The organism is Bradyrhizobium sp. UFLA05-89 (genome assembly GCF_059803475.1).
This window is the reverse complement of sequence record NZ_JBANBA010000018.1, coordinates 1-57334: the sequence shown is the minus strand read 5'-3', so window position 1 is coordinate 57334 and position 57334 is coordinate 1. Positions and strand designations below refer to the sequence as shown.

Here is a 57334-nt window from a genome sequence, read left to right as displayed (position 1 = left end):
TGGCCTTGTCGATCCTCGGCTTCTCCGTTCCGACATTCTGGTTCGGCCTGATGTTGATCATGCTCTTCGCGGTCCAGTGTGGCTGCATGCCGGCCGGCGGCCGCGGCGAGACCGTCAGCCTGTTTGGCGCAGAGTTCAGTTTCCTGACCACCGACGGCCTTTCGCATCTTGTCCTGCCTGCTCTCAATCTGGCACTTGTCAAGTTCTCGCTGATGATCCGTCTTGCCCGCGCGGGCACGCGCGAACTGATGCTGAGCGATACGGTGAAATTCGCGCGTGCCGCCGGCATTTCGGAATTCATCATCCTGCGCCGCCACGTTCTGAGGCTGATCTCCATTCCACTTGTCACGGTCTTCGGTCTAGAGCTCGGCTCCACTCTCGCTTTCGCCGTAGTGACCGAAACGATCTTCTCTTGGCCCGGGCTCGGTAAGCTCATCATCGACAGCATCACCTCGCTCGACCGGCCTGTCATGGTTGCCTATCTCATGTTGATTGCCCTGCTGTTCATCTTCATCAATCTTGTGGTCGATCTCACTTATGCCTTGCTCGATCCGCGTCTTCGGAAAGGGCGGGCATGATGAGCAACACTCCTTTTTCCCGCTTTCTCGACGACTTCAGGAAAAACAAGCTCGCCGCCGGCGCAGCAATCGTCGTCGTCTTGATCGTCGTCCTGGCTGTCGTCGCCCCGTTGGTGACACCGCAGGATCCCTATGATCTCGCCCATCTGGTGCTGCGCGATGCGCGGCGGGCGCCAGGCTATGTCGGAAGCGCCGGTTATACGCATTGGCTCGGTACGGATTCGCAAGGTCGCGATCTTCTGTCGGCAATCATCTACGGCCTTCGCATTTCGCTGCAAATGGGTGTGATCGCCGGCGCTGTTGCCTTTGCGCTCGGTGCGCTGGTTGGCTGCACGGCGGCCTATGTCGGCGGGAGAGTGGAGAGCGTCGTGATGCGGCTTGTCGATTTGCAGCTTTCCTTTCCGGCAATCCTGCTCGCTTTCGTGATCGCCGCGCTGCTCGGCCAGGGACGCTACCAACTGATCCTGGCTCTGATCTTTGCGCAATATGCTTATTTCGCCCGTACCGCCCATGGCACGGCCGTCGCGGAACGGCAGAAGGACTATATCGAGGCTGCGCTTTCGATCCCGCTATCGCCTTGGCGCGTCGTTTTCAAACATATATTGCCGAATTCGCTGCCGCCGCTGATCGTCGTGGCGACAGTGCAGATTGCCAGCGCCATCTCTCTCGAAGCAACGCTCTCCTTCCTCGGTGTCGGTCTTCCGCCGTCGGAGCCGTCGCTTGGCATGTTGATCGCCAACGGCTTCCAATATCTGCTTTCCGGACGCTACTGGATCTCGATCTACCCCGGTCTGGCGCTGATCCTGTTCATCGTGTCGCTCAATCTGGTCGGCGATCAGATCCGCGACCAGCTCAATCCGAGGCTCCGCCGATGATCGCCCCGCCATTCGACGAGACGAGGCGCCCGCTGCTTGACGTCAGCAATCTGAAGACCTGGTTTCGGGGTAACCGGGGCGAGGTGAGGGCGGTGGACGGCGTGTCCTTCTCGGTCTCGCCGGGCGAAGTGCTTGGCATTGTCGGGGAATCCGGTTCCGGCAAGTCGGCGACCGGCTTTTCGATCATTGGGCTGATCGATGAACCTGGCCGCATCGTGGAAGGGTCGATCAAGCTCGAAGGTCGCGAATTGATCGGCCTGCCGCAGGAAGAGCTGCGGAGAATCCGGGGCAAGACCATTTCCATGGTCTTCCAGGATCCCATGGTGGCGCTCAATCCGGTGTTGAGCATCGGCACGCAGATCAGGCTCGGGCTGGAAGCCCATGAACGGATCGGCCCAAAGGAAGCCCGCGAAAGGGCGATCGTCGCCTTGGCCCGGATGCGCATCAGGCAACCCGAGCAAAAGGTCGATTTCTTTCCCCACCAGTTTTCCGGCGGCATGCGGCAGCGGGTCGCGATCGCGATCGCGCTTCTGCATCGGCCGAAGCTCGTCATCTGCGACGAACCCACGACGGCACTCGATGTTTCGATTCAGGCTGAAATCCTGAGCGAGATGAAGGCGCAGGTCTCCGATCTGGGCACGGCGCTGATATGGATCAGCCATGATCTCGCAACTGTCGCCTCCATCGCTGATCGCGTCGCGGTGATGCGGTCAGGCCATATCGTCGAAAGCGGACCCGCACTTGCTGTCCTGACCAAGCCACAGCACGACTATACCAAGACCCTGCTGAATGCTTTGCCCTCGAGGGCCAGCCCCGGTCAGCTGCTGACGCGCCGCGCCGGCGTTCCCGATGCAGCGCCGCCGGCGCGAAAGGTGGCCTCCGGCGAAGTCCTCGCGCTCGGCAGTCCCTATCTCGTCATAAGCGATGCGATCAAGACATTCGCAAAGCCGGCAAACCTGTTCGCAAGACTGCAGTTTCGGCTCGCCGGCTCGAATCCACCATCGACGCCTAATGCCGTCGATGGTGTCGACATCGTCTTGAACAGGGGGGAAGTTCTCGGCCTTGTGGGCGAATCGGGATCGGGAAAATCCACGCTCGGGCGGATGGCAGCCGGCATCATGGCACCGACATCAGGTAGCGTGCGGCTCGCCGGTCAGCCGGTGATGAGCTCCGGCACGATGCCACGCAAGATCACCACGCGCGTACAGACCATCTTTCAGGATCCTTTCGCCTCGCTGAATGGCCGCATGCGTATCGGAGAAACCCTGTCCGAAGGACCGCTGGCGCACCGCCTGATCAGCCGCGGCGAGGCCGCAGACTACGTCAGGCAATGGCTCGCGGCTGTGGGCCTCGATCCGGCTTATGCCAACCGCTTTCCTCACCAGTTTTCCGGCGGTCAACGGCAGCGCATCGCCATTGCGCGAGCGCTTGCGATGCAGCCAGACATCGTCGTTTGCGACGAACCGGTCGCCTCGCTCGATGTCTCCATCCAGGCGCAGATCATCAATCTGCTCATCCGCCTGCGATCCGAGCTCGATCTGTCCCTCATCTTCATCAGCCACGATCTGTCGGTTGTCCGGCATCTTTGCGATCGCGTGGCGATCATGCACCGTGGGCGGATCGTAGAGGAAGGCGCGGCGGAAGCCATTTATGCCAGGCCACAGAATGATTACACGAAGCGGCTGCTTGCCGCGGTACCGATGCTTCCTCGGATGATCGAATGACCAAAATCAACTTGCTCTGACAAAGACGTCACAAGAATAACGGTATGTATGTAGATGATGGCCCGCAGAGTTCGCACGCGGCCATTGGCCGGGGGCACACGTTTAGGGGATTAATTCGCTAATGGTGGGCGCACAAGGGATCGAACCTTGGACCTCTCCCGTGTGAACCACAATCTGTAAACCCTAGCCAACCAAATTCAGCCATAGTTAGAATGTAGAAACTCCTTTAATTGATTGTGGTTACGGCCATATGTGGCCATAAGAGCCCATAGGTGACCTTCCTACATTTCGTATGCCCCCGTTGTGCCCGCCCTGGATTTTCCCTTGGGGCACAAAAAACCGGGGAGGTCTGAGACCCGGTTCTGTTTGGGTCTGTGGATCCTCCCTGCGCGGGCACACAACAAGGAGAAGGTCTGAGGCCCGATTCTGTTCGAGGGCTGACCGCCTTCTTGCGGGGCGCAACGGGCACAGAGAGAGGAAATGAATCATGACGGAGCCGGCCAACCAGCTGACACTCACTGATACGGTGATCCGCAACGCAACGCTGCCGCCCGGTAAATCGCAGCATTATCTCCACGACGACAAGCTGCCCGGCTTGGCCTTGCGCATGCGCGCTACCGGCGGCCGGACCTGGGTCTACCTCTTCACCAAGCCGGGGGTGAGGGGGACCCAGCGCAAGACCCTCGGCGCGTGGCCCAAATATAGTGAGAAGGCCGCGCGCAAGGCCGCCACCATCGCCGCAGGCGAGGTTGTCAAGGGCTTGGACCCGAACGACTCGAAGCGCGAGGCGAGGCAGCAACAAGCAGCCGAGAAGCAGCGCACCACGCTCGCGGCCCTCATTGTTGAAGATGGTCCCTACCAGATGTCCTTGACCGAACGTCAAGTCGTCAACTGGAAGCCAGCAATGTCGGCGCTGCGGCGCGGGCTCAAGGATCACGCCGAGACCGGCGTGGGGGACCTAACGCGACGGCAGATCATGGCTGCGGTGGACAAGATTGCCAAGACTGGCAAGCGCGGTGCAGCCAAGGACTTGCGCAAGCACGTGCATACCTTTCTCGAATGGTGTGTCGGCGAGGGCTATGTCGAGCACAACGTGCTCGCCGGCTATCGCGCGCCCAAGGAAACCCGGGCGCAAAGGGTCGGACGCCGAACGAAGGGGCGCGCTCTGACCGATGAGGAAATCATCAAGGTCTGGGATGCATCAGGCAAGCTCGGGGCTTTCGGTCTCCTGGCACGCATGTGCCTGCTGGGCGGCCCGCGCCGCAGCGAGCCTACCATGATCGAGTGGCGAAAGCACATCATGGACGACCGGATCACCTTCGACGCGGCGTGGACCAAGATGGGACTGCACCACGATGTGCCGCGCACTCACCTGGTTGACGAGGTGCTCACGGCCGCGAAACATTTCCAGCGGGCAACCTCCGACTATGTCTTCCCGTCGCCGAAGACCGGCGGCCAGATGTCCGGTTTCACTAAGATGGTCAACCGCCTGGTCAAGGAAGCGAGCGTCGCCAAGTTCACCATGCACGACTTAAGGCGCAGCTTGCGTACCATCATGTCACGCTGTGGCTACGACAACGAAATCCAGCGTTTATGTGTTGGGCAACAGCCTAGCGGAATCGATCAGGTCTACAATCACGATGAACAGTGGATCATCCGCAAGATGGCCTTTGAAGCTGCTCACGACTACATTGCGGAGCTGGTCGGCGCGAAACGGGTCGGCAAAATCGTGCGCCTTCAGCGGACGAATCCACTTGACCCGATCAAGGCAGAGCTCCTCGGCCGTCTCCGTGAGCATTATGCGGCTGAGGCGCCTTAGTGATCTTGTCGCACTTGGCCAGGTAGTCGCGCACCGCGTCGACACGATAGAGTGGCCGGCCATCGACGTAGCGCCATTTCAGCGGGTGGTTCGGATCGCGCCGCCACTGCTCCAGCGCGCCAGGCGTGCGCCGGATGACCGCGGCCGTCTCTAATGCCGTCAAATTGGAGCTATCGGGCAGCGTATCGATATCGAACGTCGCGGGCGGCGGCATGCCACGGTTTTTGCGTGGCCGCTTCATAGCGTGCAGCTTCTTGCCACCATCTGGCGGCCCTAATGCCTCGATCGGAGCCTTCCCGCCCATGTCTGCGCCCGAACCGTGATCCGCTGAGGCAATAGAAGCGCAGGCTTCTCCAGGAACAAAGATATCTAAAGCTTAAGCATAGCTGCCGGGTAGCTGTGGCGTGCAAAAAGGACGAATTGCATCCATTTCCGAGAGGTGATGGGGGCTTGTAAGGGGCGTCGCGGGGCCAATCGGTACCTAAATGTCAGAGAGGCCTCGAATTAGGGGAGAGCTGCGCACAATCGATTATTGCAGCACCTAACACTTATTCAGCGGGTCCCAGGTTCGAGCCCTGGTGCGCCCACCAAAATCAATGCCTTAGCCCGGCGCTGCGGGTCGTCCAATGATGGATTGGAGCGAGAGCTCAGGTTTTTCAAGCGGTTAGAGGGCGGCGTGTGCACGACGTGTGCACCGGGAGATCAAGAAAAATCTATCGTCGGCAAGCGTGGGTGGTCGCGTTTTCGGAGTGATGCGAATGTGTAGGCAGGGCAGGGTACTTGCGCGCGAGGCTCATGGCCGCCCCAGTCCTTGCTCATCATCGAAAAGGCGTCTTGTCCGAGCACTCCGACGGCCGCTCACCGGCTCGGGTACAGGCGCGGTACCGCCACGGCTCGACGAAGCTTCCAGCCCATACGCCGGCCCTCGCTCCCTCAGGCCCGACGCTGGGCATCGGCATACTGGCCTGAAGAATATTGCGGCTAGTCGAGCGCATGCCCGTTTGAGACCATCCAATGCGCGATATCCGGTCCCGGGTCGCCGATCTTACACACTGCGACTATGCGATCGTAGTGGTCTCGATCCTTTGGTGCGCAGATAACAGGGCGCTGAATCGCAAAGAACAGGCCAGCCAAGGCGGCGGCGGCCTTTTGACCGCACCGATAAAGCTCGCGGTCGTCCCCGCGGCAAAGCTGATCGCTCTCTGGTGCGTCGATGCCCCACAATCGAATCCTTGTGCCGTGAATCTCGATCGTGTCGCCATCGATCAGGCTGGCTCGGCCAACGATGTTTTCCTCGGCCGCCAGCGCGCCGGGGAGAATAAGCGTCGCTAATGTAATCAAGTTCGCCAGCAATCTGGTCATTGTGCAGACTTCTTAGGTCCCGATGCTTGAGGACTGGGCGTGTAGGACGGTCCGGTCTCCGGTCAGCTGTTCAACATAATCGTCGATCGCGCTCCGCAGCTTCTCGGCGTCGGCGCCCTGGGCCCTCCGCCCGGAAATGAGATAGCGCCGTAGCCGATCGAGTTCGCCAAGGTCCGCGGCGATATCCGCGGCCCGCGCTTCCTCGTCGCGTTGGCGTTTTCGCTCCTCGTGATAGGCCTTCGCGGCCGCTCGGTTCTCTGCCTTGGTCATGGCGCTATCGAAGCACGGCGCCAGCAACTGTCAAATTCTCAACCCCTTGGGTCGCTAAACCCCATCAATGCGCAGCGGGTAGGGGATGTGGATAGCGCCCGTCTCCAACTGAGCGTCGATTCGCCGTCGGCGAGGCTGGCTATCCCGGTCCTTGACCTGCCACGGGGCATCGGTCCATCGTTAGCGGACCGAAGTTGGTTTCGACGATGATTTGATTTGGACCATTTCTTCTAGCGACAATAGAATCCCCATAGGGGAGCGGCGGAAAGAAAAGCGGCTTAGCTTCGATCACGTCGTTCGAGATTTCAAAGGCTCTTATCAAGAAGTGTTGGCCACTGATCGGGTCATATATTTGTGCAACGTTAGTTCTGTTCGTAGCGGCCATCGCCACTTCGAATGAAAGCTGACCGCATTCAAATGGACCGTAGGGACGCCAGCTGCCGATCAACCAATTGCCGCCTTCTGCCGTCCGAATTTGGCTTCCGTTTGGTTCTTTAAAGAGTCCAGATTGTGCATCGAGCCGATTTGCGAACGATGGAAGAGATGCGACTGCCAATGAACAGCCTATGATCAGATGTCGAAGGATTCGGTGGAACATGTCCAAATTACTTATCTGCTTAAAGATCGTTTGCCTTTTCATTTTTTGCCTTCCTGCATCGAACGTCAACGGTCAAAATAGGCAACCCGTCGGGGTCTGGTCCGACATAAAAATTGCGCCGCAGCTGAACACGCTCGAGTTATTCCGCGGTCTGATCCGTCAGGCCAAGTTCTTCGAGGCTTGGAACAGCTCGCCGCAAGATGGTCTGGGTCACTATATCCGTGCGGCGATAGCTTTGGATCCGGGCTGCAAGCCCGGCAATCCGATCGCCGCATACAGAGCGATCGCTTCCCTGGATCGAGAAATAGCAGATCCAAGCAGAGTTTCCTCCCTCGTGCCAGAGTCCGCCCGACAGCAGCTGGCGCTGTTGTCGGGAGAGGATGTTGCCGCGCTGAAACGGAGCCTCAAAGAGTCCATTGCCGGGAATCTTGATTCCACCGAGCTGCAGATCGTTGAATGGTCCGTTGACGGCTCACGTCAATTCGACCCTTATCCTTGCTACACAAGCGATCCGCCGCCGTCAGGAACGATCGTTAATATCCCCAACCGCATAAGGATCGATGCTGCGCTCGATCCCTACGTATGCTTCGACGCGAGTCGGCGCTTCCAGGAAGAGCAATCCTCGCCGCCTCGTTCTATTCGGCAGCGGCCGGACACATTCTTTCGGCGCGCGCGCTTGATACGTGTTTCGTTTCCAGGAATGCCTGACTCGTTGAAAGAGAAGCTGGTTCGTTTCGTTGTGACGAGCATGAGGCTCTGGTATCTCGCCTGCTCCAACTGCACGCCAGATAGCGCGGCCATTCTTGCGGTCGATGACCAAATTTGGATAATGGACAACTTCGTGCTGGCTCTCAGAGCCGCAACTAACCTCTTACAAAATCCGAACGCGATACCCAAAATGGGCGATCCAGTCGGTACAACGCTAAATGAGCTCTTGCCGACGAAACGTTTTGGAGAGTTTTTTGGGCGTCAGAGCCGCGATGGCCGAATTGCCAGCGACTACATAGCGATTGGCAAAGACGATCCAGCTCTTGTTCGACTCTGCAGTGCGGGCGCTGAAACTGTTGATGCGCGCCTGAAGGGCCTGCGCGAGGCGTTGTGCACTCCCGATGCTACCGCGGGTTCATACGAGATTACACTGTCCGAGGACGGCAAGATGTCGTGCATAGGGAATCGAGTGATCGCATGCGGGCTGTTTGGAAAAAGCGTTGAAATCAACTCAAGTGAATTCAAGTTCTTGAACGTCGGCCAGAAGGAAGTCGTCTTTGGAAGCGGACGAACCGAACTCGATCTACTGAAGGTAATGTTGCACGAAACCGGCCATTGGATCGGTTTCGAGCACACAGTCGCCGTGCGGCATGGCGATCTTATGTCGGCGACCTATACACCGAACATGTGCCTAAGCGATCGAAACGTGCGCGACATGGAAACGATATCATACGACCCGAGTAAGAAGGGGGTTCCTTCGGCGCTTCTATATGGGGAATGACTGTCTAGGGGCACGTCATGGTGTCGGATTGGCCTGCGCCAATGCTGAGGACCTTTTCGCACAGTGCACCATTCACTGTCAGCTTAAAGCTGTACTGGCCCGTGGCAGCCACAAACTTCGTTGCATTTGCTATTTGCTTCTCGACGCCGCCGTCCATCGATCTGACAAATACTGATGTTGTTCCTGAAGGAAAATTAACAATGCCCACTCTATTGACTTGAGCTATGCTGATCGGATTCCGGCCCAATTCAGACGAGATCAGCGCTTCGAACGACGTTACTGTGTCGTAGCTCATTTCGTCATTGAGAAAATGAGCGAGAGCTCTCTTCGAGGCCGCTCTCGTCGTCTCGCTGGAGATGCCTAAGGTACTAATTGTTCGGTACTCCGCTTGTAAGTCCAGAGCAATGAGAATGGCTCGCGCTTCCTCGTCAATGGCTGCGTGGTTATGGTCACTCCATTCCGTAACCACGGCCTGCAAATCGTTTGCCGGCCAAGCGGAGTTTATGTAGGCGCTACTTGCAGTATCTTCCGAAGAGATAGCCTGCGCACCGTGAGGGAGCGCCTCGCCGAGAGCAAAACCAGGCTGGAAGCTCAGGAGCGCTATCACTACGACGTGCCCGCACCTAGTCATGAATGCTATCATCCTGCAGAGGTGATTCTGGTGTTTCGACGGGCGCGACGTCGAATGACATTAGCAAAATTGAAATCAGCAGGGCGACAAATGCGATCAGCGTTGGATAGTAGATCCATTCCACTAGATTGTTGTATGCGCGCGAGCCGATGAAGGCAATTTTATCAACGAAACGAACCGACAAGACGTGAGATAAGACGAAGCAGTAGTGCAGGGTCGTAACCAACGACAGGGCCGCGACGAGGTGCAGCGCTCTTTGAACGGCATAGAGCATCGGTGAATTGGCATATTGCGGCGTCTTGATCGCGGCGAAAACGAGCCCGCCGAATAACGCAATAGCGGTTGTGGTGGACAGCGTGAGGATCTGTTTCACCATGTCGATGGCGTCTTGAAATTTGATATCCCCGCACGAAGAGCAGATCTGATCGTCGGCGACGACCCGAAAATCGCTGTAGACCTGCTGCGAGATAATTACCAGTACAACGAGCAAGCACAGGCCGATAAACGATAGCGCGCCGTTAATGGTGGCTCGCGAACGCATGTTCATCAATCTATTCCAATCCAATATTGGCCGGTCGCATGCGGGACCCGCTGCGGAGCATTGTTGATCGACCTGCGCGCCGCCTCCCTACGGAGGGGGCTTAGTAGGATACTGGTGCGGAGCCCGTGCTTGAAGCTGCGCCAATCATCTGCTGCAGGACTTCTGACCCAGGCTGCCGCGGTCGTCATATGACACTAGTTTGCTCGTGTAGCGAGAATAGCTTGTTTGACATGTTGTCATGGCCACTCCCAGTCCACCCGATCGGCGAGGAGGTCGATCAATTGAAATAAGGGGCGGTCTCAAATTGCAATCATGTACCAACAGGCCGCTTTCACGCAATACGCCCAGATCGCAGATTCGCGGGCCCATTCGCGTCGCCTTCCACACATCCCACCCCTTACGGTCAATCTGGCGCCACTTCCCAACAAGTGAGCCGGGCAAATCCCGACGATGGCCGTGGAAGAGCCAGCGCCGGTCAAATAGCAATTCTCGCGTAAATCGTCGCAACCGAGTTGGGCGACCTTTCATTGCTTTATCGTCCGCTTGGGGGCGTTGCTGTCGTTTGGCTGTGATTTCCCCGGTGCAACATCGCTATTCCAAATCCTCATTTCATGCGGTCAGGCGAAGATTCTTTATTGCTCGCGCCCTAGGCCGCCCATTGCCCCACGGAGCGAAATCACATGAGCAGAAAGCCGGCGACGCGCGCGCCCAAGGGCGTGATGCCGATCCAGACAGCCCGTCCCGACGGGAGCAAGACCATATTCCCGCCGCGACGGGATTACGCGTCGCTTTCCCTCAAGGATCTGCTGGATGCTCGTGAAGCCTCCCACGTCTATTTGTCGCAGCTCGACAACGTCATCGCGACAGCCATCGGTCGATACTGCATCCATCAGGACGACTGGTACGCACAGAACCGCCAGCAAAGCGAGCAAGGCCGCCGATTTCCTGCTCGCGTTCGGGGGCGACATTTCCGTCGCCGAGCACGAACACGAGGCCGCTCTCTCGGCCCGATGACCAGCGCATGCCAAAGCGCACCGGCGAGATGAGGGCCGCAGGTTAGCTGCGGTCAACGTCCTCTGCCGCGTCCGCTGCCAGTGGCTCGCAGGCCGCACCCGACGCCTCTCGACATCGGGCTCTCGACGAGGCCCCCACGCAACCAGCCGAGCCCGTCTCTGCAAACGAAAGGAAACCAAAATGGAACTGCGCAACATCGCCCTGAGCGATCTCAAGATCGCAAGCGTCAACGTCCGTCACAGCCGGAAAGCCCCCGACGTCTCCGATATCCTGCCGTCGATCCGCGCCCGCGGCGTCCTCCAGCCCTTGCTGGTCCGGCCTCACGGCGAGACGTTCGAAATCGTCGCGGGCCGGCGCCGCTACTTTGCCGCAAGTAAGGTCGCTGAAGAGCAGGGTGTCGCGACCTGCGAGGTCTTGCTGCCCTGCGCGGTTGCCGTTGGCGACAGCGATGCGGACGCCATGGAAGCATCCCTGATCGAGAACGTGGCGCGCGCCGGCATGGATGAACTTGAGGAATACGAGGCCTTCGCCAAGCTCCTCAAACAGGGGCGCAGCGTCGCCGAGATCGCGCGGACGTTCGGTCAGACCGAACGCTATGTCAAACAGCGCCTTGCGCTCGCTTCGCTCCACAGCGCTATCAAGGACGCCTACCGCGATGGCGAGATCGAAGCCGAGGAGCTGCAACTGCTTGCCTCCGCCACGCGCCGCCAGCAGAAGGACTGGGTCACAGCATTGGCGGCCGAGAAGGACCCGGCAAGCGACGAAGGTGCCCCACGAGGCCGTGATCTCAGGCAATGGCTGTTCGGCACCGACCAGATCGCAACCAGCGTGGCGAGGTTTCCACTCGATGCTTACAAGGGCGATATGATCGCCGACCTCTTCGGCGACGTCAGCTACTTCGCCGATGCCGACGCCTTCTGGGCCTTGCAGAATGCAGCTATAGCTAGTCTGCGGGATCAGCTAGCGGGACAAGGGTGGACGGTCACCGCGCTCGACAAGGGAACGCGCTTCCCGGCATGGCAATATGACGAGGCCGAGCTGGAAGAGGGCGGTGAGGCCTTCATCGAAGTCCGAGCCAATGGCGAGGTCGAGGTCCATCAAGGCTACCGGGCCTACGAGAACGCGCACACCGCCGATGAAGATCGCCGGGGAGGAGATGGCGAGCGTGGCACGTCCACCGCAAAGGCCGAGCTGACCAAGGCCGCCGAGAACTATCTGGCACTGCACCGGCATGCCATCGTCCGCGCCGAGTTGCTTGCTCATCCGGCCATCGCGCTGCGCCTTGCTGCCTCCCACATGATCGCCGGCTCTCCGCTCTGGAGCGTCAAGCCCGATCCGCAGCGCGCCGACAAGGAGACGACCGCGGAAAGCCTTGCCGGCAGCCCCGCGCAGGCCGCGCTCACGACCGAGCGCGACGCGGTGCTCGACCTGCTCCAGATCGAAAAGAGCTATTACGGCACCCTCACACGGGGCAATGGCGATGCCCATACAGGGGCAAGCCTGTTCGCCCGGCTGCTGGCGCTGCCCGACGATGCAGTGCTCAGGGTCATCGGGCTCGCGATGGCTGAAACGCTTGCCGCTGGATCGGCGCTGACCGAGGCGGCGGGTCTCGTCATCAAGCCCGACGTCGCACGGTGGTGGACGCTGGACGACGCCTTCCTCGATCTCCTGAGGGACCGCACCGCAATCAACGCGCTGCTGTCCGAAACTAGCTGGCCAATCGATCGCCGATGCCAACGTCTCGGAGACAGGCAAGGTGCAGAAGAAGATCATCCACGACTGCCTAAGCGGCGAGGGAAGAGAGCGCGTGGAGGGCTTTGTGCCGCGCTACATGGCGTTTCCGCCAAGCCACTACGACCCCAACAAGGCCTTCGAAATCGCCCGCACGGCTGAGAGTATTAACGCTTTGTTTACCTGAGGCTAGAGGTCTCGATTCGGGCGCGAAGGCTTGCCTCGCGCCCCCGCTTTGCGCGTGCCGAGTCGCTCCGGAGTCAATCTGGGGGCCTGCAAATATAGCCGGACGGCGCAGCGGCGACTCATCCTATAGCTCGACTCCAAGCCAATGTTGCCCCGCATCATGGAGCCGACGATGGTAAGCCCGTTCAGGGAATTTCCCGAGCCGCATTCGGTGAAGCTCAGACGCATCTGCCTCGCCCAGGCGGCTGTGTGCCTGTCGACCCTGACGTCCACCGCGGTGCTCCTGACACGGCTCGTGCCGAGTGTGGTAGGCGCGCTTAATTGATCAATTGAAACTTCCCGGGCCCTCCGGGTTCGCAGACCCGCATCGGACCTGTCAGCATTCCCCCTAGGCCTGACGGCAAAATGAAAAGCCGGACCGTGTTGCACGAAGCGGCGCTTCCGATCCGGCTTAGCCATTAGCGCGACCCGTTCCCGCCAACGTGGCTCAATCGACCTCGCGCAGAGTCAAAGGCGCGGTAGAGATATCCAGGCAGGAACGAGGCTGGTCAGCGAGAGACCTACTTCTTTTTCTTCTTGGCTTTTTTCGCCGTGGTCTTCTTCGCTGCCTTCTTCGCCTTCTTGGCCATGAGCCCTCCGTCAATGTTTGGAAAGATGAACCAATCAATTGCGCGGGCCTTCAGAATCGGCACGCGCAAGAAAAAGTGTAACACCAAATTGCAAGATTGACATTCGGGACGTTCAACGCCCGCGTTCGATCGTTCGAGTCTCTTCTCGTCTTGGCGAACGCCTAGCCGGGCAAGAGAACGGCCACCCGCAAGTGGCGCTTGCGAGGGGCGGTCGACATCAGTTGGCAAGCTTCCAGATCAGAGCGAACACGCTGTCGTCGTCCTGGCCGGCGGCGCGGCCGAGATTAGCGTAGAGCTTGCGCGGACTGAACTCTGGCGCCGCCAGCGACAGGCTCACATACTCCTCTGCCGCTGCTCTCGCCGCTTGAATCCAGCTTCCAGCCGATCTTGAAACTCCGGATAAAGACGCGGAAGTCGGGATGAGTCCTGGCATTCTCGCCCCGATCGATCCGACAATCTCTGGCCAAGATCGAGACAGTCTTGAGCTGGCCCTTGGAGCTGTTGTCGCATCTTCTGTCGGCCGATCGGCCGGGTCTTGTCCTCTTTTGTTGTTAGCGGGTCCGATCCCCTCATGCGTGGCGAGAGAGACCTATGGGAAGCGCTCCGCCTGCTAAACCATCGCCGCCGGCTTTTTTCCCCGCCGGACAAGTCCGGCTCCTCGCGGCCGCTTCGCTCCAAAAAAGCCGTCAGCTCAGGTGCTCCGCATGCGCTCCGCCCCGCACTCGGTGATATCGCAAATCATGCCGAACTCCTCAATCGCCTTCGGCGCCTCACCGAACCCGCGCCCCAGCTTGGACAGATTCTAATGTGCGCAAGCAACGAGCGTCTGCAGCAGGCACTGACAGCGCTCGATGAAAGCCTGATGGGAAAAACCTATCGCCAGATCGCGATCAGTCTCTTCGGCGAGAGCAAGGTTGCAGAAGAGTGGCAGGGGCCGAGTCAGTTTCTAAAGGACCGCGTGCGACGGCTTGTCGCAAAGGGCAATGAATTGATGAAAGGCGGCTATCTGAGCCTCCTCGGCTAGAACAATCTTCCGTCCAACCGGCCGCCTGAGAAAATGCTGTCCTAATCGCGGCGGCCGATCGTGCCGTCCTTGCTTGACGAGCTTGGCTCGCGTGGGATGGCGGAGCGAGCCACACAGCCTTCGCCACTTCCCAAACCTCACCTGATCTGACGACGCTTCTTCTTGCACCTTTCGGTTGTACGGGGTGCGGGAAGGGAAGTTGGATGACAAAGAGTGATGACAGGGAACCGGACAAGCCGTTCCTCAACACCGTGGAAGCGGCCGCCTGGCTGCGGCTCACCAAGAATACGCTTGAGAAGATGCGGGTCCAGGGCAGGGGCCCTGAATACCGCAAGCATGGGCGTGACGTCCGCTACCACATCGAAGACCTTGTCGAATGGTCGAAGGCCAACAAGAGGAGATCGACCTCCGATGCGGATTGATCGTACAAAGCTGTGGCGCCAGGCCACAACGCTCTCGGCCATGTGCGGGAGCGTCATCTTGCTTCTGATGTCCTCGGCGCCAGCGGTGCCGCTCCTCATCTACAATGCCTCGGGCAGTGCGCGGCTAGGCTTCTACTATCTGGATCAGCGGCTGCCCGAACGCGGCGAACTCGCTGTCTACAAGCCGACCGCCGCGGTGGAGCTGTTGATTTTGGCTCACCAGATCCTGCCGACGCCAGTGCCGCTTCTGAAGCGGGTCGAAGCCGCCGGCGGCGACAAAGTCTGTCGCATCAAGGAGCCGATCGATGCCATTTCCATTAACGGCAAGGTCGTTGCCGAGGTGCTGAACAAAGACAGAAGAGGCGCGCCGTTGCCGTCCTGGGAGGGCTGTATGCGGCTGGTCGAGGGGGAATATTTCCTGCTGCAGCCGCATCCGAGTTCCTTCGACTCCCGCTACTTCGGGCCCGTTCTTCGCTGCGATATTCTGGGCGTGGCGCAGCCGCTCTGGACCTGGAATCCGGATATGTGAACGGTCGGCAGCGACGGCCGCGCGTCTGAAGCAAGGCGCGCGGCCGTCGTGCTTTTTTTTTCGCATCGAGCCGTGACCTCCTCACCGCGCGCGACGCCAGCGGGCGAGGTCTTCCATGACTGTGTCTGACGGAACCTCCACGACGACTTCGTGGGATCATGCCGTCTATGATCAGAAGATTTGAACTCGCGGGAGCGCGTCCAGTCGATGGAATGCGAGAAGCGCGTTTCTCTTCAGCGGGGGACTTGAGGGGCGCTGCCCCTGCACCCCCTGCAAGACCTTCTTTCGTCCTCCGGTGCAGCAAGTCGGTCGCACGTCGCAGCTCACGCTGGCTCGGTGCAACCGCGTTGCGCACCATCGGATTCGCGCCGCTAACGCTGGCGCCGAAACAAGCTCTTGCCCCCCGAAACCCCGGTCTCGCCGACGGGCAGGCGGCATGGCGAAGGCCATGCGCGCCGCGCCGATCATCAAACGCCCATTCGAGGACGAGAAGCGAGACATCACGATGGCAAAACTCACGAAGGCTGAAGCCAAGGCACATGCTGAGGCCGTTGAACTGCTCAAGAAAGACGTCCTCACCTATGATGAGCGTGCGTTCGTGCTCGATAACTGGCACGAAGGGGCAAGCCACATCAATGGGGCGGCGGGCGCGTTCTTTACCCCTAGCGGACTTGCCGGAGACTTCGCAATCGATGCTTTTGGCGGCCGGACTGTCGACCTTTGCGCGGGTATTGGTGCACTCGCGTTCTATGTCTATTGGAGGGCACACTACGCGCGTGGTCGCGACGAACCACAAAAAGAGATCGTCTGTATCGAGCGTAATCCTGCCTATGTCGAGGTCGGTCGCAAGGTGCTGCCGGAAGCCAAATGGATTTGCGCCGACGTCTTCGATCTGGACTTGCGGAGCTTGGGGCATTTCGGTTGCGCGATCGCAAATCCCCCGTTCGGAGCTACTGCCAGGAGCGCAGGCGGACCGCGTTACACCGGGCGCTCGTTTGAATTTCACCTGATCGATATCGCGTCCGACATCGCGGATTATGGGACGTTCATCATCCCCCAGACGTCAGCGCCGTTCCAATATAGCGGTGTCCAGTGCTACCGCGAACGCAAGAGCGCAGACTATCTGAAGTTCGCCGAGCAGACCGGAATTCACCTTGAAGCGGGCTGCGGCGTAGACTGCGCCTACTATCGTGACGCGTGGAAGGGCATCGCGCCCAATGTCGAAATCGTCTGCGCCAACTTCGAAGACATGCCTCGTAACAAGCTTCGAATGCCATCCGATCCAGAGGCCGAATTGCGCACTTTGTGGAGCGAGAAGGGTGTTCCAATCGAGCGGCAAGACGCGATAATTGCCGAGGTCGAGGCCAAAGCGTTGGCTGGAATTCGGTTCGACGAACGCCCTATCCAGCCAGATTTTTTCACTGAGTTTGGGCCTTACGCTCCCAAGCGCTAACGGTCGCCCCGGCGAATTCGGCTGCGTCGCCGCCATCTGAGCGAGACAGGACGACGTCCTGTCTCGCTCAGTCTGCGTTCGGGCGCGTTAGATTTTCACGCGTTGTTGCGAAGGTCGGTCGAGAGAGGCGGATGACCTCAGTCACGCCCTCAGTCCCGATCCACTTCTGAGCCAATAGGTAGAGCCACGCGTGCGAGGGCTGTACGTGACGCCGGATCTTGGTGAGCCTGACGCTCTCGGGTCAAGTATATAGTTGCAACCGGCCGACCTGGCGTGCTCCCATTTTGCACGGTGAGCGGCTTTTTGCGCCTTGGCTTTCGCGATCATTGCTTCGGCCCGCCCTATCGCGGCACGGAGTTCCTCGCTCTTCCAAGAATCAACCGAATGGCCGTCGTCGAACGACTCATCGGTCGCGTCCTGCGCACGCGAGAGCAACTCACCGAGCGCGGCGAGAGCTTCCGCAAGCAGCTCGGTATCCGCTTCGTTTTGGGAAGACTGGGTCACCAATTTAGCTCCGTCGCGTCGCGGTTATAGACTAGGCCATATCGATACAATAGACGACTGTTGTCGCTGCTGCTTGTCCAATCTTGAGCCTTTCAAGAGGGGCCGGATTACGCTGTCACTCCGGAGTGGCGAGGGGCCGTAGTCGACGTAAGCGTCCGGCGGCTGTACATCGGGAAGCTCGTGACATCGGTCGTCAGTTTCCAGGTTCGCGGGCGCCTCGTGACGGACATTCGGCTGGTATTTCGAACCGCTGCAACGCGATCATGACGCTAAGACTTTCGGCTTTGCTACAGAAGGACTCTCGTTCGCGCGGCAAGGTGGAGGAGTGCGATAACAACGTTCTGATAGATACGGGCGATGCCTTCGGCCCGCGCTCTACTCGTCGCTTCGCTCCTCACCGAGCCACCCTACGGGTGTCTCGGCCCTTCGGGTAACGATCGCTATCGCGAGCGCGCGGAAACAGTGGGGCTTCGCAAGTCAACCGCCAAGTCGCGGCGGCTCTTTCGCTAGGAAGCAAAAAAGCGGGAGGGCAAGATAAAAGCACTGGCGCTACAGAGCGCCTAAGCCGTTGTCTGCACATCCAAGATTTGGCGCCGCCTAGGTCCTGGCTGTCACCACGCTCGACCCAACGCAATGGCGAACTTGCGCAATTGCGTCTGCGTCTTGGCGGACGCTCATCGACTTCACATATCGCGGGCTCATTCAAATGCCGGATCAGGCCATGCGAGAAATCGACGACGAATTCGATGTGAAGCTCGGACGGATCGGCAACCGCAAAGCCAGAAGAGCGACCGGCTATCTTCGGCGCGTTCGGCAGGAGGCGACCAAGGCCGGTGCCAGCGTGCGGGTTAGTTCTTCGTTTACCGGCAGCCGCATCGGCCGAGGCCGCGCGCAAGGTGCGGTGTTAGCCGAGCGCGGACGAAGCCGGGGCCAACGCCGTGTCGTGGTCAAGGCACGGGTCGTGCGGATCAAGTCAGGCGACACCGGTGCAGTGCGAGCTCACCTCCGATACGTCCCGCGCGACGGCGTCACACGCGAGGGCGAGCCAGGGGAGCTATACGACGCCAGCAATGATCACGCCGATGGTAAGACCTTCGCGGAGCGTAGCGCCAGCGATCGCCACCAGTTCCGATTTATCGTGGCGCCGGAGGATAGCGCGGAGCTGGCGGACCTGAAGCCGTTCGTCCGCGACCTCATGCAGCAGATGGAGCAGGATCTCGGTACCAGGCTCGACTGGGTTGCTGCCGATCATTTCAACACCGGCCATCCCCATACGCACATCGTCCTCCGCGGCAAGGATGACGAAGGAAACGACCTCGTCATCGCACGCGACTATATCGCTCATGGCTTTCGGTCGCGGGCAGTGGAGCTCATCACGCGAGAGCTCGGCCCTGAAACCGAGATCGAGGTCGCGCGTAAGCTTCAGCAGGAAATCACCGGCGAGCGGCTCACGCGGCTCGACCGGAGCATCCTGCGAGATGCTCAGGGCGGAGTTCTTGAATTGGGGGCGCTGTCTGGACGGGAGCCTGCCTGGCAAACGGCGCGGATCGGGCGGTTGCGAACCTTGGAGCGCATGGGCTTGGCCGAGGAGAGCGAGCCCGGCCGGTGGCAGATCAACTCCGAGCTGGAGCCCAGGCTCAGGCGAATGGGGGAACGAGGCGACATCATCAAGACCATGCACCGCGAGATGGCGGCGGCAGGAATTTCGCGGGCAGCAGGCGACTACACGATCTTCGATCGGGAACGAAGCGATCATCGCCTGGTCGGGCGGGTCATTGGCGAGGGGTTTGCGGACGAACTGACCGAGCGCCGCTATGTCGTGATCGATGGAGTGGACGGACGGACGCACTATGCCGAGATTGGCGCCGTCGGCGCTAACGAAGAGCCGCCTGTCCGGAACACGATTCTGGAACTCAGGCCGCGCGCTGCTGAACCGCGGGCGATCGATCGGACGATTGCACAGATCGCCGCCGGCCATAGCGACATCTACAGTGACCGTCTGCATCGGGAATTCGACCCGCAAGCATCGGACGAATTTGTCGGAGCCCACGTCCGTCGTCTGGAGGCGATGCGGCGCGAAGGGATGGTCAGCCGTCTTGCCGATGGCAGCTGGAGCGTGGGGCGGGATTATCTGGACCGGGCGCTTCGATACGAGAAACTCCAGCAATCGCGCAATCCGGTGCGGGTCGCGGTGCTGTCATGGCAAAGGCTTGAAGATTTGCCGCAGGCACTCGGCGCGACCTGGCTTGATCGCAAGCTCGTTGGGAAGGAGCGCGATGAGCTCGCGTCGACCGGCTTTGGCGCCGAAGTCGACACCGCGTTGCGAGCAAGGGGGCGGTGGCTGATCGAGCAAGGGCTGGCGCGAGAGGAAGGTGGTCAGATGCGTTTCGCGCGGAATATGCTTGAGACGCTCGAGGCGCGCGAGTTGGCGCGGACCGCGGCGGATATATCCGCGCGCTCCGGCCTTGCACATGTCGATGCCAAGGCTGGCGACAAGATCGATGGCGTCTACCGGCGTATGCTGACGCTGAACAGCGGGAGGTTCGCCCTCATCGAGCGATCGCACGAGTTCGTCCTGGTGCCCTGGCGTCCGGTGCTGGAGCGAGCGCGCGGGCAATTGGTCACCGGTCAGGTCGGCGGAGAGGGCATATCCTGGTCGATCGGCATCAAGCGCGGGATTGGACGGTGAGGGGAGACTCACTTTCTCTTGGGCGCTCGTCGCGTCGAGAAACTGTCGACGTCGGATGTCTTGACCAGGACGGCGCCGGGCTCGTCGACCGGCGAGGAGAGATATTTGGCGCGAGCGATCTCCTCGATCCTCGACCGGTTCTTGAGGAATGCTTCCACCCGGCCCTCTTGCCCGAGACCATCGGCATCAAAATGGTCGTCCAGCGCTTCGCGGCTGACTGCGCAGTTGACCGTTCCGCCGAGCTCCTTTCCCTGGAACGTCACGACGTCGCGGCTGAAGTCATAGCGAGCAGGGGGATTGTCGAAGGAAAGATCGAGGCCCGGAATGATCGAGCGAGGCGCGCCAATGGTCTTGAGCACCGCGTCCCGAACGGAGGCCGAAAGCAAAGCGAGCCCTTCGAGCATCAACTGGCGCCATTTGGGACCGCGATCGTGAGCTTCCTCCCAGGCCGATTTCAGCTCATGGGGCCGCTTTTCGGCCAGGGCCGCAAGCAACGCCTCGGACTGCTGCAGGTCCTTGTCGCGCTTTGCAAGCCCCTCCGGGCGCCTGCGGGAGATGATGAGCTTGTGGACGGCATAGCGTGCCGGAGCCGGCACGTGCACGTAGATGCCGGCACCATGCAGGATGACCGCGGGCTCGGGATCGCGGATCAGGAAATCAAGGAAGCGCAGCGGCTGGGCGTCCGTGTTCAGGGCAGGTAGCTTTTGGGGGCGAGCAGTCTCCTTGCCCTGATGCGGGGTGAGAAAGTCGACGCGCAAGCCGCCCTTGGCCGCATAGCTGGTCACGCGCCGGCCGTCAGATACGTGAGGAACGGGACGAAAGGTTTTGTCGACTTCCTTTAGCACTTCCAGAACGGGCGGCGTGGAGTCCTCGACCGCCACCGAGACATTCCTGAACTGGGCAATGTCGACGTCGCCGGTCTGGAGCGAGCCGGCGGAGAGGCGGACGCCAAGCATGGCAGCATAGGTTTGGTAGGCGATCGTTCCAACGAGCACGCCGCGAAGGCGGAACACGCCGACCTTGGCGAGCGCCGCGATGACGTCGCCGATCTCGGGAATGGGGCGAGGAAAGCTGAACGAGCGGACAAGGGTGGACACAAGCGCCCTGCGCTCGCGCTCGTCTTCGCGAACTTCCTGTTGGTGGGCAATGCGCTCCAGCAGCTCTGGCGTCTCCGGCCCGACATAGCGCTGCGACCGCTCGGCGCCGGTGCCGGTCTGGAAGTACCAATACTTGCGGCCATTGATGCTTTTGGCCGTGAACGAGCCGTTGTCCGCAAACGCGTCCTCGAAGGCGGCGTTCGCGGTACGCTCCAAGAGCTCGGCATAGGTCGTCTGGCTGACCAGAGAAGGGGCCGGCATGGTCGTATTCCGGAATTATACTCAGTCTGCGGATTGAGTATAAGGGGGATAGAACCCAGCGTCCAGCGTTTATACTCAGTTCGCAAGATGAGTATAATAGAGGGTTAACCCTGGTTCCAGGGCAGAATCGGCGCTCCGGCCCTTCCAGTAGGAGCGTTTGCCCCGCTGCAATCCCTTCTGTTCCATGTCTGCCTCGGTCACGCTCCTGTCCGCATCAAGAGTCATCCAGCTTGAGCAGGTCACTCACCTTTTGTTGAGGTGTTAGATCATCCTCGCCGAGACTGGACGCAGATCCTTCTCACCCTCGCACGCCTGATCGAAATTGCTCTCGCTTCCCGGACGCGATTTTTATTTCGATTGAACGCAAGGCGCATTGGCCCCTTTCATCGCGCCGCTCACGTGGGGTGAGTGAGTGGGGCGAGCCGGATGTTTCCAGCGAAAATCTATGTCGGTCAGATTGCCGTCGTGTTCGGCATCGTCGCGGTGTCGACCTGGGGCGCAACGCAATGGACCGCCGCAGCTCTCGGCTATCAACAGCGGCTGGGTGAGCCCTGGTTTTTGATCGTCGGCTATCGCGTCTATCTGCCTTGGCGATTGTTCGAATGGTGGTTTGCGTACGAGGCCTATGCGCCCGAGATATTCGAGGAGGGTGGAGCCATCGCCGCCGCCGGCGGCATCGCAGGCGCGCTGTTTGCGATCGTCAATTCGGTGTGGCGCGCGCGCCAAAGCCAATTGGTGACGACTTACGGTTCGGCACGGTGGGCCACGGCGAAGGAAATCAAGACGGCCGGCTTGTTCGCGTCCAAGGGCGTTTTCCTGGGGCGCCTCGAGAACAACTATCTGCGCCACGATGGACCGGAACACGTCATGTGCTTTGCGCCGACCCGGTCGGGCAAGGGCGTCGGACTGGTGTTGCCGACATTGCTGTCGTGGACCTCGTCGGCGGTGGTGCACGACATCAAGGGCGAAAACTGGGAATTGACTTCCGGCTGGCGCTCGACGTTTTCGCATTGCCTCTTGTTCAATCCCACGGACTCACGAAGCGCCCGCTACAATCCGCTGCTTGAGGTGCGCAAAGGGGCGGCCGAAGTCCGCGATGTCCAGAACATCGCCGACATCCTGGTCGACCCCGAAGGGGCGCTCGAACGCCGAACCCATTGGGAAAAGACCAGCCATTCGTTGTTGGTCGGTGTCATCCTTCACGTTCTTTATGCGGAAGAGAAGAAGACGCTCACCCGCGTCACCGAGATCCTGGCCGACCCCGCGCAATCCTTCGAGAAGACGCTCAGGATCATGCTGGCAACTAATCACCTAGGCACCGAGGCGGAGCCGAAAGTGCACCCCGTCGTCGCCGCGACCGCACGAGAGCTTCTAAATAAGTCCGAAAACGAACGCTCGGGCGTTCTGTCGACCGCAGTGAGCTTTCTCGGGCTTTATCGCGATCCCGTCGTCAGCCGAAACACCGAAAGCTGCGACTGGCGCATCGCCGACCTCGTGAGCGCCGACAAGCCGGTCACGCTCTATCTCGTCGTTCCGCCATCGGACATCAGCCGCACCAAGCCGCTGATCAGGCTGATCCTCAACCAGATCGGTCGCCGGCTGACCGAGACGCTGAATACCAAGGCAGGTGACCCCAAGCATCGCCAGCTCCTGATGATGCTGGATGAGTTTCCCGCGCTCGGCCGGCTCGATTTCTTCGAAAGCGCGCTCGCGTTCATGGCGGGCTACGGCATCCGCGCCTACCTGATCGCACAGTCGCTCAACCAGATCGCAAAGGCTTATGGCGAGAACAACGCGATCCTGGACAATTGTCACGTCCGCATTGCCTTCGCCGCCAATGACGAGAGCACCGCCAAGCGGATTTCAGACGCCCTCGGCACCGCAACGGAACTACGCGCACAGCGCAACTATGCCGGTCATCGGCTGGCTCCCTGGCTTGGCCATGTCATGGTCAGTCGTCAGGAGACCGCGCGTCCTTTGCTGACGCCGGGGGAAGTGATGCAGCTGCCGCCCGACCAGGCCATCGTGCTGGTGTCGGGCCTTGCACCGGTCCGGGCGATCAAGCTGCGGCACTATGAGGACGCAAACTTTGTCAACCGTCTGCGCAAGCCACCATCCTTGGCGGACGACGCGTATGACCGGCCGCCGGCCCGCACTGACGATTGGCGCGGCGAAGTGCGCACCACCGACCTTCGCCTCGCGACCCTGCCATATCGCGAGCTCATTGAGACGGGCGGCGAGGAAGGCGGCCTCAAGCAGCAATTGGCGTTGTTCGACGAAGCCGCCCCCGCTGTGAAACGAGCCTCGCGTCTTCGAGGAGCGATTGCTCGACGACGAGTCCGACGTCGCAGCCGACCGCAGCCAGATGCAGCAGGCAGCAAGCGCATCCAGCACCGTACGCCGAGCCCACGCCGTCACCCGCGACGACGACGATCTTCTTCCCTCGTTCTGAAGAGCATTCCCGATGAAACCGAAACTGTCTGCCTATGTCTCTGAAAGTGTGGCGCAGCGGCTAGAGCTCGCAGCGAAGCGCCCCGGAGCCAACAAATCGGCCATTGTCGATGCTGCGCTGGATCGCTTTCTCAACCCCGAGCGTGACACCAGCGGCGATGCGGCGCTGATCCGAAGGCTGGACCGGATGAGCCGGCAACTGGAACGAGCCGACCGCGACCTCGGCGTCCTGGCGGAGACCATCGCGCTCTTCATCCGCTACTACCTGACCATCACCCCGCCGCTGCCGTCGCAAGATCAGGACGCAGCACGTGCGCTGGGCCGCGAGCGGTTCGAGATGTTTGTTGCCCAGGTCGGCAAACGCGTCGCCTCCGGTGGCCGGCTTGTCGCTGACGTCATGGACCGCGTCAGCGCCTCGAAGCCGGACCTCTTCATGCGGAACCTCGAGGAGGGCGCCCCTCTGGGCGCTGCCCAACCCAGCGATACCGGATCCCGCGCGCCGAGCGCGACGGGTGAGCCGCCGGAGCATTCTCCGGCAGGGCGAGAGGAGGTCGGCAATGTCTGATCTCCTCTCGCCAGAGACCCGCGAACGACGCCGGGGCATGCTGCGGACCGCGATGGGACCTGCAATCGCCTTGGCTCTGGAAGAGCCTGATGTCGTCGAGGTCATGGTCAATCCCGATGGGAGGCTTTGGCTTGATCGGCACGGGACGGGCCGCGCTGATACCGGCGTCGTTTTGACGCCGCAGGAGTCAGAGCGGATCATCCGGCTTGTTGCCAGCCATGTGCGGGCTGAAGCGAGCAGTTCGTCTCCGATCGTCTCGGCAGAACTCCCCGAAACGGGTGAGCGCTTTGAAGGCGTCTGCCGCCGGTTTCGCTCGCGCCATGCTTTGCGATCCGAAAGCCCGCAACGACCACGTTCCGCCTGTCCGACTACGTCAAGGCGCAGATTGCCTCGCCATTGATGGCAAAGGTGCTGACCGCCGCAGTCACCGAGGCGCGCAGCATCCTGATCGCCGGCGGCACCGGGTCGGGCAAGACGACGCTTGCCAATGCGCTTCTTGCGGAAATCGCTGGCCTCGAAGAGCGGGTTGTCATCATAGAAGACACCCGTGAGCTGCGTTGCGATGCAAAGGATGCCGTGACGCTCCGGACCAAGCCGGGCGTGGCGAGCCTTGCCGATCTCGTCCGCTCTACACTGCGCTTGCGGCCCGACCGCATCGTCGTCGGAGAGGTCAGAGGTGCTGAAGCCCTCGACATGCTGAAGGCGTGGAATACGGGTCATCCCGGCGGAATTGCCACAGTTCACGCCAACTCGGCACGAGCGGCGCTCTATCGGATCGAGCAGCTCATTCAGGAAGCGGTCGCAACCGTGCCGCGTCGGCTCATTGCCGAAGCGATCGACCTGATCGTCTTCATCAAGGGGCGAGGGCCGGCCCGGCGCATCGAGACTGTCGCCGAGCTCAAAGGCCTCGATCCGTCAGGGGACTACCTGCTCGAGACCCCGCCCGGACTTCCAAACACGTCCCATCGCCCCTGACCTGAAGGAGACTGTAATATGTCCATTCGACTGCGTCTAAACGTGCGTTCGCGCCTTCGCGGCTTCCGTTCGATCGGCGGATTGCCTTGGATCGAGCTCGGCGTGGCCTCGGCTTGCGTGCTCCTCAGCGTCACGGCGGCACACGCCGCGGGTTCGGGCATGCCGTGGGAAGCACCGCTCGAACGTGTCCTGGAATCCGTGCAGGGGCCCGTCGCCAAGATCGTTGCCGTCATCATCATCACGGTCACCGGCATATCGCTGGCCTTCGGCGACACCTCCGGTGGATTCCGCAAGATGGTCCAGGTCGTATTTGGCCTCTCGATCGCCTTCGCTGCGAGTTCCTTCTTCCTTTCGTTCTTCTCGTTCGGTGGCGGAGCGCTGATCTGATGCGCCCCGATGGTTTTGAACTCGTGCTCCACCGCTCGTTGACAGAACCCATCCTGATTGGCGGCGCCCCGCGTGCCGCCGCCATCCTGATCGGGACCCTCTCGGCCGTGCTGGCGCTCGGCCTGCGCCTTTGGCTCGCAGGCCTCATGCTTTGGGTCATCGGCCACAGCACGGCCGTTTGGCTCGCAAAACGCGACCCGGCCTTCGTCGAAGTCGCCATCCGTCACACCAAGCACAAGGGACGGCTCGCATGCTGAACTTGAGAGAATTCCGCGGCAACGCCTATCGGCTGGCCGATTGGCTGCCTTGGGCATGCCTGGTCGCGCCAGGCGTCGTCCTCAACAAGGACGGCAGCTTCCAACGGACGATACGCTACCGCGGGCCTGACCTCGACAGCGCGACCGAGGCCGAACTGATGAGCGTCGTATCTCGCGTCAACAACGTTCTAAAGCGCTTTGGCTCGGGCTGGGCGCTCTTCTTCGATGCCACGCGCATTCCGGCTTCCGAATATCCGAGGTCGGAATTCCCAGATCCGGTGTCCTGGCTGGTGGATGAAGAGCGGAGGGCCGCCTTTGAAGGCGCCGCTGGGGTGGCATGGGAGGATCCGTCACGCCCTGGCGGGCAGCATTTCGAGAGTGTGCTGCATCTGACACTGATGTACTTGCCGCCGGCCGAGCGGATCTCGCGCCTCGAGGGCCTGTTCCTTGAGCGTCCGACGGAGAAGGATCGCGCGACCAGAAGAGGTCGGCGCATTCGTCGGGATCAATCGACCGCCGATGCTGATCGAAGCGAGAATGCAGCACAGGGCGACGTTCGTGAGAGCGAGACTAAGAGCCAACGAAGGTTTGGCAGCGACGAGCCAGGGTATCGCGATCATCTCCAAAGGTTCATCCAGGAAACCGACCGGGCGATCGATTTGCTTTCGTCGGTTCTACCGGAGATCTGGCCTCTCAACGATGCGGAGACATTGACCTATCTCCATAGCTGCGTCTCGACCAAGCGTCATCCCGTCAGCGTTCCCAAGATTCCGGCCTATCTCGATTGTTTCCTGAGCGACGAGCCGTTGACCGGGGGATTGTCACCGGCGATCGGGCGGAGCCATCTGCGCGCGTTGACCGTCCTTGGGTTTCCGCACGTCACCTTTCCCGGCTTGCTTGACGAACTGAACCGGCTTGGCGTCGCCTACCGCTGGGCGACCCGGTTCATTCCGCTGGATCGCACGCAGGCAAACGCGACGCTGTCGCGTTACCGGCGGCAGTGGTTTGCCAAGCGGAAGTCGCTTGCAGCGATCCTCAAAGAGGTCATGTTCAACGAGCAGGCGGCGCTGCTCGACACCGACGCCAGCAACAAGGCTCTCGACGCCGACGCGGCGCTCTCCGAGCTTGGCGACGATCTGGTTGCCTTCGGCTATATCACCACGACTGTCACCGTCAGCGACGAGGACTCGCATCAAGCGGACGAGAAGATCCGCGCCGTCGAGCGGGTGACCAATAGCCGTGGCTTCACAGCCATCCGCGAGAGCGTCAACGCTGTAGAAGCCTGGCTCGGCGGTCTGCCGGGCCAAGCCTATGCCAACATTCGCCAGCCGATCGTTCACACGCTGAACAGCGCCCATATGTGCCCCTTATCGGCAGTATGGGCCGGACCGGAACGGTGCGAGCACCTTGATGGCCCGCCGCTGCTGATCGCCAAGACCAAGGGAGCGACCCCGTTTCGATTGTCGCTTCATGCCGGCGACGTCGGGCACACCATCATTGTCGGTCCTACGGGAGCGGGCAAGTCGGTCCTGCTTTCAATGCTCGCGCTTCAATTCCGCCGCTACCCAAGCGCCCAATTGATCACGTTTGACAAGGGCCGGTCGGCACGGGTCACCACGCTCGCGTTGTCGGGATCCTGGTATGAGCTGGGTGCAAAGGGCGGTATCGCCTTTCAGCCGCTCAAGGACGTGGCGGAGGAGGGAGCGAGACTCTGGGCGCTGGACTGGCTCTGTGGCGTGCTCGCCCATGAGCGCGTGACCGTGACACCCGACGTCAAGGAGACGCTCTGGTCGGCGCTAAGGAGCCTCGGGTCTGCGCCCGTCTCGCAGCGGACGATGACCGGGCTCGTGGCGCTGCTTGCCCGCGACGCCCTGCGGCAGGCGCTGCAGCCTTACACGCTGGAAGGACCGTACGGCCGTTTCCTGGATGCAGACGCCGACCGTCTTTCCGGTGCAGACGTCCTGACCTTTGAGATGGAAGAATTGATGGCATTACCAGGCCTGGTGGCACCGGTGCTGACCTATCTCTTCCACACCCTTAAAAACCGCTTCGACGGGCGGCCCACCTTGCTGGTGCTGGATGAAGCCTGGGTGTTTCTGGATGCCCCTTTGTTTGCGAGCCGGATTCGCGAATGGCTGAAGACGCTGCGCAAGAAGAACGTGGCCGTCATTTTCGCGACCCAGTCACTTGCCGATATCGCCGACAGTCAGATTGCGCCCGCGATCATCGAATCCTGTCCGAGTCGCATATTCCTACCGAACCCCCGTGCGCTGGAGCCGACCCAGACCGAGACCTATCGCCGGTTTGGATTGAACGACACCCAGGTACGCCTGATCGCGGAAGCCTTCCCCAAGCGTGACTACTATCTGCAGTCCCGTGCCGGCAATCGCCTGTTCGAGCTAGGCCTCGGACCAGTCGCCCTCGCGCTCGTCGGAGCATCCTCGCCGGAAGATCAACGAGCCGTTGACGCGGTCCTGGCCCGCACCGGCCCTCACCATTTCGCCGAACGCTACCTCGCCGAACGCGGTCTGCACTCGGCAGCCAATCTCATCAGCACCTTCGAACAAGCCCACGAGGCCTGACCTCAACCTCAATCACCGGAGTCTTCCATGCTCGAACGTATCGGCCGCGCGCTTATGGGTACAACCTCAAGAATTGTCATCACGACGCTACTATCTTTCGTCATTGCCGTGAACGGGTCGCGACGGCTCGGAGCGTTCGATATCGTCTTCGATCCGACGAACTACAGTCAAAATCTACTGACTGCCGCACGTGCTCTTGAACAAATCAACAATCAGATCAGGAGCCTGGAAAACCAGGCGCAGTCGCTGCTCAATCAGTCCAAGCATCTCGCGAGCTTGCCCACGAGCGTGGCCGGTCAGCTCACTTCGACCATCACTCAGATGAATGGCTTGATTGCTCAGGCTAAAAACCTCTCATTCGACGTTCAGAAGACCCAGCAGGATTTTGAGCGCCTGTATCCTCGCCAATATGCGGCGGCCACCTCGTCCGACAAGATGGTTCTGGACGCGACGTCGCGCTGGGATAACAGCTACGACGGACTGAAGCAGTCGCTTGCCATCCAGTCGGCGATCGTCAGCTCTCTAGACCAGGATGGCCAGACGCTTCGAACGTTGATGGCGAATTCGTCCGCCGCGGTCGGCTCGTTGCAGGCCCAACAGTCCGGCAACGAACTGCTCGGCCTACAGATCAAGCAGTCGTTGCAGACTCAGGCACTGCTGGCGACCCAGGCGCGCGCGGACGCGCTGCGCGCGGCCGAACAACAGGCGTCGTCAGCGGCTGCGAAGGAGCGGTTTAACCGCTTCATCGGTGACGGCCATGCCTACACCAGCGGCAAGTAGGAGGGGCCCATGGCAGATCTCTCCGTCATTGACCGCTTCACCGAGACGTTCTCGCACTACATCGACTCCGGATTTGGTCTTCTGTCCGGCGATGTCTCGTTCTTGAGCTCAACGCTGATCGGCATCGACCTGACGCTCGCAGGGCTTGCCTGGAGCATGCGCGCGGACGACCACATCATGGTCACGCTTGCCAAGAAGGTGCTCTATGTCGGCGCTTTCGCCTTCATTATCGGCAACTTCAAGAGCCTCGCCGATATCGTCTTCGCGTCGTTCTCGAGCATCGGCCTGAAGGCGTCGGGCGGGAGCTTAAGTGCCACCGACCTGGCTCGGCCGGGCTTTGTCGCCTCTGCCGGCTTTACGGCCGCGCATCCTCTTCTGGAGGAGACCGGGCAATTCTCGGGCTTCGACGTACTGACCAACCTGCCGACGATTCTGATCCTGCTGTTCTGCTGGATCCTGATCGTGCTCGCGTTCTTCGTCCTCTCGGTGCAGCTCTTCGTGACGTTGATCGAATTCAAGCTGACGACGCTTGCAAGCTTTATTCTCGTGCCGTTCGCCCTGTGGGGAAAGACCGCATTCCTTGCGGAGAAGACCCTCGGCAACGTGGTCGCCTCAGGGGTCAAGGTGATGGTCCTCGCGATCATCATCGGGATCGGCTCGACCATCTTTGGTCAGCTTGCAAGCACTTTGACGCGGCCGGTCGACATCGTCTCGGCGATGAGCTTGTTGCTGGCGGCGCTTTCGCTGTTTGGCCTTGGCATCTTCGGCCCGGGAATCGCGGCGGGATTGGTCTCGGGAGCGCCCCAGCTAGGCGCCGGTGCGGCCGCCGGAACGATGGCGGGTGCGGCGGCGGTCGTGATCGGCGGCGGCGCGGCGGCCGCGGGAGGCTTACGCCTTGCCGCGGGCGGTTCAATGACTGCGGTTCGCTCCGCAGCATCGCTCACGGGTGCGTCTTCCGGTGCCGCCGCATCAGCCCGGGCCTCAACCGATCAGCTAGCGAGTGCGGGCACTGGCGGCGCAACCAACGGAGCAACTGCGTCAGGCGCCGGGCGTCCGGCGGGGTCGTCAGGTCGCGGACACGCGAGGGAAGCGGCCCAAGTCGCGGCTCACACCCTGAAAGAGGGTGACAAAGGCGGGCAATCTTCCGGTCCGAAGTTGGGGGAGGAATAGGATATGACCAGTCATCCCTTTCAGCGCGTGTCCGTTCGCTATGGCGAGACGCCAGAGCCGGTCACGCCCTATCAGAAGGCAGCTCAGGTCTGGGATGAGCGGTTAGGGTCCGCTCGTGTTCAGGCCAGCAATTGGCGGCTGGCGGCGCTGGCAGCCATCGGCCTGTCCGGTGTCCTCGGATTGACGATCTTCACCCAGATCGCCCGCTCGGGTGTCGTTCCCTACGTGGTCGAGGTCGATCGGCTCGGTGAAGTCCGAGCAGTCGGGCCGGCGCTCGAAGCGTACCAGCCATCCGACGCGCAAATCGCACACTTTCTTGCGCGGTTCATCGAGAACGTTCGCTCCCTTTCCATCGATCCGGTCATCGTCCGGGCGAACTGGCTGCATGCGTACGACTTCGTCACCGATCGCGGCGCGCAGGCTTTGAACGACTACGCGCGGGAAGCCGACCCGTTCACGAAGATCGGCTCCAAGACCGTGACCGCTGAAGTTACATCCGTGGTGCGTGCCTCGAGCGACAGCTTGGAGATCCGTTGGAAAGAGAACACCTACGAGAACGGCTCGATCGCAAAGACAGAGCGCTTCACCGGTCTCGTCACCACGGTTCTCAAGCCGCCCGCGGATGTCGAAACGCTGCGGAAGAACCCTCTCGGTCTCTACGTCCATTCCCTCAACTGGTCGCGCGACCCCATCGGAGACGCCAAATGAATTCCAAAGCCCACACCAAGCTCGCGTCGGCCAGCGTCCTTGCCTTCTCGCTTGGGCTTGCAGGATGCGCCACCAAACTTAATCTCGAAGCACCCTATGACGAGATGACCTTCGAGAAGGCACTTCCAGAGACCGATCCGCCGGCGCCGGTGCAGGTCGTCGAAACGCCCAAAGTCCTACCATTGCCCGGCCAGTTGAAGCCCATTCCAACAAAGGCCGCCAAGGAAGAAAAACTGCCGCCGGAGCAGGCGATCGCGAAGGCGAACAAGGCGGCGCGGATGGAGCCGACGCGCGCCGGATACATCAACGCCATCCAGGTCTACCCCTGGACGGAAGGTGCGCTCTATCGGCTCTATGCAAGCCCGGAAAAAGTCTCGACCATTGCGCTCCAGCCGGGCGAGGAGCTGATCGACGTCTCCACCGGCGATACTGTTCGCTGGGTGGTCGGTGATACTTCGAGCGGGCAGGGCAACTCCCGGCGCGTGCACATTCTGGTCAAACCGACGCTGCCGGATATCCAGACCAACCTCGTGGTCCTGACTGATCGGCGGGCCTATCACCTCGAGCTCGTCTCGACGAAGCAGACCTATATGGCGTCCATCTCATGGACCTACCCGACCGATACGCTCGTCGCGCTCCACAAGCAGAACGCCGTCGCCCAGGAAAGCGAGGAGCGGATCGCCGACCGCGGCGTAAGGCTCGATAGCCTGAATTTCCGCTATCGGATTGAAGGAGATGATCCACCCTGGCGTCCGGTGCGCGCCTTCGACGACGGCCGCAAGGTCTATATCCAGATGCCATCAGGCCTGTCGCAAGGGGAGGCGCCGCCCTTGTTCGTCTCGGGAGCGGATGGCCGGCCGAACCTCGTCAACTACCGGGTCCGCGGTTCCTACTACATCGTCGACCGGATGTTCGGCGCCGCCGAGCTTCGCCTTGGTGAAGATCCGCAGCGCATTGTCCGGATCATACGCATAGACGCGCGACCGGTGTCGCAGGTGTTCAGCACCGGGAGTGCCTCATGACGACAGGATTGGATCAGGATCCGGAGCCGTTGGAACTGCGAGCGCGTCCGCGGCCCGTTCGACGCCTCAACAGGCGCGCCCTCATGATCGGCTGCGCCGTCGCGGCGTTGTTCGTCGGCGGGGCGATACTCATTGCGCTCCGACCCAATTCCTTCAAGCAGTCGGAGCGGGCGGAGCTCTACAATACCGACCGCAAGCAGACCGCCGAGGGCTTGAGCAAGCTGCCAAAATCCTATGAGGAAATGCCGTCCTCGACGCCGCGGCTTGGACCGCCGTCACCTGGGGACATCGGCCGGGCCTTTGCAGAGAACGAGAAGAAGGCCGGCGTCGCGTCGGACGCGGGCTTCCGGACCAATCCGGAGGAGGATGCTGAACGGGCCGAGCGGATTCGGCAAACGCGGATCGCACAACAGGCGAAGGAATCGGGCTTGTTCTTTCGCCTGTCGGAGAAGCAGGACAAGCGGAAGCAGGCGGCGACGACCGAAGTGCCAGCCGTCGCTCCGTCCGCATTCCGGCCTTCAACGTCCGACATGGGGCCGTCCGCTGCGGACCTTGCAAAGACGGCGCAGGCTATGATCGATCGATCCAGCGAGATCATTCCCTCGGCGCAGGCGCGAAAACTGGCCTCCTGGGCGCCAAAGCCGACACGGAGACCACCAATCCTCATGCCCTCAAACCGGCGCCATCTACCTATGCGGTGATGGCGGGAGCGATCATTCCGGCGAGCTTGGTCACGGGGCTGAATTCGGATCTGCCTGGCGCCACGATCGGTCAGGTCACCGAGAACGTCTACGACACGGTGACGGGCGAGCATCTCTTGATCCCGCAGGGGACGAGAATTGTGGGCAAGTACGATAGCGTCGTCGCCTTTGGTCAGAAGCGGGCGCTGGTCGTCTGGAGCCGGCTCATCTTGCCCAACGGCAACTCGATCGTGATCGAGAACCTTCCGGCTACAGATGTTGCAGGCTACGCCGGGCTCGAGGACCAGGTGGATTTCCATACTTGGCAGTTGCTCAAAGGCGTGGCCCTGGCGACCCTGATCGGGGTGGGGACCCAGCTATCGATCGGCAACGATGAGAGCGATCTTGTGAAAGCTCTGCGGGAAAGCACCCAGCAAACGACCAATCGCGCCGGCCAGCGCCTGGTGGAGCGCGAACTCGACGTGCAGCCGACGATCACGGTGCGGCCGGGTTGGCCGCTGCGGGTGATTGTTTCGAAGGACTTAGTGTTGAAGCCGTACTCCGACCTCCGGGCGGTGGTGAAGGGCAGGTGAGGGATGAAGCTTGGGAAGCTACCTGATCGGACCCCGGTCAAGATGAGCATCGTGCTTGCGCCAAGCCTTGCACAACGGCTGCGAGAGTATGCCGACTTCTATGCAGAGACCTACGGTAACAAGGAAGAAGTAGCCGAGCTGATACCGTTCATGCTTGAGGCATTTCTTGATAGCGATGCATCCTTCAAGCGAAACAAAATCGTTAGGACTTCAAAGCCCTCTCTGAGCGAGAGCCCGGACGAGGAATGAAGTGGAGAATTAGGTCTCGACGCTTGTCCGCATAAGAGCTGCCCTCACGTGTTCAATCGCCAATTCGAGTGATTTCAAAAGGTCGCCCAATTCTGTCGTTGAAGCCTCCTCTAAGCGGAGATTATTGGGGCTGACGGTTTGCGAGACCAAATGATCTATCGAGTGGACGGAGCGAAGATCCGACAACGCGAACTTGGACGAACCGAAAATGTGAGACACTATTTCCCCGGCAGGGGTAACCATAGTGAGTAACTCAAGACCGGACGTGACCGCCTGCTCGAGTACGTGAATGGGGAGTTCAATACTTGCCAATGTGTAATCCGATCCCACAGCTCGATAACCAACGCGAGCGAAACGACCGTCGGGTCGACTGACCAAATCTACAAACGGTTCAACCGCGTGGGGCTGAGCATCGACCATGTGAAACACTCTGAATAGGTCGACAATACCTAGTATACTAGGTGGAGATCAAGTAGCGTTTGGTGCCGTCTTGCCGCATGAAGTTGCGGCGGTTGGTAGCCAGAAATCTTCGGCGTCTACTACGGAAGGGCGGCCTTACTCAAGAAGAGTTGGCTGATCGAGCAGGCCTGAATCGCAACTACATCGGAATGATTGAGCGCGAGGAGAATGCGCCGACCGTTGACGCGCTCGAGCAAATTTCCGAAGCGCTCGATATCGATCCGATTGCTCTATTTCAGGAGCGGTAGCCACGGCGCTGCAGAATCAGGTCCGGCACCTGAGGGAAATCCCGGCATTCTCCTCGTCTATCGCGCGGCGCCCGATCGGGTACGCCGCGGCTCAATCGTGCGGCGCGACCGGCTCACGCTCCGACTCCGCCTTGTCTGGCTTGACCTCAAGCCGCAGGCCGATCGACGAGAGAACCTTCAGGACTGTGCTGAATTCGGGATTCCCTTTCGGGTCGAGGGATCGGTAGAGGCTCTCGCGAGCGAGTCCGGTTTCGCGCGCGACCTGGCTCATGCCGCGATTGCGCGCGATCTGGCCGAGCGTTTCCTTGATCGCGGTCGCATCCGAACGGGCGAGCGCGTTGTTGAGTACTTTGACAACCTCGTCGAGCGTCGGAGCTTGGGCGGGCAAGGAGGTGCCGGTCTCCTCCCAGCCTTTCTCCGCTTTTTGAGCGGAGGGGGCTTTCTGCATCGCCGACAGGAAAGTGGGCTGATCGCTGGTCTCGACCAGCCGCCATTCGTCCGGCGTGGCGCGATCTTTCACATCCCGGCGCAGGTCATCGCTGCAGTGCGCGATGAAGTTCCTCCACGCATCCACGGACTTGATATTGACGACGTCCTTGTCGGGGACGTTGAACAGCACCGCGATCTTGCCAGCAATGGCGAGGCGCAGCACGTTGAGCACGGTGCCAGGGCTTTTTCCGTCCCAGATCATCAAGCCGAAGTCCGCCTTCCGCGCCATCTCTCGGTCCTTGGCCGCGTGGAATTGAAAGCCCTTCGCGTGCTTGGGCGCGTCGACGTGGTGGGTGAGCCAGGTTCCAAGGTTGTTGCGCGGTGATGCGCCCGAGCAGAACACCGTGACCTTGTCATAGTGGATGTCGTGAAAGTGCTTTTGGACGGCCTTATCGGCGCCATTGGCGTCTCCAACGATGACGCGGTGGCCGCTCGCGACGACATTGTCGAGCCGCTTCTTAACCTCGGAGGGAAGCCGGGAAACGTGTCGCGAGCCGCCTATGAAGATCGTGTTCAATGGTTGCTCCGTGTTTTAGTAATAGTGACGGCCCGAACGACCGCAGCTTGGCCTGGGCCGAGCAGCTGATCCGTGATAGCGTTCATGGTGGTCCCTGACCGAAAGAGATCGTCGAACAGGAGGATACCGCGGCCCCGTGTTTGCCGCGCGTCGACCTGATAAAGGCCGTCGACTTGCTTCTTTCGCTCCTCCTGATCGGTCACATTTTTGAGCTGCGCGGTTGGGCGGGTCGTCGTGATACAAGACAGGACCGGAACTCCGAGAGCAGCTCCAATTCCCTCCGCGAGGACGATGACCGGCTGCAACGCGCGCTGGTGGGATGGTGGGACGGGCACGATGCTGTCGAACTTGTCCCGATGCCCAGCAAGGAAGTTTGCTGCGGTCTCGATGATCGGCCCAGCCGCGTCCTTGTCTGCTCGGTTCTTCAGCCGATAGAGCAGTCAGCTATTCCCGGGCGCAGGGTGTCGAACTGCATATAGCCAGATTCATTGTACCCGATAGGCGTGCTGCTGGTCGTGTGAAGATCCAAGGCAACGCCTGACTCCCAGCGCCCCTCTATTTTGATCGGATTGATTTTGACTATTGCCATACACTGCCATCCGCGCTTCCAAACCCCTTCATTGTAACCTATGGGTTACATATGGGCAAGACCCGGTCGCGATTCAAGCTATGGGCACTCCCCGGTGGGGCATTGCGGGCGCAGTTAGTCCCGCAGAAGGGGGCGCCCGACATCATAAGGCTCGGGTGCAACGGAAGGCTTTCCCGCAAGTCCGTACAAGCGAAAATGCGCAGATCAGGATTTCAGAATGTGAACCCGCGCTGGGATGCAGTGTTTTCGTGGCAGTGCAACCTTGAAGCTGCACCTGCTCGTGCCGGGTTTGGTAGTTGCTCGAGCCCTTGCGGCTAGGATCGCTCAAGGTCGAATAATTAGGGTACCGTGCGACATGACGGCGTCGACGGAAACCGCAGTATAGTCGGGGGAAGCTTGGGTACGGAAATTACGCTCGAAGTTGCCGGGGTCTCGGTCACGTACAGCAAGAACCATCGCGGAATCGATCACGGGTCGATTTTTCAGGAACGGGATCGAAAGGCGATCAAAAGCGATCAGCTCGACTACGATTGGTACGAGGAGGGTGAGGACCCCACACCCTCCGAGACGGCGTTCACGCGACCGCTCAAACACGTTGTTCCTCGTCTCGAACTCCTTAGCTTCAATCTGGAGCGCGTTCGACGCGAATATGACGCCGTCGCGCAAAACTGGCTGGAGGAGAGGCAGTCTCTACAGGACGAAGCTGACGAGCCCATTCCAGATCTGATGAGCTTTGCGGAGTTCCTCGCGTTTGCGACCGCGCACCCACTCGACAGTCTCGACGACACCTTCATCTCGCGCTCGGACGATGCAAGCGAAACAAAGATCCGAGGCCGATTCGCTGCGATGCAGCTCGAACGGATTCCCATCTACCGATCCTACGATAACCAGGCATATTCGGAGCGAACCTTCTTCGGCGGCTTGGTGGATATCCTTCACCCGTATTCGGTCCTGCGGCTGTTGGCGGAGGCAAAGGCAAACGAGAACACTCCCGTCGTGTGGCAATATGGGCCTTTGGTGGAGGCCGGGTGGGCGACGGAGCGGGAGTTCGTGCCTCACGCCCGGCGAACCGAGACGTTCCTGATCGCGACCGAAGGCAGCTCGGACGTCCATATCCTGAAGCACGCGTTCGCGCTGTTGCGACCAGGGATCGCGGATTTCTTCCGCTTCATCGACGTGAGCGAGAGTCACCCATTCTCGGGCACGGGCAACTTGGTGAAGTTCGCGGAAGGGCTCGCGAAGATCGACGTTCAGAACCAGGTCGTCTTCGTGTTCGATAATGACGCCGAGGGGCTCGACGCCCATCAGCGCCTCTCAGCGCTCACCCTACCTACGAACATGCGCAGGATCATGTTGCCCGAACTCGAGGACTTCCGTTCGTTTCTCGCTCAAGGTCCCGAGGGGCTCCGCAACTCGGACATCAATCGGCGCGCAGCGGCGATCGAATGCTATCTCGATCTCGACGTCGGTGGTCATCCGGCGGCGAAGGTGCTCTGGACCAACTACAAGAAGAACCTTGGCACCTATCAGGGGGCGTTGGAATATAAGGAGTCCTATAGCAGGGAATTCTTGAAACAGACAGCCGAGTCGTTGGCCGAAGGAGCGTATGACGTTCGCAAGATCGAGGCAGTCCTCGATCTGCTTATCGCGGAATGTACAGCGATCGCGGTCGACCGATGGGATCCGGCCGATATCGAATTGAGAGATGTCTTTTGATGGCTGAAAAGAGCGCCTTCCATGATACCTATGTGCGCGCGGCGGGAGCCGTCGCGTTCGTCGCCATCATCGACGCCAAGGGGGACGAGGGAATCGGATCGGCGTTCCATATTGGCAATGGGATCTTCGTCACCGCCCGGCACGTGATCGATGGGGTGACCATCAAGGAGATCGCCACCACCAAGTCGGCGCACCTTACCGAAGAGGCCGGCGGAAAGGCGGTACCTCCGCGTCGGTTGGAGATTGTCGATGGACCGTATTTTGGCCCGAATGGCCTCGACGTCGCAGTCTTTCGGGTCGATCTTGGCGCCACGTCGTTGCCGGCGATCACCGTCAGCCAGCACACGGATTACTCGCTCGGAGAGAATGACCTCGTCCTCTCAGACATTCTCGTCATCGGCTATCCTCCGATCCCGTTCACCACCGTACCCAGCCAAGTCGTCACCCTCGGACAGATCAATGCCGTCGCGCGTGTCCGCCATTCTGCTGTCCTGCATTTCATCGCTTCAGCCACGGCGCGCGGCGGGTTCAGCGGAGGTGTGGCGCTCGATCAGTCGGGCGTCGCGCTGGCGCTCGTGACGGAGAGTCTGGGACAGGGCGATATGCCGGTGGAGACCGGCTATATGAGCCTGCTGTCGATCGAACCGGCGGTGGATCTTGCGGCCGATAAGTTCGGGTTCAGCACCCACGGCGGCTATCCTGGGCGCTACAGCGACGCGCTGTTTGCGGTGAAATTCTCCGACCCGTCCGGCCGGTCGCTCAGTTCTTTTATCTATGACGCGAGCCTCTACGTCTATGACGACGACCGTGATGTGTTCGTCGAGATTAACTGTGCTGAGGAGGCGCTGCTGGCCGAGGCGGTCGCGACGTTCAATACCATCACACCCTTGACTCGTCATGACGTCGTAGATGGCTCGGTCCTGTACACTCCGGAAGAGAACCCGTCCGCAGAACTGCTGCTCGAGGGGGGAGAGGCGGTCGCCGCGCTCTTCGAGAGGTCCGGCTACAAGGGGATGGCCTCGGAACGCAGTCAGTGGCAGCTCAAGCCTAAGCGCTAGCAAGGAAGGAATGACCGTAACGGGCGCGTCACTCCGGATCAAAGAGCGGTGTGGCATCGGCCGGGCGGACGATGCGGACCGCATGCCGCGCTCTGGTGATCCCGACGCGCAGCACACGGCGGCTTTTTTCGTACCTTGGCGCTTCGTCTTCCTTCAGGAGCGCGCCTCCGCGATATCCCTCCACAATGACGACGGCATCGAATTCCTTTCCTTTTGATTTGTGGATGGTCATCAGGATGCATCCGCGAGGAGGGCGATCAGCACCAACAAGGCGTTGCTGATCGAGGATGGCGGTGACGCGCTCGACCGCGCCGGCGTATGTTGCGGATCGCGCCCAAAGTTCGCTCAATGCCATCGCGATCGGATCGCCGGCTTTCGAGAGGCGGACCATTCCGGCTTGAACCGCGATATCCCGGAGGTCGTCATGGCCGGTGCAATGTTGGCGGGCCAGGCGCCAATCGCTGATCGGATCGCCGGTGCATACGCTCTGATATTGCGCGAGATGGTTCGGTCCAGATGCGCGGATTGGCTTGTCCCTGCGTAGCAAGTCGATTGCGGCCGTCATCCTGGCGGCGCGGTCCCCGGCCGTCTTGGCTCCGAGGGCATTCTGCTGTTCGCACCAATCCTTCTTCAGGAGCCAAAAATCGGCTGCACGCCCTAGCGCTGCTGTCCGGGATGCGACCGAATAGGCGGAGGTCTGCTCCAGCAACGCGGCCGTAACGAGGGCCGCGGCTGATGATTGCTCTCCGTCCCAGACGATATCGTGACTGATGGGGGAGAGCGCGTTCTTCCCAAAATTATGAGAAGTCGAGAGCAGCTCGGAGATGTCCGCGACGAGATCGTTGCTCGTTGCCAAGACCGCCACGCAAGGTTCTGTCACGCCGCGCCGGGCCAAGTCAGCGAACGCCTGACCGACATAAAAGTGGACGGTGGAATTGAACATGTTCTGGAAGCGCTTGTAGGTGGTGACGCTGACGTCCTTTGATCGCGCTGGCGCTTTTGCCGTCAGCACCGCGTTGGCGAAGCGCAGTACGTCCGAGGTTGGGCTACGAAAATTGTCCGCCTCCAGGTCGGCCTCCAGCAACTTGACGCCACGGCGCAGGATATCGAGGCGATCGGCGCGGACGCCCTTACGGAAATCGTAGATCCGCTGCTCGGGGTCAGCGAGGAAGACGCTCTTGGTCGCTACGGCAAGCGCCTGCACTAGGCGCCATTGATCGTCATCTGTGTCTTGGAATTCGTCGAGGATGATGAGTGGGTGAATGTCGGCTATGCCGTCGCGAATATGCGCACTCTCCTCGATCAGGCGAGCGGCGGCATGGGCAAACGCATCGAAGGATGCTCGGCTTTCTTCGTCGAGAAGGCGACGACGTTCTGCCTCCCAATCGCCCGCGAACTGCGTTCGCATCATTCCTTCTTGGCCGGGAGCGATCATGGCGATGGGCGCGCCGCGGAGCGCACGGCCATGCCCCTTCAGGAGTTCCCAGCAGAATGAGTGGTAGGTCCTGACCTCGATCCTGGATAGCTCGTCCTGGCTCAAGACGGTCTTGCAGCGCGCCATGATTTGCTGCACGGCCGCGCGAGAAAAGCTCAGGAAAAGTGCCGTTTGACCGGGCTTCATCATCGGCATTCCGGCCTGGGCCTTTAAGATCGCAAGAGTAGTCTTTCCCGCGCCCGGTCCGCCCAGTACAAGGACGTGCCCCGGCTCGTCGAGCACCGATCTGCGCCGGTCGTTCAGGACGAAGGTCATTCGGGATTACCCTCGTTTGCGTCGTCATCGCTATCCAGTGGCGGAAGTTTCAAGAGCGCGTTCACGCGCTGCAGAAACTCGGTAATCGTCTTGGGGAGCTCGGTTAGCGATTGGCAGCACTCGATCAGGTGGGCCGCGTAACCATCCCCTTTGCGGTCGGCAAGCACGCCGTAGGTGAGCTTACTGACCGCATCGTCGTCGGCGCCGGCTGCCAGCTTGCCGTGGTGTTGCGGATAGTCGGGCCACGCCGCAACTGCAGATAGGAACCGCCGCTGCGTGTCAACCGCAACCTCGGCGACCAGCAGCGCCTCGATCCCTTTGTAAGTCGTCTGGCAGTTCTCGGAATACAGGGCGAGATTTGCCGTTTGCTCCGCGGTCCACTCTTTTTTTGGCAGATCGTGGAAGGCGAAGAACGCCTTCCGCAGGCTTCGAAAAACGGGCCCCCATTTGGGGATTTCACCGTGGGCTCCCGCTTCGAAGACGGAGATTCCCGTCAGGTCGAATGGGTCATACGCGTTTTCCGGGCTATGAGCTTCCAACGCGCGCGATGTCGCGATCAGAGTCGCAACTTCGGTCGCGCCTTCGGCTACGATGACGCCGCGCGCGAGGACTGCTTCCGCAAGCTGAAGCTTACGCTGGCGCACCGCCTTGAACTTGATCCCCTCCGTCGGAATCGCGGTGCTCGACAGGCGATGTTTCTCATCGCGATCGATCGAGAGGATCTGAGTGACCTCGAATTCGTCGATGACGTGCGGCGAGTGTGAGGTGACGATCGCCTGGCCCATCTTCTTGAGAAGGTAGCGGGTGAGCCGCCGCTGCGAGTGCGGGGGCAATGCGATCTCTGGCTCTTCCATCGCGAAGATGACGGAGTCGTTTCCGCGAAGGTCGGCGATGTGCGTCAGCAGCGCGAAAACCAGCGTGTTGATGGAGCCCGTACCCAACCTGTGGAACGGGACGGCGTATTCGCTCCCCTTGGACCGCACAAAGAATTGAATGACCTCCCTGAGATTTTCGCGTGTGAGATCCGATGCGAAGAACGCCGTCGCATCCTCCTCGTCTGAAATCCCAATGAAGCGCTGCATCCGTTTCCGGACTTGCTCGCGGATCGCCTTGAGCTGCGGAATGGAGCCTACCGGCGGATCAAACGCCTTTAGACGTTTGACGGTATCCTCCCACATCGACTCGCGGCCCTTGTCACCGAGCCGAAGGATCGTATCGAGCAGCGAGCCTCGCTCAAGACTGAGCGCTCTACGGCCAGTGCGGAGCGTTCGCAGGTAGATGAAGCCGCATGCCTGCTTCCAATCGCGACCGAACGATTCGAGCCCGCTGCCCGGTGTAGGATCGTCCGGTTCGTCGGGGCTCTCCTTGGCCGGATGGGAGAAGAACGTCTTCCCCTCAAAATCGTCGGTCTTTCGATCGTACCAGCCGAGAAAGGTGATCGGGAGTGCGCGAATGACGCCGGGGGCGTCGGTGTCGGATGGTGTCGAACCGTCTACATCGACGAAACCCTGCTTTTCTTCACTCCAGGGTCTGGTCTTGTGAAACAGCTTCCGACGCATGTCCTCGGACAGGTCGATCAAGACGACTTCAATCTTGATGGCGACGAGATTGCCGGCAGCGTCAAAATATCGGCCATTGTGAAAGTCGTGTTCGTCGACGATTGGACGACGGAATAGGCGTTCCGCGCCTAGAACCAGGTCCAGCGCCTCGCAGACGGTAGATTTGCCGACATGGTTGCCACCAACCAGCAGCGTATGTCCCGGAAGATCGACGACCCCGTGTGCGACGCCTCGAAAATTCTCAATTGTAATTCTTCTGACGCGCATTGAGCCCCCATCTTCTCGGCCAAGCCTATTTGCTTTTTCATTCTCTCGGAATGCTGTGGTCCCTGAAGCACTTTTCGTTGCTGGTCTGGCTCTTGGCGGCTTAGTCGATCTGAACGCGCGCGCTATCGGGTGGTAACGATCTTCCGACGCTCACGTTGATGGTGATCGTATGGCGCGGAAGCACAGTGATAGTCGTGGGCGCTACGGCCTCCTCGCCAGCCTCGTGCACTTCATTGATCAGGTCGCGGACTGCCTGTTGGTCTCCGGTGACGATGCGTCTGACGCGATCATTGTCGCGGGGCTCAGCCAGAATTGGACCACTTCGTATCAGGCCGGAGAAGACTCCATGACGAGAGCGTGGAGTAAAGTGCTCGATGATGAACCAGGTAAACGGCAGAGCTGAACGAAATGCCTCGTCGTGCAGCCCAACAAAGCCTGTGGGCCTACGTTCTATTGATCGAAGCCAGATACCGGCGTCGATTCCTCCGTTGTTGACCAAGGTGTCTCTTAGAGCAAGCCCGGTTCCGAAATCGAAGATCTGACCACTTAAGTTTCGCGTGTGAAGGGCGCGCACTTGGGTACGGGTTGTGTCCGGAATGCTCGGAGTTTGTGGGCAATAGAGGCCGTACAGAAGCGCGCCTTTGCCAAGAATCGAAGCGAGCCGGTCGAGCCGGGTTTGTTGCTCCGCATCGACGGCGTGGAAGGTTGCTCGCTGGTCGTACTCGCCAGAATTCGGGTTTCGAAAGAGCCGCTTTGCCTGAACGAGATAGGCCGTGGACCAGCTTTCGTTGGGCAGGACGTGGTTTTCATAAGTGAGGACGAGACCGAAATCGGACTGGGAGACGTGGCGCTCCATCGCTGTGTTGTGAGGGTATGTATCGAGCGCGACTTCGAAATCGAGTCCGTCGCCAAGGGAAGCAAGGTCGGCGTTGAGCTGGTCCAAGCTGTAGGAGAGATTCTCTTCGTTCCGCTGGGTTTCTACATCGAGCAGGGCGCAAAGCTCGTTGGTGAGAGCCGGTTCATCCGGTGGGTGTTTCCGAAGCATCCGCTGAGATAATGCATTGTCGATGCCGTCGAGGTATTGGATGACGTGCTTCAGGTGCTGCGGTCCGAACATCGTGCTACTTCTTGTTACTGCGCTTCGATTTAAGCGGCGCTAGGGTTTTCAATTATTGGCTTTTCGTTGCCCTGCCGCGGGCGGCTAGAGGGTATCCGCAAATAGAATACTGGGGAGGGCGTCGGTAGGTGTCCAAGCTCCAAGTGTATGCCTGACATAGGACTGGCAGAGAGCGACAATTTTGTCGGCGTTCCCCAAACGAACAAGTTGCCGGGCGATTTCTGAACGCCCGGAAAGGGCTGGTACGCTGTATCCGGAGCTGGATAAGAGAAGACCGCGGCTTGCTCCGTACACCATGACCACCTCAAAGAAGCGCTCCAGAATGTCGGATCCTGGTCTCGATGGAGCCTTCCAGTGCTTGATTTCAACGAGATAGATCACAGGCTGACCGGCCTCGGCACAACGCAGTTCCAAATCAAAACCGCCGTCGCGTCCCGGGCGTGTGACCCGAACGTCGAATCCCAGCCCGGAAAGAACCTCGCCGAGCAGTCGTTCAAGGTCACGCCACTCGACGTGCACCAGGTAATTGGGGCTACGAACGATTTCCTGAGCTAAGGCTTGCAACATTGAACGCAAGGCACGTTCGACCGATACCCCAGGAGTGTCATCTTGGTCCCGCGGCGTTTCCTGTTGCTCTGAAACATAGCGCTTTAGTCGAGGGCGGTTGCCGTTGGCCGGCCACACGATTCGGCCGTCCGCGTCCTCGGCTTGAGCCCGTTCTAAACTGAACCGCCAGTGCCGCCCGCTCGGAGGAAGATGTCCTCTCCAGTCGTATTGAAGGAGTGGCCGCACTCCATGAACCGTGAGATCGGCAAGCAGATATGGTCCGCGTGAATCATTGTCGGGATTGCGATAGTGGCCTGAATTGGGGACCGATCGGCGCTCGCCTGTGCGGCGTGTTTCTTGAACGCTCACAATCTATCCCTCGCTGTCTGGCCAATTGCCGCCAGTTCGGAGATCGGCGATATCGGTGGAGTCCTTGGGCATTTGTAACGAGATGTGCCAATTTCGCGGCAGGATTCGCTTGGAAGCGAACTCGACGCGCTGAATTGCAGGTGCTTCGGACGACCCATACTCGACTCGTTGCGCAGCTTCGAGAGGGACGATTTCTGGTTCGATCCAAAGAGCCATCCCCAAGAAAACGTGGCCCAGCAGATAAGTGCCGCCGCCATGGTCGATCGCGACGTTGCCGGAATATGGGACACGCGCGGTTCGAATAGTCGGTGGTGCGCCCTTCGCAATGTCGCCAAAGGGATTCAGGTCCGCTTGGACTTCCTGCCAAACATCGTTGAGTGACCAGGTGGACCCGTCGTCTGTGTTTCGGAAGATAGGTGCGAATAAGTCGGTATCTTCCGGCAAAGTGAAGTCGAATTCATTCGGCGGTGTTGTGCCCGACTCCGCCGTGCGAAAGGTCCGAATACCGACCCCTGCAAGGGCGCACGCTTTGTGCCAGAAGATCACGAAATCGAGCCTTAAGAGCTGATTGATATCTGCGACGGAAAATTCCGATGCCCGCCGTAGCGAAATGCCATGTTGCAGTGCTACGGCTTCGGCCTCGGGCGAAAAACCTGATGCGCTGACTGCTATGGTGCGATCTGCGCCGATTGCTTGGCGTTTGGCCGCCAGCTGTTCGATCCAGGTGACATCCTGTTTCTTGCTTCTCCGCCGACACTCTACCGTGATGAGGAGCTCCGATGTCCCAGCTCGCGTGCGGATGCTCGCATCGACCTCGCGCAGCCGGCCAGTGACCCTACATTTGATCCGGTCAGGGGACTTTACGACCATGCCGGTCGAGCCGGCGTCGGCCTCGATCCGCGCAACCAAACGCTCGAATTCGCGCCATTCGGGATCTTGGCGGCGTCGAGCAGTCATTCCTCCCCGCCTCTCGTTTTCGCTGCCGCGTTGAGAAACATCGGAAAGAAGCTTCGCTGCGTTTTCACCTTGATGACGTCGTTGACGCCAATCGTATTTGCCTTCCTCCTCTCGCCGCCTGCCGGAGTGATTACCTCCAAATCCGGGTTCTCGATGATCGCCGCATGGACGTCCTCTGCATGAGCAGGGGTGATGTTGTAGATACTCTCGTAAAAGTCGATTACGGACATGGCATCGCCGAATTCCATCACGAGGCGTGGAATGTCTCCCAAGAGTTGGTTCTTCGCAGACGCTCGACCGTTATCGTCGAACAAGTAGAGCATTCCCTCATCGTGCCTGGGGTCATACGACAGCATATTGAGACCCGAGCGACCGAAATGCGCCTGGAGGCTCGCATTGTCATGAAGGATGTTGTTGTAGACCTGCCGGGCCCGATAGGCGTTGGCGAAGTGGATCAACCAATACCTCCATCCGCCTGGATTGTTGATCGAGAAAGGACTGACGTAGGGCGCGCATAGGCGAAAGGCGTCGAAGACAATCTTCTCTGCAGTTCCGAGCCAGTCGTTCTTGCTCATCAAGCCATTGAGCGCATCGATGCTTGCGGTTGTCAGCCCAAGATGAGCAAGTCGAGTTCTCAGCTGTTCCGGCTCGTTCTTCTGCAGGAAAGCGAGCAGTGAACTGATCATAAAAGTGTAGAAGATTTCTGCGGCGGGATAGGAGTGCATGATGTCAAGGAGCGTATCCCTCTCGACGTGACTGTCGCCGCATTGATCCAGGTTGAAGATGACGCTCCGATACCGTCCTTGTTCAAGAAGCGTCTTGATCTGCGGGTATGCCGCCTCGAAAAAGTCATTCAAATATTCGACGCGCAGATGCAGCTTTGAGCATGTCTGGGCGATTGCAGCTTGCATCGGCGCGACATGTGTCTTCAACAGTTCAACGGCGTCGCGACTGGCATCGTTAAAGATGAGAAGACATTCGACCTCGATCGCGCCAAGACCTTGTACTGACCGATGTGTGTTGACCGCCTCGACGGCGCGTTCCAACTCTTCAATGAATATAAGCGGTGATCCGGGTGTACCACACTGGTATCGTCCGCCACCGGCAAAGCCATCCACGATTGCAAGCCGAAACCGTTCTTGCTGCGGCAGCCTGCAACGGACGCTGAGATAGTCGAAGACGTATTCGCGCAGGATTTTGTGCTTGCGCTTGGAATGCTCCTCGAGCTTTGCACCATCAGCCCATTCATATGGTTTTTCTACCACGTCGCCCCCATCCTCGATGCATCCTTAAGGAACAGCACTGGGGACGGTGGGCATTTCATCCCACGTACGTCCCCGATACTCGCGTCCATTGGCTTTTTTTGAACGCCTTTTATTGTCTTTGCCCCAGGTGCCCCACTGCTTAAAAAAGAAGGCTGTTCCCGCCGATAGGCACTGCGTATGAATTTCGTCGATCCACTCCTCACGGATTGGCCGAGCTGCCTTGCCGCTCTCTCCGCCGACGATAGCCCAATGGATTTCCCGAAGATCGATAGGACCGACGGCTCCGATAAGAGGTTCGAAGGAAATGAACCGAATGGCCGCCGGTGCTTGGCGTAGATGTTCTATGCGATCGACGACATCTGCGTTCTCTATGCTGGTGCCGAGCCAAACGTTAGGTAGGACATCGTCAATAAGGGTGGATACCAGCTTCGCCATGCGTGCGGGACGTTTAGTCAGAATCTGGTAGTGGTGATGCGGTGTCTCGCGCATGACATGCCAGACGTCACGAATGAACGTATCACTAACCCGTTCATGGAACAGGTCGCTCATCGAGTTCACAAAGATCTTGCGAGACTTACGCCAACGGAGCGGAATAGACAGCGCTTCACGATCTTCCCGCACGACACCGTTCCAGACTGTGCGCTTTCCCGTTCTGCGAGTCAGCTTGGCATATTTGTCGACACCCATTGCCTCAAGGCGCCTAGCCATTTCCATGGCGTAGCAGTTGGTGCAGCCGGCGGTCACGATTGAGCAGCCCGCGACCGGATTCCAAGTGGCGTCCGTCCACTCGATCTGAGTTTCAGCCATCTTGTCCTCCGTGCTGATTTTGTGTCGGCCGGCTCATTAGGCGGCTCCGCTCATCGCGCGCCCGCCTGCTTGCGACGGCGAGTCGGCGCCGCCTTCACAGCGATATCGCCAAGATTATGCAGGCGAAGCGCAGGCCGCGCAGGCAGCTTCACCGTCAATTCAAGCTTTCCGCCGATTGCCTCGACATAGCTTCGCAGTGTCGACAGATACATATCCGTCTGCTTCTCGATCTTCGACACAGATGGCTGTTTGATGTTAAGCGCGGTTGCGATGTCATCTTGGGCCTTACCAGCGAGCTGGCGCAGCTTGCGCAATCCTTCGACCCCTTCCTCGGGTTCCTCGAAACGCGCCTCGATTTGATCTTGCCGGTCGCGCGGCAGCCTAGCGATGATTTCGTCCAGCTTCCGACCCATTGGATGATCCCTTGCTTCCGAATTTCACGCCACCGGGATGACCGCAACGGCAACTATCCGCCGCGAGTAGAGACACTTCCGGCTTCCGCTGTCCCCTGCGAGCAGAGGGATGGTCTTCTGTCCAGACTGAACCCGAACGCAGCACGCCATTCACCGTTGGCCGCCGAGAAGCGCATCTCCTTCATGTTAGCCTGCTTCAAGTTTTTAACTCTCAATGTGGGGCCGACCGAGCGGCGGGTCGTATTCGGCGATTGCACCTCGGTCTGAACCTTACTCACAAAAAGATTTCGCTTCGGTGGGCTTGATACAATCAGAGGTTCTATATAGCTTCCAGGCTATGTTCGTCAACGGGTAATATCACCAGCGGATTCCGCAAGGGGGGGCCATGCTAGCGGTTGTCGCGAGAGATGTAGAGGCCAGTTCCTCGCGCTGGTTCTTGTTGCACGGTCTTCCGCTCGTTCTTCGCTAGAAATCGTGGAGTTCTCCAACGCGGAAGCAAAGGAGCTTCGTTGCATTTGCTATAAGACAGCTTCGTCCCTTGGCCTCGATGGGATTCAAAAAGTTGAGAAGGAAAGTATGAATATAAAGAGCGATCTGGCGAACGCTTCCAGTGCAGCTGAGCGTCTTTTTCGATTATATCGCTCCCATTGTATTTCCCCCGATCGCGATACGCTGTTTTCATTTCTCGAAGCTGCGCACAGTCTGAACGATCGGCTGCAGATCGCAAACGAGTTCGATTTCTTCAATGTGCGGGGATTTTCGGCCCTGAAATGCCTCAGAAACTTCTTTCATCACCACCAAGAACTGCGGCATGTAGTTAGGCTCGTTCCGGCGGGAGGCTATCCAATTGTCACTGATCTGATGACCTTGTGCCTGGTAGCCAGCGATATCGTTGAGAGTGCGGTCAACGAAACGAGGGGGCGGCACAAAGAAGAAACTCGGCTGGCATGTGGCGGCGTCTTCCACTGGTACGGCACCGTCGTGAACATCAACCCGGCGCTCTTTAATTTTGTGGTGTCCGCTTACGAGCGCATGATCGAGGCGGGAATTTCTCTCACCGGCGAGGCGTTCCAGGAATTTGAATCAAGCTATCTCTATGAAGAGGATCATGGCCACTCTCATCGCATTGACGCGAGACTTGCCGCGCGAGCCGGAAATATCGACGAGCTACTCGCTGATATTATGAGTACGAGCGGAGTTTAGCTATTTCCGGTGGCGGCAAAAGAGGTGAAGTATGACTCACCATATTTTCTTCTCCTGGCAGAGCGACACCCCTAACGCGGTGGGGCGCTCGATGATCGAGGCATGCTTAGAAAGGGCGATCGGGCTGCTGGAGGCGGACGCCGAGGTCGATCTCGCCGATCGCGAATTGGCGATGGACAAGGACACGCTTCACGTCCCCGGCTCGCCGGCGATCGCCGAGACCATTTACGGCAAAATCGATCGAGCCGCCGTATTTTTGTCGGATCTCACTTATGTCGCGGTCAGACCTAACGGCGGCGGCAGCATCCCGAATCCAAACGTGCTGATCGAGCATGGCTGGGCGCTTAAATCACTCAGTTCGCGACGAGTCATCTCGGTGATGAATACTGCGTTCGGGGATCCTGGGCAGCACGAGCTTCCGTTTGACCTGCGTCACGTGCGTCGCCCGATCCTCTACGCATGTGCACCCGACGCCAAACCGGAAGACCGAAAGAATGTCCGAGACGGCCTGACGAAACACCTCGTCGCGGCGCTGAAGGCGATCTTCAATGATGATGTTGTTCAGGGGGGATTGCGCGAACCGAACGAGCAGGCTCAGGGAGCAACCAACGCCTTGCAGGAGTTGGCGTTCGATATGCATCGCGGGGCGCTCCCCGAAATCGTAACTCAGCCGCGTTTGACGTTGCGGCTCGTGCCCTTCGAGGCCACTGAAGGTCGACGTTTGGACCCGCGGCGCGTCGGCGAACTCCAGACGCGGTTTCCACCATCGCCGTATGAACGCGTAAAGGTCGACAGCGATGGCCGCCAGTGGTGGAGCTGTGCCGTGCCTCGTCGACGCGGAGACGGGTTCAATCCTGAAACGTCGTGGCGGATGCGGCTGGTTCGGCCTGGGCATCTTGAATATCAGGTCACGATTGGTCAGCGGATCGATGACGACCCTCAGATCATGGTCGACGGCAGACGTCTTGAGGCTCTCATCGTGCGGAACCTGGAGCGAATGGCGGCGATCGCCAACGATCTTGATCTGGCAGGCCCTGCGCTGGTTTCGATTTCTCTCGATGGGGTTGAAGACGTTGAATTGTGTGCCGCGCGGCCCGGCGGAAGACGACTGCGGCAGCCGGAGGTCATCTTGCCTGCGGCCAAACTGGCTGAGATGAACGGTGAACTTGCCGCGAAGATTCAAGAGCAATTGGATATCCTCTGGCAGACAGCCGGTTGGATTGACGGTTCACCGTCTTTCGTCTCTGGAGCCTGGGCAGGCTATACCGACAAGCTGAACTACGACATCGAGTAGAAGGCTGAAACGGCCAGCCTTTGAGGGATCACCCCAGAGGTTCCTCCACCAAGTGGATCGAACAATGGCGTCACGCGACCGCTTCATATCATCCAGGGAATTCGGCGCGCTGCTCGCTGATCTCCGCTTAACGCCAACCATCTTCCAAGATGGTCTGCTCGAGTATTTCGAGCGGCAGCGCATCGTCGTACCGGTCGTACGGGTGTTCTGGCCAAATTCCATGATCTTGGAGAGCCACGATGTGGTCCCCGGTCCCGCGCCTACGCAAGCCGAACGGGACGCTACGCAGGCATTGAGCGACGCGCTGCACCTCTGGCGTCGCTTCGATGCCGATCCTGAGCTACCCCATCCGTTTGACATTGGCGAGGGGGCGCCTGGCGCCACATTGATCACGACTGACGTGGCGAGCCACGAATTTGTCGATTGGGCTGACTTCCGAATCAATCTCAGCGGCCCTGGGCAAGATCCACTCTATGTCAGCGATGGCGTCGACACCTACTACCACGATTGGCAGGTTTTGCTTGTCGCGGACGCCCTGGAGATGGGTATCCGTCTGATCTTCGATACCCGGAGGCCAGATTTGCTCAGGTGTGCGATGAGCGGTCGGCTGACTGATATTTCCACGGACGTGACCTATGGCACCGTCTCGTTTGAGGGGCCGCGCGGTCTGGCGAAGGGGCTTGAATGGGTGCACTGGTTCGATGCGGTGGCCAAGGTCGAGGCGGTGCGGTCACGTAAACTCGCTGCGTTGGCAAGGGGCCACAACGGTAACGTTTTCACCCTTGAGGGCATGGAGCTCGTTGACTTTAATGCCGTGCAAAAGCGCAGCGCGGAGCGCGCAGTCGCCGCGATTGGCGCCACTCGCGATCATGCTCGATCGTTCTTGATCTATCTGTGTGAGCGCTGGGACGAATGGAGACGTCGAGGGCAGAACGAGGTAGCTGGCGAGTATAAGCGCCAGATTGGCCTTGCACTCCGTATGGTAATGCATGCGTTCGACACCAACTTTGAGGCCCTTGCCGCCGAGGTCGGCCGCGCCACCGGACATTTCGCGAATACGATCGACGTTATCTTCCCTGATTGGAAGCAGGATGCCCGCGACAAGGCCGAGCTGTCGCTGAAGCATAGTGTCGTTGCTAAGGCGCCGAGCGCCGACGCTGCCCTAACCTTGGATGATGCGGCGATCGCGGACCTCCTGGACTGGTTGGAACGAAACGACCAGTGGAAGGTCCACCTGAGTATCGAGACTATTTTGAAGCATCAGTTTAGCTCCTCGTCCATTGATCACAGCGCGCTCGCGAAGGAGATGGAATCTCTTTCGGCGACTTTTGAGCATCTCACCAATGCTCTACTCGATGAAGCGGGCGTGAGTTCATCTGGGACGTTGATGAAAAAAGTGCAGGCGCTCTGGAACACCTCAACAGAGGTTCACCGAATCCTGACGACCCAGTTTGCGTTGGTCAGTACCAAGATTGCACCTCGCGCTAACCGTCTTGCGGCGATCTCGGCATTGACGCAAAACGGCCCCAACGCTGGCGTTGCCCGAACGATTCTGGCTGCGGTGCTCTATCGGAACGACGGCTTGCACAATGGCATGGCATCGTGGGCTGAGGCAGAATTGCATGAGGCTGCGCGGGTCTTTCTTACTGCTATGATGTTCTGCCGGAAGAACTTGTTTGTTAGTCCGCCAACCCCCTAACGATGCATCTTTTCCATGGAAATTCGGTCAGCCTAAACGCGCCGCGCGGAGTGCCCGCAGCCCGATGGCATCCGCCCGGGTTGCCTGTTTTGCATACGCACATTTGGCAGCCAGAGCAGTGGGGACTAAGTAGGCATGATGAATTAAGGTAGGTTGAAACTCTCGTCCGTAGCAGCGTTTCCGTGTGAATTGCAGGCGATGCTGAAGGTCTACATCGACGATAGCAATGTGGGGGATGAGCCGGTCTTCCTGCTAGCCGACTGGGTGGCGAACGAAGAGACATGGGCCAGTTTCGAGAAGCATTGGTCAGCCGCGCTGGGATGTCGCCGCGCCTAGCCTACTTCAAAGAAACCGAGGCGAATATCTCCCGTTATCGCGACGAAGCATGTCCGATCCGAGCCGCTCCAATTGGGATAGGAACTGCCGATGCTGTTGTCTGCCTCACTTATCGAATGCGTCCCGAATAGGTTATCCCGGCGGATCCGACCTTGAAGAGTGGCCAAGTCGGCCGAATTGATTCCCTGCGGCCAGTTTCCTCAGCCATCTTTATGATTTTGGGGTAGCGCCCGGCGGACTGGAGGCGCATGCTGCTCGTATGACCGAAATAACTAAGGCCTGCGACGTTTGCGGCACGACCTTTGAAGCCACTCAGGAGGATTCTCCGGAGGAGCGATCGGGAAGTTATGATTGCCCATATTGTGAGAAGCCTGTTTACACGTGGAAGGGCTTCTTCGACATCTTCGGTTGGCGAGAGGTACCTAGGCCCGAGTATAGACCCTGACCGATGTGACCGATCTGATCCTGGTTAAAAGGCTCCAGCCTGGAGGGCAGTCAATTATGATCTCCTGAAATGCACCCTTCGGCCAGAGACCTTACGGCTTGTCAGCCTCGGCTAAGCCATTGAAATAGCAAGAAATACGACCGCCCTCCGAGCGCGCCATAAGATCGCATCTCACGTCCGTAGACCTCTAGATCTGTTGTCGGACCGTTGTCGTCGCAGGCCCGTTTGTCGTGAGCGTCTGGCTTGCGCCACGTTTGCTAATACTCGCCGATCGGGTGGATGGATTTGACGGGACGCCGGTACGCGACCCTGGGCTAATCCTCGTTGAGATTCCGAGCCCGTTTCCGAAAACTCAGAGCGGAGGTGTAGTCGCCGTTGGGCCATGGCAGTCCGTGTGCGGTCGGCAGCCGGCGCCACGGTCATTCCGACAAGAGAAAATTCTGTAACGGTCCCAACGAGCGAAAAGGCTGTGAATTGTCAGAAACAGCATTGAACGCGCAAAGGAATTCAGAAGACTGTTCGTCTGCCACTTGGCACGGGAGGCGAAACCACTCATCGATCCAGACAATTACCTCGCGAAACTTCAATCCGCTTTCCAATTCCGATCGAGCTATCAAGGCGAGATTGATCGAGCTGCAGACTTCGGGATGTATCTCGCTCGGTTCGGTAACGAACTCAACTCATCGCTGCTGACTAAGCGCGCGCTGTGGTGTGTCCGCACGATCCTCATCGCTCGGAGTGCCGAGCGGCGCGATCCGGTTTTCGCGCCGCAGCGTCTTGCTGAGAATACGCAATCGGCTGCAGCCCGCGACCTTCTGACTAACTGACTAACCGGCATATGCACCACGAAAGTGCGGCGGTTCGGGAGCGTCTGCATAGCTTTCTCAACGAAGAAACACAGTCGAACGGGATTCTTGAGACTGCGGACCGCGAGCATTTCATAGAAAGATTTAATGCAACCTCAAACAAAGTAGCATTGCAGACGCTTCGGCAGGAGCAAGAAAGCCGAGTGGACTATGAAGGATGACGCGTCTTTTTGGGCGCCACGCGAAATTTCTCTCGTCTGCACCCATTGAGCGTAGTAGCGTTATCGGTAGTTCGGTCGAGATTATGATCCGAATGGGGGCACGCATGAAATTAGGGACGACCGTCAAGCAAAACGCCGATGCCGTCTTCGGTTTGGTAGCGCCAGCCGAGATTAGCCACTTTCGGCGGATCATGACATTGGCCCGGGAGCGGCAATTCGAGAGCGGGGCATTTTCGGGCAAGTGGCCGCAACTCGCGCTACGCAGTTCGATCAGCTTCTGTGGAGTCGGAGATCAGTATCCCGACGCAAAGCCGATGGGGTATCGCTTAAATCGCCGCATCGCCATATTCCTTACACAGATGGCCGCGCGCACCAGAGCGATGGCACTGCGTGATATCGTCATCCGCTGGGACAACGCCCCGATATAGACCGATTGGCCGAAGCCGAACGCCGCGTCTATCAGCGTTCCTTCGGTCGACCGTGAAGACAGCAAGTCGCTGGATGGACCAAGCAACCTCGACCGCAGCAGTTCGCCAGCTCGGTCACGAGCCCGGAACCGATCGATCAAACGCAGCGCTATGAGAGCTGTGAGAGTGCGACTGCTGGTAAGCAAGACTAGGGGACGACCATAGTGGCAAGATCAGAGGACGAGGCTCGCAAGGCGCTGATGGAGCGTGCGCAGACGCTTCTTGCAACCGACGCATCGCCAGCGGCCAAGAAAAACCTCAAGAGCGGCCTCGATGGGCTGGCCGCGACGCTGCTTCTTGAGTGGCTCGTCGGTGACAAGCGCTTTGAAAGCCAGAGTCAGCAAACAGAGTATTGGCTCTCGCGCTTTTACGAAGAGATCTTCGTCGACGAGCAACCCGATGCGACGCGCATCTATGAGCGATTTGGGGTCAATCTGCCGCGCGCCAGCTATCTCGCGCGGCTCCTGCGGGCTCGGCGGGCCGCGCAGTGGCGGCAGGCCGCACGCGTCGAGCTCAAAGCCCAGCTTGAGCGGTACAAAGTGCGTGCCGAAGAGGCCAAGAAAGAAGGCCAGGGGCACGTCACCGAGTTCGATCTCAGCCTGTCACTGGGAGCATCGGACGAATTGCGTGTTCTGTATGACAGAATCTCAGCCTTCATGCCCGAGCGCGAGCGGCCCAAGCCGCCAAAAGCGAAGCCGAGCTTTGGCAATTCCCGTTGGCTTGGCGTACCCGCTGAAACCCTGCTTTCGATTCTTCAAGCACTAGCGACCGGAGACGGAACATGAATGCGAATCCCCTTACGACGGTTGGTCTGATGCTCACGCTTGCCGGCCTCGTCGGTAGCTTTTTTAACATACAGCTCAGTCAGTGGCTGCGCGAGCTTGTTGCGCTCGCACAGAAGGTGAAGCTTAACAAGGCGCAAGGCAACGAGAACCAACAAAAGGCAATTGTCGAGTGCAAGATCGAGATTGAAAAGCTCGCCAATATCCAAAGCTACGTCATTAACGGACTGGTTCTGGCCTTTGTCGTATTCGTCCTCGTCAACGGACTGTTCATGATCCAGTCGGCAAGCGCCGACCCGCTGTTCCCGCACGTTCGCGTTGCGCTATGCGTGTTTCTGATATTCTTCATTGGTGTATCGCTGTGGTTGACGTATGACGGCTGGCGTATCGCCAAAGGCGTCCGGGAAGACCTTGCGCAGAAACCCTAAGCACCTAAAGCCCCGCGGTTCGCAGGCGCGCGATTGCGTGCGTGCGCTCTGGGCAACCGCCGACGCGCTGTTTGCCAACGTCGTCGCGCGTGATCGCGCCTATGCGCGAAGACGCTATCAAGTGAAGGCGGCCGTTCGCGCAGTAGCGATCGCTCTTACCGGCAGAAACGCTGGCATCGAACTGCCAACCGGTACCGGCAAGACCCTGATCGCCTGCCTCGTGGCAGCATTTTGGAAACAACTGCGTCCCGCTAGTCGTATATTGTTGATCGTGCCATCGCGAACCTTGGTCGTTCAACACTTCACGGTGGCGCTTTGGGTTGCGCAAGTCCTCACCGTCGATCGGCTTACCGACGATCAGTCTGGTGATCCCGGCGCATTGCGTCGCACTCTGTTGCGCAGCGATCTCCTCGTCTCGACTCCTGGTATTCTTGCCGGTGCGCTGGCCCGCGGCGTGGCTGACGATGATGTTGTCGCTTCCTTCGATCTCGTCATCGTCGATGAGTTTGACCAGTTCGTGGTGATTGACGAAACGGAGCGGGATAGCGTTGCGCGATACGCTGAACACTGGCGGCGTCTCGTAAGTGAACTCCCGACAGACGCACGATTTCTGGTCAAATCAGCTACGCTTGGCCTTGCGTCGCGTCAGCCAAGGGCCGGCGTTCGTGTCAAGGCGCACCAACGGGCCGATTTGATCGGCAAGCTGCTCGACCCGATCGGGATTGCGGTCCCGGAACAAAGTTATGCTGCAGTAGTGCCCTTCAAGCCGATCCAGTTGTCGCGAGTGTACGACGCGAATGTGGCTGTCCTCCTGAGGGCCGTGGACGTCTCGAAGGGCAAAGCTCACCTGAGGCTCGATGAAACGATCGGTCCTGTAGACTATCGCGACGTCGAGCGGCGTGCGCCGCAGCTTTGTGAGGGCGCCGCAAATCGTTCAGTGCAACTTCGTTCTGGACCTGGCGCAATGCGTCCCGTCTTCATTTCAGCTCCCGTCCGACATGCGTTCTGCGGCATCACCAAGTTGATGATGATGCCCCAGCACATCTTGGAAGACCTAACCATGGGACTCGGTGTCGACTTCGGTGACTGTAAAATCAAGACTAGACACAACGAAGAGGTTTACTTGGAACGTGCTCCGATCCTGCGCGACGACAGAGAGGACGACCACTTTAACTTTATGCGCGGAAGGAAGACCGACGCGTTACTGGCCATCGTCGCGGCACGAAGCAAAGTCAAGGAGCGAGGCGTTGTTTTCGTGCGCACGATAACCTTGCTCGAAGGAATTAAGCCCATCCTCGCGGCGGCGCGGCTTCCATTGTTTGAGTTGACGGGGGAGAAGAGCGATCGAGAGCGAAAGTCTGCAATCGACGCCTTTCGCAAGAGCGCCAAGGGTGTCCTTCTAATGACTCGTACGACCGGCGGGCGGGGTCTCGATCTCCCGTTCGCACACTATGCCGTCTTCTATTCCCCAAAGTCGGACGCGGTAACAATGTGGCAGGAGATGTCGCGCATTCGATCGACGGTTTCGAATCCCAAGGACATTCATGTTCTGTGCTACGGAGAGAAGGAGGTTTTGATGGTGAGAGAGCTTGTTAGTACGCTGCTGGCCGATTCCGTTGAAAAAGGGCGGCAGTAATCCGATGTATTGGCGTCAGCGGCGATGCGGCCGAGCGGCTGTGTCG

General features: G+C 59.7%; 54 protein-coding genes and 1 pseudogene (1 of these 55 cut by a window edge). 37 read left to right on the top strand and 18 right to left on the bottom strand.

The features are described 5' to 3' along the window. From SO139_RS12450 to SO139_RS12435, 4 genes are all read left to right on the top strand, one after another. Positions 1 to 578, top strand: partial view of an ABC transporter permease gene (locus SO139_RS12450; protein ID WP_474801907.1) — the 3' portion only. 394 nt of this gene lie to the left of the window's left edge; only the last 578 of its 972 coding nucleotides appear in the window; the start codon falls outside the window, past its left edge; its stop codon occupies positions 576 to 578. Then, a complete protein-coding gene (locus tag SO139_RS12445) occupies positions 578 to 1453 on the top strand; it encodes an ABC transporter permease (protein WP_449380993.1) in 876 nt (291 codons plus the stop codon). The genes SO139_RS12450 and SO139_RS12445 overlap by 1 nt, the downstream gene beginning before the upstream one ends. Then, complete coding sequence (locus tag SO139_RS12440) at positions 1450 to 3177, top strand: dipeptide ABC transporter ATP-binding protein (RefSeq protein ID WP_474801913.1); 1728 nt, start codon at positions 1450 to 1452, stop codon at positions 3175 to 3177. Before SO139_RS12445 ends, SO139_RS12440 begins: the two co-directional genes overlap by 4 nt. Before the next feature lie 487 nt (positions 3178 to 3664). After that, positions 3665 to 4996, top strand: coding sequence for a tyrosine-type recombinase/integrase (locus SO139_RS12435; protein WP_498540134.1), 1332 nt, complete (start codon positions 3665 to 3667; stop codon positions 4994 to 4996). On the opposite strand, the gene SO139_RS12430 is transcribed toward SO139_RS12435, so the two are convergent. From SO139_RS12430 to SO139_RS12415, 4 genes are all read right to left on the bottom strand, one after another. After that, a complete protein-coding gene (locus SO139_RS12430) occupies positions 4941 to 5300 on the bottom strand; it encodes a hypothetical protein (protein WP_498540133.1) in 360 nt (119 codons plus the stop codon). The two genes, SO139_RS12435 and SO139_RS12430, sit on opposite strands and share 56 nt — an antisense overlap. Positions 5301 to 5977: 677 nt before the next feature. After that, positions 5978 to 6358, bottom strand: a complete 381-nt coding sequence (locus SO139_RS12425; RefSeq protein WP_498540132.1) for a thermonuclease family protein — start codon at positions 6356 to 6358, stop codon at positions 5978 to 5980. Between the two features lie 12 nt (positions 6359 to 6370). Further along, a complete protein-coding gene (locus SO139_RS12420; protein WP_498540131.1) occupies positions 6371 to 6628 on the bottom strand; it encodes a hypothetical protein in 258 nt (85 codons plus the stop codon). Positions 6629 to 6767: 139 nt separating this feature from the next. After that, the gene (locus SO139_RS12415) at positions 6768 to 7268 is read right to left on the bottom strand and encodes a hypothetical protein (RefSeq protein ID WP_498540130.1); all 501 of its coding nucleotides are present in this window, start codon (positions 7266 to 7268) and stop codon (positions 6768 to 6770) included. On the opposite strand from SO139_RS12415, the gene SO139_RS12410 reads away from it, so the two are divergent. Next, positions 7225 to 8715: a hypothetical protein gene (locus SO139_RS12410; protein WP_498540129.1), complete on the top strand. Its 1491-nt coding sequence runs from the start codon at positions 7225 to 7227 to the stop codon at positions 8713 to 8715. The two genes, SO139_RS12415 and SO139_RS12410, sit on opposite strands and share 44 nt — an antisense overlap. A 4-nt stretch (positions 8716 to 8719) precedes the next feature. Here the strand turns inward: SO139_RS12410 and SO139_RS12405 are convergent, their stop codons facing one another. Next, positions 8720 to 9322: a hypothetical protein gene (locus SO139_RS12405; protein ID WP_498540128.1), complete on the bottom strand. Its 603-nt coding sequence runs from the start codon at positions 9320 to 9322 to the stop codon at positions 8720 to 8722. A 16-nt stretch (positions 9323 to 9338) separates the two neighbouring features. Continuing rightward, complete coding sequence (locus tag SO139_RS12400; RefSeq protein ID WP_498540127.1) at positions 9339 to 9893, bottom strand: hypothetical protein; 555 nt, start codon at positions 9891 to 9893, stop codon at positions 9339 to 9341. 674 nt (positions 9894 to 10567) lie between these two features. On the opposite strand from SO139_RS12400, the gene SO139_RS12395 reads away from it, so the two are divergent. From SO139_RS12395 to SO139_RS12385, 3 genes are all read left to right on the top strand, one after another. Then, positions 10568 to 10933, top strand: coding sequence for a hypothetical protein (locus tag SO139_RS12395; RefSeq protein WP_498540126.1), 366 nt, complete (start codon positions 10568 to 10570; stop codon positions 10931 to 10933). Between the two features lie 148 nt (positions 10934 to 11081). Beyond that, positions 11082 to 12794, top strand: a complete 1713-nt coding sequence (locus tag SO139_RS12390) for a ParB/RepB/Spo0J family partition protein (protein WP_498540125.1) — start codon at positions 11082 to 11084, stop codon at positions 12792 to 12794. Between the two features lie 196 nt (positions 12795 to 12990). Beyond that, positions 12991 to 13143, top strand: a complete 153-nt coding sequence (locus tag SO139_RS12385) for a hypothetical protein (RefSeq protein WP_498540124.1) — start codon at positions 12991 to 12993, stop codon at positions 13141 to 13143. Positions 13144 to 13378: 235 nt separating this feature from the next. Here the strand turns inward: SO139_RS12385 and SO139_RS12380 are convergent, their stop codons facing one another. Further along, the gene (locus SO139_RS12380; RefSeq protein WP_498540123.1) at positions 13379 to 13675 is read right to left on the bottom strand and encodes a hypothetical protein; all 297 of its coding nucleotides are present in this window, start codon (positions 13673 to 13675) and stop codon (positions 13379 to 13381) included. Then, entirely contained in the window at positions 13665 to 13784 is a 120-nt protein-coding gene (locus SO139_RS12375) for a hypothetical protein (protein WP_498540122.1), read from the bottom strand. Before SO139_RS12375 ends, SO139_RS12380 begins: the two co-directional genes overlap by 11 nt. A 234-nt stretch (positions 13785 to 14018) precedes the next feature. Here SO139_RS12375 and SO139_RS12370 point away from each other — a divergent pair, with 234 nt between their 5' ends. From SO139_RS12370 to rlxS, 5 genes are all read left to right on the top strand, one after another. Beyond that, positions 14019 to 14471, top strand: coding sequence for a DUF2285 domain-containing protein (locus tag SO139_RS12370; RefSeq protein WP_498540121.1), 453 nt, complete (start codon positions 14019 to 14021; stop codon positions 14469 to 14471). Positions 14472 to 14674: 203 nt separating this feature from the next. Next, on the top strand, positions 14675 to 14893 hold the full coding sequence (locus tag SO139_RS12365; RefSeq protein ID WP_498540120.1) for a helix-turn-helix domain-containing protein: 219 nt from the start codon (positions 14675 to 14677) through the stop codon (positions 14891 to 14893). A gap of 67 nt (positions 14894 to 14960) precedes the next feature. Beyond that, positions 14961 to 15422, top strand: coding sequence for a S26 family signal peptidase (locus SO139_RS12360; RefSeq protein WP_498540145.1), 462 nt, complete (start codon positions 14961 to 14963; stop codon positions 15420 to 15422). 436 nt (positions 15423 to 15858) lie between these two features. Beyond that, positions 15859 to 16875, top strand: a complete 1017-nt coding sequence (locus SO139_RS12355) for a class I SAM-dependent methyltransferase (protein WP_498540119.1) — start codon at positions 15859 to 15861, stop codon at positions 16873 to 16875. Positions 16876 to 18085: 1210 nt separating this feature from the next. Then, positions 18086 to 20068: a relaxase/mobilization nuclease RlxS gene (rlxS, locus tag SO139_RS12350; RefSeq protein WP_498540118.1), complete on the top strand. Its 1983-nt coding sequence runs from the start codon at positions 18086 to 18088 to the stop codon at positions 20066 to 20068. 8 nt (positions 20069 to 20076) lie between these two features. Here the strand turns inward: rlxS and SO139_RS12345 are convergent, their stop codons facing one another. Then, positions 20077 to 21426 (bottom strand): GSU2403 family nucleotidyltransferase fold protein, encoded by a 1350-nt coding sequence (locus SO139_RS12345; protein ID WP_498540117.1) that lies wholly within the window; start codon positions 21424 to 21426, stop codon positions 20077 to 20079. A gap of 426 nt (positions 21427 to 21852) precedes the next feature. On the opposite strand from SO139_RS12345, the gene SO139_RS12340 reads away from it, so the two are divergent. From SO139_RS12340 to SO139_RS12275, 14 genes and pseudogenes are all read left to right on the top strand, one after another. Then, positions 21853 to 23922, top strand: coding sequence for a conjugal transfer protein TraG (locus SO139_RS12340; RefSeq protein ID WP_498540116.1), 2070 nt, complete (start codon positions 21853 to 21855; stop codon positions 23920 to 23922). After that, on the top strand, positions 23891 to 24442 hold the full coding sequence (locus SO139_RS12335; RefSeq protein WP_458149326.1) for a CopG family transcriptional regulator: 552 nt from the start codon (positions 23891 to 23893) through the stop codon (positions 24440 to 24442). Before SO139_RS12340 ends, SO139_RS12335 begins: the two co-directional genes overlap by 32 nt. 37 nt (positions 24443 to 24479) lie before the next feature. Further along, positions 24480 to 25417, top strand: a pseudogene (gene trbB / locus SO139_RS12330) (P-type conjugative transfer ATPase TrbB). Positions 25418 to 25435: 18 nt separating this feature from the next. Continuing rightward, positions 25436 to 25804 carry a TrbC/VirB2 family type IV secretion system protein gene (locus SO139_RS12325; RefSeq protein WP_498540115.1) on the top strand — a complete coding sequence of 123 codons (369 nt, stop codon included), beginning with the start codon at positions 25436 to 25438 and terminating at the stop codon, positions 25802 to 25804. Beyond that, complete coding sequence (locus SO139_RS12320) at positions 25804 to 26061, top strand: VirB3 family type IV secretion system protein (RefSeq protein ID WP_498540114.1); 258 nt, start codon at positions 25804 to 25806, stop codon at positions 26059 to 26061. Before SO139_RS12325 ends, SO139_RS12320 begins: the two co-directional genes overlap by 1 nt. Continuing rightward, complete coding sequence (gene trbE, locus SO139_RS12315; protein ID WP_498540113.1) at positions 26055 to 28643, top strand: conjugal transfer protein TrbE; 2589 nt, start codon at positions 26055 to 26057, stop codon at positions 28641 to 28643. Before SO139_RS12320 ends, trbE begins: the two co-directional genes overlap by 7 nt. A gap of 27 nt (positions 28644 to 28670) precedes the next feature. Beyond that, positions 28671 to 29423 (top strand): P-type conjugative transfer protein TrbJ, encoded by a 753-nt coding sequence (trbJ, locus tag SO139_RS12310; RefSeq protein ID WP_498540112.1) that lies wholly within the window; start codon positions 28671 to 28673, stop codon positions 29421 to 29423. A gap of 9 nt (positions 29424 to 29432) precedes the next feature. Continuing rightward, positions 29433 to 30593: a P-type conjugative transfer protein TrbL gene (gene trbL, locus SO139_RS12305; RefSeq protein ID WP_498540111.1), complete on the top strand. Its 1161-nt coding sequence runs from the start codon at positions 29433 to 29435 to the stop codon at positions 30591 to 30593. 3 nt (positions 30594 to 30596) lie between these two features. Next, on the top strand, positions 30597 to 31301 hold the full coding sequence (gene trbF / locus SO139_RS12300; RefSeq protein WP_498540110.1) for a conjugal transfer protein TrbF: 705 nt from the start codon (positions 30597 to 30599) through the stop codon (positions 31299 to 31301). Next, a complete protein-coding gene (gene trbG / locus SO139_RS12295) occupies positions 31298 to 32323 on the top strand; it encodes a P-type conjugative transfer protein TrbG (RefSeq protein ID WP_498540109.1) in 1026 nt (341 codons plus the stop codon). Before trbF ends, trbG begins: the two co-directional genes overlap by 4 nt. Further along, complete coding sequence (locus tag SO139_RS12290) at positions 32320 to 33024, top strand: hypothetical protein (protein ID WP_498540108.1); 705 nt, start codon at positions 32320 to 32322, stop codon at positions 33022 to 33024. The genes trbG and SO139_RS12290 overlap by 4 nt, the downstream gene beginning before the upstream one ends. Continuing rightward, the gene (locus SO139_RS12285; RefSeq protein ID WP_498540107.1) at positions 33024 to 33596 is read left to right on the top strand and encodes a TraB/TrbI/VirB10 family type IV secretion system protein; all 573 of its coding nucleotides are present in this window, start codon (positions 33024 to 33026) and stop codon (positions 33594 to 33596) included. The genes SO139_RS12290 and SO139_RS12285 overlap by 1 nt, the downstream gene beginning before the upstream one ends. A 3-nt stretch (positions 33597 to 33599) precedes the next feature. Then, positions 33600 to 33845 (top strand): DUF2274 domain-containing protein, encoded by a 246-nt coding sequence (locus SO139_RS12280; RefSeq protein WP_498540106.1) that lies wholly within the window; start codon positions 33600 to 33602, stop codon positions 33843 to 33845. Between the two features lie 497 nt (positions 33846 to 34342). After that, complete coding sequence (locus tag SO139_RS12275; RefSeq protein WP_498540105.1) at positions 34343 to 34552, top strand: helix-turn-helix domain-containing protein; 210 nt, start codon at positions 34343 to 34345, stop codon at positions 34550 to 34552. A 91-nt stretch (positions 34553 to 34643) separates the two neighbouring features. Here SO139_RS12275 and SO139_RS12270 read toward each other — a convergent pair whose 3' ends face one another. Next, positions 34644 to 35384 carry an addiction module antidote protein gene (locus tag SO139_RS12270; protein ID WP_498540104.1) on the bottom strand — a complete coding sequence of 247 codons (741 nt, stop codon included), beginning with the start codon at positions 35382 to 35384 and terminating at the stop codon, positions 34644 to 34646. Positions 35385 to 36543: 1159 nt separating this feature from the next. On the opposite strand from SO139_RS12270, the gene SO139_RS12265 reads away from it, so the two are divergent. Further along, positions 36544 to 37863 carry a HEPN/Toprim-associated domain-containing protein gene (locus SO139_RS12265; protein ID WP_498540103.1) on the top strand — a complete coding sequence of 440 codons (1320 nt, stop codon included), beginning with the start codon at positions 36544 to 36546 and terminating at the stop codon, positions 37861 to 37863. Next, positions 37863 to 38921 (top strand): S1 family peptidase, encoded by a 1059-nt coding sequence (locus SO139_RS12260; protein ID WP_498540102.1) that lies wholly within the window; start codon positions 37863 to 37865, stop codon positions 38919 to 38921. The genes SO139_RS12265 and SO139_RS12260 overlap by 1 nt, the downstream gene beginning before the upstream one ends. 28 nt (positions 38922 to 38949) lie before the next feature. Here the strand turns inward: SO139_RS12260 and SO139_RS12255 are convergent, their stop codons facing one another. The 8 genes from SO139_RS12255 to SO139_RS12220 form a co-directional block, all read right to left on the bottom strand. Next, entirely contained in the window at positions 38950 to 40671 is a 1722-nt protein-coding gene (locus SO139_RS12255) for a UvrD-helicase domain-containing protein (RefSeq protein ID WP_498540101.1), read from the bottom strand. Next, the gene (locus SO139_RS12250) at positions 40668 to 42497 is read right to left on the bottom strand and encodes an ATP-dependent nuclease (RefSeq protein WP_498540100.1); all 1830 of its coding nucleotides are present in this window, start codon (positions 42495 to 42497) and stop codon (positions 40668 to 40670) included. The genes SO139_RS12255 and SO139_RS12250 overlap by 4 nt, the downstream gene beginning before the upstream one ends. 100 nt (positions 42498 to 42597) lie before the next feature. Continuing rightward, on the bottom strand, positions 42598 to 43614 hold the full coding sequence (locus SO139_RS12245) for a YdeI/OmpD-associated family protein (protein WP_498540099.1): 1017 nt from the start codon (positions 43612 to 43614) through the stop codon (positions 42598 to 42600). Positions 43615 to 43698: 84 nt separating this feature from the next. Then, positions 43699 to 44298: a restriction endonuclease gene (locus SO139_RS12240; RefSeq protein WP_498540098.1), complete on the bottom strand. Its 600-nt coding sequence runs from the start codon at positions 44296 to 44298 to the stop codon at positions 43699 to 43701. A gap of 234 nt (positions 44299 to 44532) precedes the next feature. Next, positions 44533 to 45486: a restriction endonuclease gene (locus SO139_RS12235; RefSeq protein WP_498540097.1), complete on the bottom strand. Its 954-nt coding sequence runs from the start codon at positions 45484 to 45486 to the stop codon at positions 44533 to 44535. Then, the gene (locus tag SO139_RS12230; RefSeq protein WP_498540096.1) at positions 45483 to 46751 is read right to left on the bottom strand and encodes a three-Cys-motif partner protein TcmP; all 1269 of its coding nucleotides are present in this window, start codon (positions 46749 to 46751) and stop codon (positions 45483 to 45485) included. The genes SO139_RS12235 and SO139_RS12230 overlap by 4 nt, the downstream gene beginning before the upstream one ends. Positions 46752 to 46775: 24 nt before the next feature. Further along, positions 46776 to 47558, bottom strand: coding sequence for a DUF5131 family protein (locus SO139_RS12225; RefSeq protein WP_498540095.1), 783 nt, complete (start codon positions 47556 to 47558; stop codon positions 46776 to 46778). A 50-nt stretch (positions 47559 to 47608) separates the two neighbouring features. Further along, positions 47609 to 47872, bottom strand: a complete 264-nt coding sequence (locus SO139_RS12220; RefSeq protein ID WP_498540094.1) for an XRE family transcriptional regulator — start codon at positions 47870 to 47872, stop codon at positions 47609 to 47611. Positions 47873 to 48445: 573 nt separating this feature from the next. On the opposite strand from SO139_RS12220, the gene SO139_RS12215 reads away from it, so the two are divergent. The 8 genes from SO139_RS12215 to SO139_RS12180 all read left to right on the top strand — a co-directional run bounded on the left by SO139_RS12215 (position 48446) and on the right by SO139_RS12180 (position 57288). Then, positions 48446 to 49174, top strand: coding sequence for a hypothetical protein (locus tag SO139_RS12215; protein ID WP_498540093.1), 729 nt, complete (start codon positions 48446 to 48448; stop codon positions 49172 to 49174). Between the two features lie 31 nt (positions 49175 to 49205). Continuing rightward, the gene (locus SO139_RS12210) at positions 49206 to 50468 is read left to right on the top strand and encodes a hypothetical protein (protein WP_498540092.1); all 1263 of its coding nucleotides are present in this window, start codon (positions 49206 to 49208) and stop codon (positions 50466 to 50468) included. Between the two features lie 64 nt (positions 50469 to 50532). Further along, entirely contained in the window at positions 50533 to 52167 is a 1635-nt protein-coding gene (locus SO139_RS12205; RefSeq protein WP_498540091.1) for a hypothetical protein, read from the top strand. 198 nt (positions 52168 to 52365) lie between these two features. Continuing rightward, positions 52366 to 52503 carry a hypothetical protein gene (locus SO139_RS12200; RefSeq protein ID WP_498540090.1) on the top strand — a complete coding sequence of 46 codons (138 nt, stop codon included), beginning with the start codon at positions 52366 to 52368 and terminating at the stop codon, positions 52501 to 52503. 1468 nt (positions 52504 to 53971) lie between these two features. Beyond that, a complete protein-coding gene (locus SO139_RS12195) occupies positions 53972 to 54403 on the top strand; it encodes a hypothetical protein (RefSeq protein WP_498540089.1) in 432 nt (143 codons plus the stop codon). Between the two features lie 239 nt (positions 54404 to 54642). Then, positions 54643 to 55227, top strand: coding sequence for a hypothetical protein (locus SO139_RS12190; RefSeq protein WP_498540088.1), 585 nt, complete (start codon positions 54643 to 54645; stop codon positions 55225 to 55227). Next, positions 55224 to 55652 (top strand): hypothetical protein, encoded by a 429-nt coding sequence (locus SO139_RS12185; RefSeq protein ID WP_498540087.1) that lies wholly within the window; start codon positions 55224 to 55226, stop codon positions 55650 to 55652. The genes SO139_RS12190 and SO139_RS12185 overlap by 4 nt, the downstream gene beginning before the upstream one ends. Positions 55653 to 55689: 37 nt before the next feature. Next, entirely contained in the window at positions 55690 to 57288 is a 1599-nt protein-coding gene (locus SO139_RS12180) for a DEAD/DEAH box helicase (protein WP_498540086.1), read from the top strand. The last annotated feature ends 46 nt before the right edge of the window (positions 57289 to 57334 follow it).

Bases quoted from the DNA above. Each gene is read 5' to 3' on its own strand.
- SO139_RS12430 (WP_498540133.1), bottom strand. From the start codon at position 5,300: ATGGGCGGGAAGGCTCCGATCGAGGCATTAGGGCCGCCAGATGGTGGC.
- SO139_RS12325 (WP_498540115.1), top strand. From the start codon at position 25,436: ATGTCCATTCGACTGCGTCTAAACGTGCGTTCGCGCCTTCGCGGCTTC.
- SO139_RS12260 (WP_498540102.1), top strand. From the start codon at position 37,863: ATGGCTGAAAAGAGCGCCTTCCATGATACCTATGTGCGCGCGGCGGGA.
- SO139_RS12425 (WP_498540132.1), bottom strand. From the start codon at position 6,358: ATGACCAGATTGCTGGCGAACTTGATTACATTAGCGACGCTTATTCTC.
- SO139_RS12200 (WP_498540090.1), top strand. From the start codon at position 52,366: ATGCTGAAGGTCTACATCGACGATAGCAATGTGGGGGATGAGCCGGTC.
- SO139_RS12435 (WP_498540134.1), top strand. From the start codon at position 3,665: ATGACGGAGCCGGCCAACCAGCTGACACTCACTGATACGGTGATCCGC.
- SO139_RS12390 (WP_498540125.1), top strand. From the start codon at position 11,082: ATGGAACTGCGCAACATCGCCCTGAGCGATCTCAAGATCGCAAGCGTC.
- SO139_RS12365 (WP_498540120.1), top strand. From the start codon at position 14,675: ATGACAAAGAGTGATGACAGGGAACCGGACAAGCCGTTCCTCAACACC.
- SO139_RS12445 (WP_449380993.1), top strand. From the start codon at position 578: ATGAGCAACACTCCTTTTTCCCGCTTTCTCGACGACTTCAGGAAAAAC.
- SO139_RS12275 (WP_498540105.1), top strand. From the start codon at position 34,343: ATGAAGTTGCGGCGGTTGGTAGCCAGAAATCTTCGGCGTCTACTACGG.
- trbG (WP_498540109.1), top strand. From the start codon at position 31,298: ATGAATTCCAAAGCCCACACCAAGCTCGCGTCGGCCAGCGTCCTTGCC.
- trbE (WP_498540113.1), top strand. From the start codon at position 26,055: ATGCTGAACTTGAGAGAATTCCGCGGCAACGCCTATCGGCTGGCCGAT.
- SO139_RS12440 (WP_474801913.1), top strand. From the start codon at position 1,450: ATGATCGCCCCGCCATTCGACGAGACGAGGCGCCCGCTGCTTGACGTC.
- SO139_RS12400 (WP_498540127.1), bottom strand. From the start codon at position 9,893: ATGAACATGCGTTCGCGAGCCACCATTAACGGCGCGCTATCGTTTATC.
- SO139_RS12345 (WP_498540117.1), bottom strand. From the start codon at position 21,426: ATGCCGGCCCCTTCTCTGGTCAGCCAGACGACCTATGCCGAGCTCTTG.
- SO139_RS12395 (WP_498540126.1), top strand. From the start codon at position 10,568: ATGAGCAGAAAGCCGGCGACGCGCGCGCCCAAGGGCGTGATGCCGATC.
- trbJ (WP_498540112.1), top strand. From the start codon at position 28,671: ATGCTCGAACGTATCGGCCGCGCGCTTATGGGTACAACCTCAAGAATT.
- trbF (WP_498540110.1), top strand. From the start codon at position 30,597: ATGACCAGTCATCCCTTTCAGCGCGTGTCCGTTCGCTATGGCGAGACG.
- SO139_RS12370 (WP_498540121.1), top strand. From the start codon at position 14,019: ATGCGTGGCGAGAGAGACCTATGGGAAGCGCTCCGCCTGCTAAACCAT.
- SO139_RS12255 (WP_498540101.1), bottom strand. From the start codon at position 40,671: ATGACCTTCGTCCTGAACGACCGGCGCAGATCGGTGCTCGACGAGCCG.
- SO139_RS12410 (WP_498540129.1), top strand. From the start codon at position 7,225: ATGTCCAAATTACTTATCTGCTTAAAGATCGTTTGCCTTTTCATTTTT.
- SO139_RS12415 (WP_498540130.1), bottom strand. From the start codon at position 7,268: ATGAAAAGGCAAACGATCTTTAAGCAGATAAGTAATTTGGACATGTTC.
- rlxS (WP_498540118.1), top strand. From the start codon at position 18,086: ATGCCGGATCAGGCCATGCGAGAAATCGACGACGAATTCGATGTGAAG.
- SO139_RS12195 (WP_498540089.1), top strand. From the start codon at position 53,972: ATGACGCGTCTTTTTGGGCGCCACGCGAAATTTCTCTCGTCTGCACCC.
- SO139_RS12190 (WP_498540088.1), top strand. From the start codon at position 54,643: ATGGAGCGTGCGCAGACGCTTCTTGCAACCGACGCATCGCCAGCGGCC.
- SO139_RS12420 (WP_498540131.1), bottom strand. From the start codon at position 6,628: ATGACCAAGGCAGAGAACCGAGCGGCCGCGAAGGCCTATCACGAGGAG.
- trbL (WP_498540111.1), top strand. From the start codon at position 29,433: ATGGCAGATCTCTCCGTCATTGACCGCTTCACCGAGACGTTCTCGCAC.
- SO139_RS12360 (WP_498540145.1), top strand. From the start codon at position 14,961: ATGTCCTCGGCGCCAGCGGTGCCGCTCCTCATCTACAATGCCTCGGGC.
- SO139_RS12185 (WP_498540087.1), top strand. From the start codon at position 55,224: ATGAATGCGAATCCCCTTACGACGGTTGGTCTGATGCTCACGCTTGCC.
- SO139_RS12235 (WP_498540097.1), bottom strand. From the start codon at position 45,486: ATGACTGCTCGACGCCGCCAAGATCCCGAATGGCGCGAATTCGAGCGT.
- SO139_RS12210 (WP_498540092.1), top strand. From the start codon at position 49,206: ATGACTCACCATATTTTCTTCTCCTGGCAGAGCGACACCCCTAACGCG.
- SO139_RS12340 (WP_498540116.1), top strand. From the start codon at position 21,853: ATGTTTCCAGCGAAAATCTATGTCGGTCAGATTGCCGTCGTGTTCGGC.
- SO139_RS12250 (WP_498540100.1), bottom strand. From the start codon at position 42,497: ATGCGCGTCAGAAGAATTACAATTGAGAATTTTCGAGGCGTCGCACAC.
- SO139_RS12335 (WP_458149326.1), top strand. From the start codon at position 23,891: ATGAAACCGAAACTGTCTGCCTATGTCTCTGAAAGTGTGGCGCAGCGG.
- SO139_RS12245 (WP_498540099.1), bottom strand. From the start codon at position 43,614: ATGTTCGGACCGCAGCACCTGAAGCACGTCATCCAATACCTCGACGGC.
- SO139_RS12355 (WP_498540119.1), top strand. From the start codon at position 15,859: ATGGCGAAGGCCATGCGCGCCGCGCCGATCATCAAACGCCCATTCGAG.
- SO139_RS12385 (WP_498540124.1), top strand. From the start codon at position 12,991: ATGGTAAGCCCGTTCAGGGAATTTCCCGAGCCGCATTCGGTGAAGCTC.
- SO139_RS12320 (WP_498540114.1), top strand. From the start codon at position 25,804: ATGCGCCCCGATGGTTTTGAACTCGTGCTCCACCGCTCGTTGACAGAA.
- SO139_RS12205 (WP_498540091.1), top strand. From the start codon at position 50,533: ATGGCGTCACGCGACCGCTTCATATCATCCAGGGAATTCGGCGCGCTG.
- SO139_RS12280 (WP_498540106.1), top strand. From the start codon at position 33,600: ATGAAGCTTGGGAAGCTACCTGATCGGACCCCGGTCAAGATGAGCATC.
- SO139_RS12290 (WP_498540108.1), top strand. From the start codon at position 32,320: ATGACGACAGGATTGGATCAGGATCCGGAGCCGTTGGAACTGCGAGCG.
- SO139_RS12225 (WP_498540095.1), bottom strand. From the start codon at position 47,558: ATGGCTGAAACTCAGATCGAGTGGACGGACGCCACTTGGAATCCGGTC.
- SO139_RS12285 (WP_498540107.1), top strand. From the start codon at position 33,024: ATGGCGGGAGCGATCATTCCGGCGAGCTTGGTCACGGGGCTGAATTCG.